At 59.5% G+C, this 53,356-nt stretch carries 47 protein-coding genes, 1 other RNA gene and 1 riboswitch; of the genes, 33 read left to right on the plus strand and 15 right to left on the minus strand.

Annotated elements, in window-relative coordinates; all coding sequences use genetic code 11:
* Window positions 1-76: 76 nt before the first annotated feature.
* On the minus strand, window positions 77-946 hold the full coding sequence (locus tag ACR0MO_RS20250) for a TauD/TfdA family dioxygenase (protein WP_170624537.1): 870 nt from the start codon (window positions 944-946) through the stop codon (window positions 77-79).
* 31 nt (window positions 947-977) lie between these two features.
* On the minus strand, window positions 978-2,735 hold the full coding sequence (locus tag ACR0MO_RS20255) for a DNA polymerase III subunit gamma/tau (RefSeq protein WP_480893080.1): 1,758 nt from the start codon (window positions 2,733-2,735) through the stop codon (window positions 978-980).
* Window positions 2,736-2,908: 173 nt separating this feature from the next.
* On the opposite strand from ACR0MO_RS20255, the gene ACR0MO_RS20260 reads away from it, so the two are divergent.
* Window positions 2,909-3,421 (plus strand): phosphatase domain-containing protein, encoded by a 513-nt coding sequence (locus ACR0MO_RS20260; protein ID WP_170455113.1) that lies wholly within the window; start codon window positions 2,909-2,911, stop codon window positions 3,419-3,421.
* Here the strand turns inward: ACR0MO_RS20260 and ACR0MO_RS20265 are convergent.
* On the minus strand, window positions 3,413-3,820 hold the full coding sequence (locus tag ACR0MO_RS20265; protein ID WP_480780933.1) for a hypothetical protein: 408 nt from the start codon (window positions 3,818-3,820) through the stop codon (window positions 3,413-3,415). The genes ACR0MO_RS20260 and ACR0MO_RS20265 overlap by 9 nt on opposite strands.
* Window positions 3,821-3,908: 88 nt before the next feature.
* Window positions 3,909-4,129: riboswitch (cobalamin riboswitch) on the minus strand.
* Window positions 4,130-4,287: 158 nt separating this feature from the next.
* Between ACR0MO_RS20265 and ACR0MO_RS20270 the strand changes: the two genes are divergently transcribed.
* Entirely contained in the window at window positions 4,288-5,145 is an 858-nt protein-coding gene (locus tag ACR0MO_RS20270) for an alpha/beta hydrolase family protein (RefSeq protein WP_480893082.1), read from the plus strand.
* A gap of 29 nt (window positions 5,146-5,174) precedes the next feature.
* On the opposite strand, the gene ffs is transcribed toward ACR0MO_RS20270, so the two are convergent.
* Window positions 5,175-5,273, minus strand: an RNA gene (ffs, locus tag ACR0MO_RS20275) — signal recognition particle sRNA small type.
* Between the two features lie 39 nt (window positions 5,274-5,312).
* The gene (locus tag ACR0MO_RS20280) at window positions 5,313-7,190 is read right to left on the minus strand and encodes a bifunctional 2',3'-cyclic-nucleotide 2'-phosphodiesterase/3'-nucleotidase (RefSeq protein ID WP_480893084.1); all 1,878 of its coding nucleotides are present in this window, start codon (window positions 7,188-7,190) and stop codon (window positions 5,313-5,315) included.
* 182 nt (window positions 7,191-7,372) lie between these two features.
* Here ACR0MO_RS20280 and nudC point away from each other — a divergent pair, with 182 nt between their 5' ends.
* Together nudC and ACR0MO_RS20290 are read left to right on the plus strand one after the other, a co-directional pair.
* The gene (gene nudC / locus ACR0MO_RS20285; RefSeq protein WP_480627324.1) at window positions 7,373-8,356 is read left to right on the plus strand and encodes an NAD(+) diphosphatase; all 984 of its coding nucleotides are present in this window, start codon (window positions 7,373-7,375) and stop codon (window positions 8,354-8,356) included.
* 33 nt (window positions 8,357-8,389) lie between these two features.
* A complete protein-coding gene (locus ACR0MO_RS20290) occupies window positions 8,390-8,857 on the plus strand; it encodes an SRPBCC family protein (RefSeq protein ID WP_480627317.1) in 468 nt (155 codons plus the stop codon).
* Window positions 8,858-8,917: 60 nt separating this feature from the next.
* Here the strand turns inward: ACR0MO_RS20290 and ACR0MO_RS20295 are convergent, their stop codons facing one another.
* A complete protein-coding gene (locus tag ACR0MO_RS20295) occupies window positions 8,918-9,751 on the minus strand; it encodes a prephenate dehydratase (protein WP_170455103.1) in 834 nt (277 codons plus the stop codon).
* Window positions 9,752-9,871: 120 nt separating this feature from the next.
* On the opposite strand from ACR0MO_RS20295, the gene ACR0MO_RS20300 reads away from it, so the two are divergent.
* The 6 genes from ACR0MO_RS20300 to ACR0MO_RS20325 all read left to right on the plus strand — a co-directional run bounded on the left by ACR0MO_RS20300 (window position 9,872) and on the right by ACR0MO_RS20325 (window position 16,565).
* The gene (locus ACR0MO_RS20300) at window positions 9,872-10,387 is read left to right on the plus strand and encodes a c-type cytochrome (protein ID WP_170624701.1); all 516 of its coding nucleotides are present in this window, start codon (window positions 9,872-9,874) and stop codon (window positions 10,385-10,387) included.
* A 170-nt stretch (window positions 10,388-10,557) separates the two neighbouring features.
* Window positions 10,558-12,468, plus strand: coding sequence for an extracellular solute-binding protein (locus tag ACR0MO_RS20305; protein ID WP_170455101.1), 1,911 nt, complete (start codon window positions 10,558-10,560; stop codon window positions 12,466-12,468).
* A 1-nt stretch (window position 12,469) separates the two neighbouring features.
* The gene (locus ACR0MO_RS20310) at window positions 12,470-13,564 is read left to right on the plus strand and encodes a microcin C ABC transporter permease YejB (protein WP_170455099.1); all 1,095 of its coding nucleotides are present in this window, start codon (window positions 12,470-12,472) and stop codon (window positions 13,562-13,564) included.
* Window positions 13,565-14,671, plus strand: coding sequence for an ABC transporter permease (locus tag ACR0MO_RS20315; RefSeq protein ID WP_170455097.1), 1,107 nt, complete (start codon window positions 13,565-13,567; stop codon window positions 14,669-14,671).
* Window positions 14,668-14,985 (plus strand): hypothetical protein, encoded by a 318-nt coding sequence (locus ACR0MO_RS20320; RefSeq protein WP_170624528.1) that lies wholly within the window; start codon window positions 14,668-14,670, stop codon window positions 14,983-14,985. Before ACR0MO_RS20315 ends, ACR0MO_RS20320 begins: the two co-directional genes overlap by 4 nt.
* Before the next feature lie 2 nt (window positions 14,986-14,987).
* Window positions 14,988-16,565 (plus strand): ABC transporter ATP-binding protein, encoded by a 1,578-nt coding sequence (locus ACR0MO_RS20325; RefSeq protein ID WP_170624699.1) that lies wholly within the window; start codon window positions 14,988-14,990, stop codon window positions 16,563-16,565.
* Between the two features lie 19 nt (window positions 16,566-16,584).
* Here ACR0MO_RS20325 and ACR0MO_RS20330 read toward each other — a convergent pair whose 3' ends face one another.
* Window positions 16,585-18,513, minus strand: a complete 1,929-nt coding sequence (locus tag ACR0MO_RS20330) for an elongation factor G (RefSeq protein ID WP_170524036.1) — start codon at window positions 18,511-18,513, stop codon at window positions 16,585-16,587.
* Between the two features lie 214 nt (window positions 18,514-18,727).
* Entirely contained in the window at window positions 18,728-20,083 is a 1,356-nt protein-coding gene (hemN, locus tag ACR0MO_RS20335) for an oxygen-independent coproporphyrinogen III oxidase (RefSeq protein WP_480893088.1), read from the minus strand.
* A gap of 61 nt (window positions 20,084-20,144) precedes the next feature.
* Here hemN and fnrL point away from each other — a divergent pair, with 61 nt between their 5' ends.
* Window positions 20,145-20,888, plus strand: a complete 744-nt coding sequence (fnrL, locus tag ACR0MO_RS20340) for a transcriptional regulator FnrL (RefSeq protein ID WP_170634361.1) — start codon at window positions 20,145-20,147, stop codon at window positions 20,886-20,888.
* Between the two features lie 48 nt (window positions 20,889-20,936).
* On the opposite strand, the gene ACR0MO_RS20345 is transcribed toward fnrL, so the two are convergent.
* Window positions 20,937-21,344, minus strand: coding sequence for a hypothetical protein (locus tag ACR0MO_RS20345; RefSeq protein WP_480627310.1), 408 nt, complete (start codon window positions 21,342-21,344; stop codon window positions 20,937-20,939).
* Between the two features lie 201 nt (window positions 21,345-21,545).
* On the minus strand, window positions 21,546-22,385 hold the full coding sequence (locus ACR0MO_RS20350; RefSeq protein ID WP_170455085.1) for a universal stress protein: 840 nt from the start codon (window positions 22,383-22,385) through the stop codon (window positions 21,546-21,548).
* A 196-nt stretch (window positions 22,386-22,581) separates the two neighbouring features.
* Here ACR0MO_RS20350 and ccoN point away from each other — a divergent pair, with 196 nt between their 5' ends.
* From ccoN to nusG, 11 genes are all read left to right on the plus strand, one after another.
* Complete coding sequence (ccoN, locus tag ACR0MO_RS20355) at window positions 22,582-24,189, plus strand: cytochrome-c oxidase, cbb3-type subunit I (RefSeq protein WP_170455084.1); 1,608 nt, start codon at window positions 22,582-22,584, stop codon at window positions 24,187-24,189.
* Between the two features lie 14 nt (window positions 24,190-24,203).
* The gene (gene ccoO / locus ACR0MO_RS20360; RefSeq protein WP_170455081.1) at window positions 24,204-24,932 is read left to right on the plus strand and encodes a cytochrome-c oxidase, cbb3-type subunit II; all 729 of its coding nucleotides are present in this window, start codon (window positions 24,204-24,206) and stop codon (window positions 24,930-24,932) included.
* Between the two features lie 12 nt (window positions 24,933-24,944).
* Window positions 24,945-25,148: a cbb3-type cytochrome c oxidase subunit 3 gene (locus ACR0MO_RS20365; protein ID WP_170524051.1), complete on the plus strand. Its 204-nt coding sequence runs from the start codon at window positions 24,945-24,947 to the stop codon at window positions 25,146-25,148.
* Window positions 25,145-26,008, plus strand: coding sequence for a cytochrome-c oxidase, cbb3-type subunit III (ccoP, locus tag ACR0MO_RS20370; protein ID WP_170524053.1), 864 nt, complete (start codon window positions 25,145-25,147; stop codon window positions 26,006-26,008). Before ACR0MO_RS20365 ends, ccoP begins: the two co-directional genes overlap by 4 nt.
* 409 nt (window positions 26,009-26,417) lie before the next feature.
* Window positions 26,418-27,293, plus strand: a complete 876-nt coding sequence (locus tag ACR0MO_RS20375; protein ID WP_480893092.1) for a LysR family transcriptional regulator — start codon at window positions 26,418-26,420, stop codon at window positions 27,291-27,293.
* Window positions 27,294-27,393: 100 nt separating this feature from the next.
* A complete protein-coding gene (gene ccoG, locus ACR0MO_RS20380) occupies window positions 27,394-28,827 on the plus strand; it encodes a cytochrome c oxidase accessory protein CcoG (RefSeq protein WP_170455073.1) in 1,434 nt (477 codons plus the stop codon).
* Complete coding sequence (locus tag ACR0MO_RS20385) at window positions 28,824-29,282, plus strand: FixH family protein (protein WP_170624520.1); 459 nt, start codon at window positions 28,824-28,826, stop codon at window positions 29,280-29,282. Before ccoG ends, ACR0MO_RS20385 begins: the two co-directional genes overlap by 4 nt.
* Before the next feature lie 4 nt (window positions 29,283-29,286).
* Window positions 29,287-31,464, plus strand: coding sequence for a heavy metal translocating P-type ATPase (locus tag ACR0MO_RS20390; protein WP_480893094.1), 2,178 nt, complete (start codon window positions 29,287-29,289; stop codon window positions 31,462-31,464).
* Between the two features lie 6 nt (window positions 31,465-31,470).
* On the plus strand, window positions 31,471-31,629 hold the full coding sequence (gene ccoS / locus ACR0MO_RS20395) for a cbb3-type cytochrome oxidase assembly protein CcoS (protein WP_170455067.1): 159 nt from the start codon (window positions 31,471-31,473) through the stop codon (window positions 31,627-31,629).
* Between the two features lie 101 nt (window positions 31,630-31,730).
* Entirely contained in the window at window positions 31,731-31,928 is a 198-nt protein-coding gene (gene secE / locus ACR0MO_RS20400) for a preprotein translocase subunit SecE (RefSeq protein ID WP_050605011.1), read from the plus strand.
* Window positions 31,929-32,117: 189 nt separating this feature from the next.
* Window positions 32,118-32,651 carry a transcription termination/antitermination protein NusG gene (gene nusG / locus ACR0MO_RS20405; RefSeq protein ID WP_152459924.1) on the plus strand — a complete coding sequence of 178 codons (534 nt, stop codon included), beginning with the start codon at window positions 32,118-32,120 and terminating at the stop codon, window positions 32,649-32,651.
* A gap of 74 nt (window positions 32,652-32,725) precedes the next feature.
* Here nusG and ACR0MO_RS20410 read toward each other — a convergent pair whose 3' ends face one another.
* Together ACR0MO_RS20410 and ACR0MO_RS20415 are read right to left on the minus strand one after the other, a co-directional pair.
* A complete protein-coding gene (locus ACR0MO_RS20410; RefSeq protein WP_480893096.1) occupies window positions 32,726-33,244 on the minus strand; it encodes a trimeric intracellular cation channel family protein in 519 nt (172 codons plus the stop codon).
* Window positions 33,245-33,468: 224 nt separating this feature from the next.
* Window positions 33,469-34,401 (minus strand): hypothetical protein, encoded by a 933-nt coding sequence (locus tag ACR0MO_RS20415; RefSeq protein WP_170455065.1) that lies wholly within the window; start codon window positions 34,399-34,401, stop codon window positions 33,469-33,471.
* 215 nt (window positions 34,402-34,616) lie between these two features.
* On the opposite strand from ACR0MO_RS20415, the gene rplK reads away from it, so the two are divergent.
* Complete coding sequence (rplK, locus tag ACR0MO_RS20420; RefSeq protein WP_010440985.1) at window positions 34,617-35,066, plus strand: 50S ribosomal protein L11; 450 nt, start codon at window positions 34,617-34,619, stop codon at window positions 35,064-35,066.
* Between the two features lies 1 nt (window position 35,067).
* A complete protein-coding gene (gene rplA / locus ACR0MO_RS20425) occupies window positions 35,068-35,766 on the plus strand; it encodes a 50S ribosomal protein L1 (protein WP_170455063.1) in 699 nt (232 codons plus the stop codon).
* Between the two features lie 72 nt (window positions 35,767-35,838).
* Here rplA and ACR0MO_RS20430 read toward each other — a convergent pair whose 3' ends face one another.
* Window positions 35,839-36,798 carry an aminoglycoside phosphotransferase family protein gene (locus ACR0MO_RS20430; protein ID WP_170455061.1) on the minus strand — a complete coding sequence of 320 codons (960 nt, stop codon included), beginning with the start codon at window positions 36,796-36,798 and terminating at the stop codon, window positions 35,839-35,841.
* 401 nt (window positions 36,799-37,199) lie between these two features.
* Here ACR0MO_RS20430 and rplJ point away from each other — a divergent pair, with 401 nt between their 5' ends.
* From rplJ to ACR0MO_RS20455, 5 genes are all read left to right on the plus strand, one after another.
* On the plus strand, window positions 37,200-37,718 hold the full coding sequence (gene rplJ / locus ACR0MO_RS20435; RefSeq protein WP_170455059.1) for a 50S ribosomal protein L10: 519 nt from the start codon (window positions 37,200-37,202) through the stop codon (window positions 37,716-37,718).
* A 79-nt stretch (window positions 37,719-37,797) separates the two neighbouring features.
* Window positions 37,798-38,172 carry a 50S ribosomal protein L7/L12 gene (gene rplL / locus ACR0MO_RS20440; protein ID WP_170455057.1) on the plus strand — a complete coding sequence of 125 codons (375 nt, stop codon included), beginning with the start codon at window positions 37,798-37,800 and terminating at the stop codon, window positions 38,170-38,172.
* Between the two features lie 250 nt (window positions 38,173-38,422).
* Window positions 38,423-42,559: a DNA-directed RNA polymerase subunit beta gene (rpoB, locus tag ACR0MO_RS20445; RefSeq protein WP_170624516.1), complete on the plus strand. Its 4,137-nt coding sequence runs from the start codon at window positions 38,423-38,425 to the stop codon at window positions 42,557-42,559.
* A 50-nt stretch (window positions 42,560-42,609) separates the two neighbouring features.
* Entirely contained in the window at window positions 42,610-46,851 is a 4,242-nt protein-coding gene (gene rpoC / locus ACR0MO_RS20450) for a DNA-directed RNA polymerase subunit beta' (protein WP_170455053.1), read from the plus strand.
* A 461-nt stretch (window positions 46,852-47,312) separates the two neighbouring features.
* Window positions 47,313-48,182, plus strand: a complete 870-nt coding sequence (locus ACR0MO_RS20455; RefSeq protein WP_480627306.1) for a DMT family transporter — start codon at window positions 47,313-47,315, stop codon at window positions 48,180-48,182.
* Here the strand turns inward: ACR0MO_RS20455 and ACR0MO_RS20460 are convergent.
* Both ACR0MO_RS20460 and ACR0MO_RS20465 read right to left on the minus strand, forming a co-directional pair.
* A complete protein-coding gene (locus ACR0MO_RS20460; protein ID WP_480893099.1) occupies window positions 48,167-48,976 on the minus strand; it encodes a putative rhamnosyl transferase in 810 nt (269 codons plus the stop codon). The genes ACR0MO_RS20455 and ACR0MO_RS20460 overlap by 16 nt on opposite strands.
* Window positions 48,973-49,794 carry a putative rhamnosyl transferase gene (locus ACR0MO_RS20465; protein ID WP_170524082.1) on the minus strand — a complete coding sequence of 274 codons (822 nt, stop codon included), beginning with the start codon at window positions 49,792-49,794 and terminating at the stop codon, window positions 48,973-48,975. Before ACR0MO_RS20465 ends, ACR0MO_RS20460 begins: the two co-directional genes overlap by 4 nt.
* 397 nt (window positions 49,795-50,191) lie before the next feature.
* Here ACR0MO_RS20465 and rpsL point away from each other — a divergent pair, with 397 nt between their 5' ends.
* The 4 genes from rpsL to ACR0MO_RS20485 form a co-directional block, all read left to right on the plus strand.
* Window positions 50,192-50,563, plus strand: coding sequence for a 30S ribosomal protein S12 (rpsL, locus tag ACR0MO_RS20470; RefSeq protein WP_005621086.1), 372 nt, complete (start codon window positions 50,192-50,194; stop codon window positions 50,561-50,563).
* A gap of 15 nt (window positions 50,564-50,578) precedes the next feature.
* Window positions 50,579-51,049, plus strand: coding sequence for a 30S ribosomal protein S7 (gene rpsG, locus ACR0MO_RS20475; RefSeq protein ID WP_170446863.1), 471 nt, complete (start codon window positions 50,579-50,581; stop codon window positions 51,047-51,049).
* Window positions 51,050-51,067: 18 nt separating this feature from the next.
* Window positions 51,068-53,185 (plus strand): elongation factor G, encoded by a 2,118-nt coding sequence (gene fusA, locus ACR0MO_RS20480; RefSeq protein WP_480586628.1) that lies wholly within the window; start codon window positions 51,068-51,070, stop codon window positions 53,183-53,185.
* A gap of 60 nt (window positions 53,186-53,245) precedes the next feature.
* Window positions 53,246-53,356 (plus strand): GTP-binding protein (locus ACR0MO_RS20485; RefSeq protein ID WP_170744588.1); only part of this gene is annotated, 111 nt, incomplete at its 3' end.

Here is a 53,356-nt window from a genome sequence, read left to right on the forward strand (position 1 = left end):
CGGGCCCAAGGCCGCTCAGGGGCATCGGCGTCAGCCGATGGCCCGTGGCGGGCGCGGGAGTGTTCCGGGAATCGGATCACACCATGCGAACGCGGTTCAGCCCGTCCGTTTCGGTTACGGAACAGCAGATCGACCGCAACGTGCGCGGATGGTTGTAATCCCAAGGCCGCCCACGGTGCAGCGTCGCCCGCTCGTCCCAGATCAGGACGTCGCCCGCGGTCCATTGATGCGAATAGACATATTCGGGCCGGGTGCAAAAGGCGATGGCCTCGTCCAGAATGGCCTGGCTTTCCTTGTGCCCCAGCCCTTCGATGGCGAAGGCGTGGGATGCTATGAACAGGGCCTCTTCGCCCGTCACGGGGTTCGGCCAGATTGCCCGCCAGGGCCGATCGGGCCAGCGGGTCATCCGGGGCAGGGCTGCCAGATCGGCATCGATTTTCATGCGGGAATGCGACAGCCTGTGCCAGATGATGGCGTCTTGCAGCGGTTCTTTCAGGTGGCCGGGCATCTCGGCCCAGGCAGCGCGTGTCGAGGCAAGTTCCGTCTCGCCGCCGCTGGGTGGGACCACGAGGGCGGTCAGAATATTGATCAGTGCAGGGGTAGGCAGGAATGTGCTGTCTGTGTGCCACAGCATATTGGCCTGCAAATCCAGCAGGCGCAGATCGTCGCGGGCGCGCAAGCCGTCCTCTGTCTGATTGGACAGTTCAGACACCTGAAACTCCACATCGCGCCCCGCCGCCATCTGTTCCCGGTTTTCCAGCGGCCCAAACAGTTCGCCCAGACGCATGTGATCGTCATCCGAGATGCTCTGCCCCGAAAAAAGCAGGGCGGAATGCGTTTCGAAGGCGTGCCGGATCTGGGGGTAGAGGTTATCCTGCGTGACCTCGCGCAGGTCGACGTCATGAACAATCAGGCCGAATTTGGGGTGCAGCGGGGTTGTGCGCATCAGGCTCCTCGGTCATGGGGCGGGGGTCGACTTAATCCTCTTCGAACGGGTCCCATTCATCCTCGACCTCTGGCAGGGCTTCGGTTTCGACCTGTGCCGCGCGTTGTTCGGGGGTTTCTATTCTGGTGATCTTGGCCTTTGGGAAATGCGCCAGAACGGCTTGAACCAGCGGGTGCTCCGAGGCTTCTTCCTTCAGCGCCAGTTCCGCCCTGTCGCGAATTTCGGCAATCGTCGGCGCGTCGCCATCGGACACAATCGCCACGGCCCAGCGATTGCCTGTCCACCGCTGCAGAGCCGAACCCAGCCGTGGGGCCAGATCGTTCGGGGCCTGCAGCGCGGGCGTGAACTCGATCCGTCCCGGCTGATAGGAAACCAGCCGCACGCCGTTTTCGACCTCGACCAACAGTTTCACATCACGGTTGACGCGGATCAGCTCGACCACGTGATCGAAGCTGGGATAGCGCGCCAAAGCGGCCTGCGTGTCCTGGGCCAGCGCCGCGACCGGAGCACCCCCTGCCCCGCGAGGCGCAGGCGCATAGGCCGGTGCTGCGCGCGCTTCAACCGGTGCAGTGCCGTTACCGTGGGTCGGCATACCGCCGCCCGGTCCGCCATTTGGTGGCGCAGGTGTATCCTGCAGACGTTTGATCAGTTCTTCCGGACTGGGCAGATCGGCCACATGGGTCAGACGGATCACAGCCATCTCGGCGGCCATCATCGCGTTGGGGGCGGCCGAGACCTCCTCCAGCGCCTTCAACAGCATTTGCCACATGCGGGTCAGCACACGCATGGGCAGGGCGTCGGCCATCTGCTGGCCACGGGCGCGCTCGTCAGGGGATACTGTCGGATCCTCGGCTGCGTCCGGCGTGATTTTGACGACCGAGACCCAATGGGTGATCTCGGCCAGATCACGCAGCACCGCCAGCGGGTCGGCCCCTTCGGCATATTGCGCGCTAAGCTCGGTCAGGGCCCCGGCGGCATCGCCGCGCAGGATCATATCCATCAGGTCCAGCACCCGGCCACGGTCGGCCAGCCCCAACATGGCGCGCACCTGGTCAGCGGTGGTTTCGCCTGCGCCATGAGAAATCGCCTGATCCAGCAACGAGGTTGCGTCGCGGGCAGACCCCTCGGCCGCGCGGGTGATCAATGCCAGCGCGTCCTCGGCAATCTCGGCCCCTTCGGCGCTGGCGATCTTTTGCAGCAGACCGATCATATCTTCGGGCTCGATCCGGCGCAGGTCGAAGCGCTGGCAGCGGGACAGGACCGTGACCGGGACCTTGCGAATCTCGGTGGTGGCGAAGATGAACTTCACATGTTCGGGCGGCTCCTCCAGCGTCTTGAGCAGCGCGTTGAAGGCGCTGGTCGAGAGCATGTGAACCTCATCGATGATGTAAATCTTGTAGCGGGCCGAGGCGGCGCGGTAGCGGACGCTGTCGATGATTTCGCGAATATCATTGACGCCGGTACGGCTGGCGGCGTCCATCTCCATCACGTCGACATGGCGGCCTTCCATGATGGCCACGCAATGCTCGCACTGACCGCAGGGTTCGGTCGTGGGGCCACCAGCGCCGTCCGGCCCGATGCAGTTCATACCCTTGGCGATGATCCGCGCCGTGGTTGTCTTGCCGGTGCCGCGTATGCCGGTCATGACAAAGGCCTGGGCTATCCTGTCGGCTTCGAACGCATTTTTCAGCGTGCGCACCATCGCGTCCTGACCCACCAGATCAGCAAAGGTTTCCGGACGGTATTTGCGGGCGAGAACCTGATAGGCGGGGCTGTCTGTGTCGGTCATGTCTGCTCTGGCGGATTCGGGACGTCGTCGCAGCGTAGTGGTCGCTGCAGCCCGCGTCCACCGCGCGGTTGGCGAAATTTGGTTTGGAAAGACCCGAGATCGGCGTAAACTGGAATCTCAGTATTTTTGAAGCACATTTTAAAAGCAGGCTTGGGTTTGGGAGGAAATCTTTGATGTCGCAACTGGTCGTCTACGCGCTGCAAGTCGGAGGCGGAACACTTGCGCTGACCTCGATGCCGGGACGCGGCGGAGATTATGCGGGCGATCTGGATACAATCGCGGATTGGAAACCCGGTCTTGTGATCTCGATGACCACGGAAGTTGAGATGCTGCAGGACGGGGCCCGGACCTTTGGCAGTGACATTCAGGGCCGCGCCAGCCGATGGGTTCATTTGCCGGTCGAGGATTTTGGCGCCCCGCCGCGCGCCGTTCAGGATCGGTGGGGGTCGGTCAGCGCATCGGCGCGGCAGGCTTTGTCCGGCGGTGGCCGGGTGCTGGTGCATTGCCGGGGTGGGTGCGGGCGATCCGGTATGGTGGTCTTGCGCCTGATGCTGGAATGCGGGGAACCGGCAGACAAGGCGCTGGCCCGGTTGCGGGCCCTGCGCCCCTGCGCGGTGGAAACCGACGAGCAGATGGCATGGGCCACGAAAGCGACCCACGCACCTTTGGATGCGCGCTCAGGCTGATACCCGCGCCGGTTCCTGCACTGGTCTTGAAGGTCTCAGGGCCAAGACCTCAAGCATGGCGCAAGGCGTTCTTGGCAAGGCCCCGGACGGAAGGGCCGCGCATGTCTCGTTAAAAATCAGGTCGGCATAGGTATCCAGCGTTTGGATCGGCGTGTCCGCCTCGGTCCCGCAGAAGATGCGTATCTGTTCTGGTCCGGCGCGAAAGCGGGCCATGCACCCTTGCGCGCAATGCGTCAGGTCGCTGCTACCTTCGATTTCGAATCCTTCGCTGGTGACGTGGTCGGCCTTGTTCATTGCCTCGGCCAGCGCGCGTGCCATGCGCGCCATTGCGGGGCAGGGCCCGCCTGTGCGTTGGCAAATGGTCGCCACGTATTCGTGGGTTTTTGTCTTCCAGATCATCCTGCGCCCTCCGCGCGGCGGACGGGGGATGATACAGGTGAGACAGAAGAAACGCTGTCAGGACCTGCCCGGACACCCCGCCCGAGTTTCGGTTACGTTGATGATGGCAGGTCTCCTGACTTGCGGGTCGTTGCTTTGCCGACCTTCCCAGCCTTTCGGCCAGTGGCATTCCGGCATCGCTTACCGCTTACAGTTGCGGGGGCAGTCGCGGCCTTGGTTCCTTCCGGTTTGACCGGGCAGAACCGCACCGTGTTCCCTTTTCATCCCGACCTATTGTGTGGATCGGAAACCATCACACAACAGCTAGCGTCTGTTCGCGTTCTGAGTCAAGCGCGGTTTTGGGTGTCGCGTACACATGTCTTGTGCCGGGCGACGTGTGGTCAAGTGGCAGCGGGGTTGACTCGGCTGCGGGTTGTTGTGCCTCTTGGGCAGGTAAACCGATTGGTTCAGAAAGGCCCGCAGGTTCGATGTTGGACACGCAACAGCACGTGAAGATCGAGGATTTTCAGTTTCCCGCTGGCCCGGCGCACCTGTCGGCGCGGCTGTATCGGCCTTTTACTGATCCCGAAACGGTGGTGGTACTGAACGGGGCGACCGGTGTGCCGCGCGACTACTACCAGCACTTTGCCCGGTGGTTGGCTGCCGAGCGTGGCATGGCCTGCCTGACGTACGACTATCGCGATTTCGGTCACTCTGTTTCCGGCCCCATGCGCGACTCGCAGGTCACGATGTCGGACTGGGCCCTGATCGATATGCCCGCAGCACGGGCCGAGATGCGCCGAAGGTTTCCCGACGCCCGGCAGTGGAGCATTGGTCATTCCGTCGGCGGAATGCTGGGGCCGATTCAGCCGGATATCGACCAGATCGACCGGATGATCTGTGTTTGCTCGGGGTTGGTGACGCTGTCCGATCACCCATGGCCCTATCGGGGGTTGGCCTGGGCGTTCTGGCATGGGCATGTACCGCTGCTTGTGAAAGCCCTGGGGTATCTGCCCGGCAAAGCCATTGGGTTCGGTGCCGATCTGCCGGGCTCTGTCTATTGGCAATGGCGCAGGTGGTGCACCGCACCTTTGAATTATGTGCCTGAGATCGGGCAAAAACTGCCACTGGCGCGCTGGGCGGATCTGGGTGTTCCGGTAGATCTGTTCACCAGCGACGACGATCAGACCGTCCCGCCACAAGCCGTATGGCGTCTGGCGGATCTGTATGGGCCGGACGCGCGGCGGCACCTGTTGTCACCCAAGGAGTTCGGAGTGAAAGAGATCGGCCATATCGGCGCATTTGCCCGCCGGAATTCGGCAATCTGGCCCCGGTTGGTTGCCTGATTGTGCTGATGAGCGGATACGTGGGGGAAAGGTGAGAGGTTGGACATCGACCCAAGCGGGGCTCGTTGTGGCTGCTTCCTTCCGGACCTGACCAGGTTGGCGAGGCGCTCGCCCGCGCCAACCTCTCAGCGCTTGATATAGGGAAGCCTGGGGAAAATGACAACCCGTCAGAGTGTCAGCCGGATGCGTTCGAACCCCTGCGGGTCCGGGTCCAGAACGATAGGGTCGTAGTTCTGCAATTCGGGCAGGTACTTCAGCGCGCCGGGCCCCGTACTGAGGATTGCCTGAACCCCGGCCTGCGGCGTGAACGAAAACGGATGAACCGCCTGAGACAGCGGGTCGGCGGGCAGGTTCCCGGTCAGATAATCGCGGAGGATTCGCTTGATATCTATTGCGGGCAGGTTGATCGGCTCAGCCGTTTCCACAAACGGGAAATGCCCGCCACCATTGGCGCGGTAATTGTTGAGCGCGACCACAAAATCCTGATTGGGGTCAAGCGTAGACCCGTCAATTCTGGCCTGCCGGATACGGCGGTGAGAATTGTCGATCAACTGCCCCCGAGCGTCAAACCGGGCCGGGTAGGACAGGTCGATCTGGTAGGTCAGGCCAAATAGAAGGTCGAAATTGTACCCAACCCGACCGGGGTCGATCAGATCGGTCTCGGCGTCGCGACGCAGGGTGTTGAAAAGACCCGCCGACATCTCAAGCCAGTCCAGCACCTGAGCGCCGCTGACCTTCACCGCCCTCAGTTCGTTCGGAAAGACGTAAAGGTCCGCAATGTGGCGCAAACAAACCTCGCCCGCCGGGACATCGGTATAATAGCGCGGCCCGGACCGACCGCCGCATTTATAGGGCGAAACGGCGGACAACATGGGCAAATTGGCCAGTGCAGTGCCGGACAGATAGGGGCGTAGTGCAGCAGCTTGCGCCGAGGCCACCAATGCCAACCCCCGATCAACGGCGCAAAAGCTGAAATAGCTGTGCATCGGTTGTGCGATTCGCGCCACCGGCTCGGCCATCTTGGTGCGGGTTCGGGCGTGCACGGGTGCAAAAAGCCGGACCATGTCGGGATCCTCTGGCGTTTCAGGGGTGGGTTTGTTTTGGCGAAGCGGTCTCAACCCGACCTGCTGGTCGGTGACTTGCCACCCGAGATCGGCAGAGTGGGACAGGTTCAGATCAATCACGCCCAGATGACTTCCTGCAGACCCGGGCATGACAACCGGTTTGCCATGGACCAATCCGGCCTCAGGGTCGACATGGGCCAGCCCCTGATGGTCGTTGCCGGGAAGGGTCAGGTGTGTGTGCCCGGCCACGAGGGCATCAATGCCGTCAATGGCGGCCAACGGGATCACGGCATTCTCCAACCCCGGTACATCCTGAACCTGACCGAGGCCGGAATGGGCCAGCGCGATGACCAGGTCACACCCCGCCGATTTCAGGGTCTGCACGGTGCGTCGCGCCGCTTTCAGACAGTCCGCGATCGTGATGTCATCGCCCAGATGATGCGCTTCCCATTGCGCGGTCTGAGGGGGCAAAACCGACAACACGCCCACGCGGATGGGAATGTCTTGCCCGTTCAGCGAAATCGATCGGTCAAGCACCGCATGGCCCTGCCAGCGTTGCGAAACCCCAGACCGGCGGCGCATATTGCTGCACAGGACGGGACATGGAGCCTGATCAAGAACAGTGTCCAGCACCTCCAGCCCAAAGCCGAAATCGTGATTGCCAAGCCCGACGGCGTCATAGTGCAGGGACGCAAACCCTTGCATCATTGGATGGCCGTCAGGGTCCTGTACCGCCTGATCGCCCAGCGGCGTGCCCTGAAGCGCATCGCCATTGTCGAACAGCAAAACAAGTGCGCCGTCTGCTTCGGTTCGTGCTGCGCGGATCAGACTGGCGGTTCGCGTGAATCCGATCGTGGGGTCCGGCTGATCCGAGTAATAGTCGAAACCGGTCAGATTCATGTGCAGATCAGTTGTCGCGAGAATACGAATATGCACATCCGAACTTTCAGTTTGACCCGGTCTAAAAGGTCCAGTTTTCACTCTTGAATTCTACTATTGGATGCTGGTGCTAAATCAAAATCAACAATTGGTAGACTTAATGCCAATGTTTCCAGGCCTGTGCAAGCATTGCCTCTGGCCGCGCATGGCCCGGCACCGCGAAAGGCCATTGCAACGCCGGGGCAGTCATGGCAGCCCTGTCAGCAAAGCCGAAGGGGCAGGTGATGATAAATGCAGAACAGGTGACTTTCGGTGGCGCGGGTCTGAACCGTGCGGCCCATATTCGGGGCGACGCCGAGAAGTTGTCACAAGCACAAGGCGATCCGGCAGCCAGATGTGTTCTGCTGTGGCGCGGTAAACTGCTGGTGCAGGGTGACAGGCTGGATCGGTTGGCTTTGCAGCCCATGTCTCATCCCCTGATCACACGTGGACCCGGAGGGATTGTTTCTGCCCCGATCTTTCTGGGGCTGGATGCTTCAGATGCTCCTTTGTTTGCGCTGGATATTTCGAACTGGGCCGCCGAAGGGCTGGACCTGACCGGTGTTGGCGCGTTTGTCGACCGGACCGAACAGCAACATCCCGACCTGCCCGAAGGCCATGTCTTTGCCGAGCTGCGCCGGATCATGACCCGCCTGTCGCCCCTTGATGCCGAACTGGCGGCGACGGCCAAGGCGGTAATCGGCTGGCATGAAACGCATAAATTCTGCGCCAAATGCGGCGCGCCCAGTGAAATCTCGCAGGCCGGGTGGCAGCGCAGTTGCCCGACCTGCGGCGCGCAGCATTTTCCGCGTACGGATCCGGTTGTCATTATGCTGATCACCCATGGTGACGCGGTGCTGATGGGCCGCTCGCCCGGCTGGCCCGAGGGGATGTATTCGCTGCTGGCTGGGTTTGTCGAACCGGGCGAAACGCTTGAGGCCGCCGTACGGCGCGAGGTGATGGAGGAGGCAGGCGTGCCGGTCGGTGCGGTCTCGTACCTGTCCAGCCAGCCCTGGCCGTTCCCGGCCTCGCTGATGTTCGGCTGCGCGGGCGAGGCGCTGTCGCGTGACATCGTGATCGATCCGGTCGAGATTGAAGACGCGATGTGGGTCAGCAAAACGGAAATAATGCAGGCTTTCGCAGGCGAGCATCCAACCCTGCTGCCCGCTCGAAAAGGGGCCATCGCGCATTTTCTGTTGCAAAACTGGCTTGCGGACACGCTGGACTAAGGAAAAACTGGACAAAAGGCAGCAAAGGCAGACATGCAGTTTTCAGCGCGCGAAGATATCGAAGCCCCGATCAATTCGGTATTCGAAATGGTTGCCGATTTCGAACGGTTCGAGCGTATGGCCATGCGGCGCGGCATCGATGTTCGGCGCACGACCCAAGACGCCCCGGTCGAGGCCGGGACCACCTGGGAGACCGAGTTCAAACTGCGCGGCAAACCGCGTCAGATGTCGGTGGTGATGACCGATTGCGACCGCCCCGCGCAAATGCGGTTCGAAGCCAACAGCAAAGGTATGAGCGGCATCACCACGGTTGATTTTCTGGCCCTGTCACAACGCAGAACCCGCCTGAGCGTTGAAATGTCGCTCAGCGCCAAATCCCTGCCCGCCCGGCTGTTGCTGCAATCGATGAAGCTGGGTCAGGCCCGGTTCCGCAAACAGTTTCAGATCCGCTTGGGCGAGTTTGCCCGCGAGTTGGAGCAGCGCCACAAGCACGGGGCTTAGGGCGCGGTTCGCGGTTCCGGCGGTCAGAATTCAATTCATCCCGACCGTGACAACCCCGCATCAACCGCGCGGTTGCGCTGCCGGGTAGACGCCCAGGATCTCGACATTGGTTGTAAAGTGCTCAAGCTCGTCCATGGCCAGTTGCACGTTCCGGTCGTCCGGGTGCCCGACGATGTCTGCGTAGAACTGCGTCGCCGTGAACGAGCCATCCAGCATGTAGCTTTCCAGCTTGGTCATGTTGATGCCGTTGGTGGCAAAGCCGCCCATGGCCTTGTACAGCGCGGCCGGGATGTTGCGCACCTGAAACACGAAGCTGGTGATCATCTCATGCGCCCCCCGGCGAGACAGGTCGGCCTGGCGGGACATCAGCAAAAAGCGCGTGGTGTTGTCGCCGTGATCCTCGATATGGCGGGCCAAGACGTTCAGGCCGTAAATCTCTCCGGCCAGTTCGCTGGCCAGCGCGGCGGAATGAATGTCACCGGCCTCGGACACTTCGCGCGCGGCACGTGCGTTATCGGGGCTGACGCGTCCGCGAATGTCGTGTTCACGCAGGAACCCTGCACATTGGGGCAGCAGCACAAGATGCGAGTGCGCCTCGGTGATGTCTTCCAGTTTTGCACCCGGCACAGCGAGCAGGTTGATATGAACCCGAACAAACGCCTCTTCGATGATATGCAGACCGCTGTGCGGCAACAGCCGGTGAATATCGGCCACCCGCCCGTAGGTCGTGTTTTCCACCGGCAGCATCGCCAGATCAGCCTCGCCCGAGCGGACCGATTCGATCACATCCTCGAAGGTGCGGCAGGGCAGAGCCTCCATTTCCGGGCGCGCGTTGCGGCAGGCCTCGTGACTGTAGGCGCCGGGTTCGCCTTGAAAAGCAATGCGATTGGTCATTTGGTCGATTCCGTGCAACAAGTTCCAGAATTGGGCGTTTCGTCGCGGTGTCTATACCTTGCCTCTCGTCAGGGGAAGCCTTAGACACCTGCACAGACAGCTGAAATGGACACGCGATCAATGTTCGACACGATGACAGTTACCAAGGCCGCAGCAGGCCTGTTCGGCACTTTCCTGGTGCTGCTTCTTGCCAAATGGGGTGGCGACATCCTTTACCATTCGCATGGTGGCCACGGTGATGCGCAGGCCGCATATATCATCGAAACCGAAAGTTCGGGCGAAAGCGCCGACGGCGAAGAGGTGGTATTCGAGGATCTGCTGGCCGCCGCCGACGTCGAAAAAGGCGCAAAAGTCTTCCGCAAGTGCACCGCGTGCCACAAGCTGGAAGATGGCGCAAACGGCACCGGCCCGTACCTGTACGGCGTAGTGGACCGTCCGCTGGGCACGGCCGAGGGTTTTGGCGGTTACTCGGCAGGCATGCTTGCGCATGGCGGCAACTGGACACCCGAAGCCCTGGACGCGTTCCTGACACGCCCCAGCGACTATATCTCGGGCACGACCATGAGCTTTGCGGGCCTGAAAAAGCCGCAAGAGCGCGCGGATGTGATTGCTTACCTGCAGACCATCGGCAACTGATTGCCCTCACGAATGTGAAAATCCCAAAGCCGTTGCCTTGTGCAGCGGCTTTTTTTGTGCCGAAAATCTTCACAAAGCGTTCACGCATTCTAAACTTGAATCATCCAAGGCTGGCGATTTAGCTAGCCGGACCGACATAGAAGATGACAACGATCCAGAGGACGAGCCATATGAAACCCCTCCTGCCTGCTTCGCGCGAGATGACCGTTCGGCATTGGGGGGCGGTTCTGGGAATGATGGCAACCACCGCTTTTGGATCGGTAGGAATTGCGCAGGCGAATGACGAGAACATCACGCGCAGCCACGGGTATTCCTACTTTGGAAATCTGGACTATCCGGCCGATTATCCGCATCTGAACTACGTCAATCCGGATGCGCCGAAAGGCGGAGAGTTGTCATTGGCGGCGTCTGGAACATTCGACTCGCTGAACCCTTATTCGCGCAAAGGCCGTAGCGGAGCCTTGACCACCATTCAGTATGATCGCCTGTTCGAAAGTGCAGATGACAGTGTGGGCCAGTATTATGGCGTCCTTGCGGAAAGCCTGGAATATGACGAAGGCCGAAACTACGTCATTTTCCACCTTCGGCCCGAGGCGATGTTCTGGGATGGCACGCCGGTTACGGCCGAGGATGTGGTTTACAGCCACCGTCTGTTCATCGAACAGGGGTTGCCGTCATACGCGCAAGCGGTAGGGCGCATGGTCACGGGGGCCGAGGCGTTGGACGACCACACGGTCAAATTCACGTTTAACCCCGAAGTGACGCGGCGCAGCTTGATCGAAACCGTTGGGGCCACACCGGTGTTTTCGAAAGCCTGGTTCGAGGCGGACGACTCGCGCCGTTTGGACGAACCCCGCCTGGAAGTGGCCGTTGGGTCGGGTCCGTATAAACTGGACAGCTACGACATTAACCGTCGGATCGTGTACAAACGGCGTGACGATTACTGGGGCAAGGATCTGCCGTTCAATATTGGGCGAAACAACTTCGACACCATTCGCGTCGAATACTTCGCAGACCAGACCGCAGCCTTCGAAGGCTTCAAGGCCGGTGAATACACGATCCGGATCGAGAGCGATCCCAAGCTCTGGGCGACAAGCTATGATTTCCCCAAACTGACCGAAGGTTCGGTTGTGCAGGATGAGATCGCGGATGGCAGCCCGCCGACCCCGTCTGGTTTTGTGTTCAATCTGGGCAAACCGCAGTTTGCAGACAAAAACGTACGTAAGGCGCTGGCGCTGGCGTTCAATTTCGAATGGGCAAACGAATCCCTGCTGTTCGGTCTGAACTCACCTCGCAGTTCCTTTGTCCAAGGCACGCCGTTGGAGGCGCAGGATGTTCCCACAGGGGATGAACTGGCGTTTCTGGAAACGCTGGGGGATGTCGTACCTGCGGACTTTTTGTCCGAACCGGCGATCATGGCGCATGAATCCAATTCGGCGCGGCTGAACGACCGTCGCAATCTGCGCAAGGCGTCCAAGATGCTGGACGAAGCGGGATGGCCGGTTGGCGATGGCAACCTGCGCCGAAACGCCGAGGGGCAGACCCTGAAGGTAAATATCCCTTACCCATCGAATTTGCCCACATCGACAGCTACGATGATCGAAACCTATGTGCAGAACCTTCAGGCGCTGGGCGTTGATGCGTCGGCAGAAAAGGTCGATCCGGCCCAATACACCCTGCGCAGCCGGGAACGCGACTATGACATGGTGTATTCGACCCGGTATGGCACGTTCCTCTCGACCGGCGGCGGCTTGCTGCAGATGTACGGGTCCGAGGAAGCGGCCTTTAGCTTGTTCAACCCTGCGGGACTGGCAAGCCCGCTGGTTGATGCAATCATCAACGCGTCATTCGAGACGGACAATCAGGCAGATCAGGACACAGCCCTTATGGCGCTGGATCGGGCACTGCGGTATGAGTTCTTCGTAATCCCCGTGGGATATATCGCGGACTACTGGACGGCCTATTACGACATGTATGAATACCCGGAAAACCTGCCACCTTACTCGCTTGGTCATCTGGATTTGTGGTGGATCAACCCCGAGAAAGAAGCCGCGCTGAAAGCGAAAGGCGCGCTGCGTTAAGATGGGCGCCTATATTCTAAGACGCCTGCTTTTGGTCATCCCGACCTTGCTGGGCATCATGGTGGTCAACTTCACGCTGGTGCAATTCGTGCCTGGCGGGCCGGTCGAACAGATCATTGCTCAGATCGAAGGGCAGGGGGACGTGTTCGCCGGGTTCGCAGGCGGCGGCGATGCGGGCGCCGGGGCCGAGCCCGCAGGCGGCGTATTCGACGACAAGTATGTCGGCGCTCGTGGTCTGCCGCCCGAATTCATCGCCGAACTGGAAAAAGAATTCGGCTTCGACAAGCCGCCGCTCGAACGGTTTCTGAACATGATGGGCAACTACCTGACGCTGGATTTCGGCGAGAGTTACTTTCGTTCGATCAGTGTGATTGACCTGGTGCTTGAGAAAATGCCGGTATCGATCTCGCTGGGTCTGTGGTCGACGCTGATCGCTTATCTGGTGTCCATTCCGCTGGGCATCCGAAAAGCCGTAAAGGATGGGTCAACATTCGACACCTGGACCAGCGGAACCATTATCGTGGCCTATGCCATTCCGGGGTTCCTCTTTGCGATCCTGCTGCTGGTTCTTTTTGCTGGCGGCTCTTACTGGCAGATTTTCCCGCTGCGGGGGCTGACTTCGGACAATTGGGACAGCCTCAGCCTGTTTGGCAAGATCGCGGATTACTTCTGGCACATCGCTTTGCCGATCATTGCGTTGACGATTTCGGCCTTTGCGACGTTGACGCTGCTGACCAAGAACTCGTTTCTGGATGAGATCAAGAAGCAATACGTGATGACCGCCCGCGCCAAGGGGCTGAGCGAAGGAAAAGTGCTGTATGGCCATGTCTTCCGCAACGCGATGCTGATTGTGATCGCCGGTTTCCCGGCGGTGTTCATTGGTGTGTTCTTCGGCGGATCGATCATTATCGAGACGATCTTTTCGCTGGACGGGCTGGGACGGCTGGGTTTCGAGGCCGCCGTGGCCCGGGACTATCCGGTGATCTTTGGCACCCTGTTCATCTTTGGCCTGATGGGGCTGGTCGTCGGCATTATCAGTGACCTGATGTATGTCCTTGTCGACCCGCGTATCGACTTTGAAAAGCGGGAGGGGTAGATGGCGCTTTCTCCCCTCAATCAGCGCCGCTGGCGCAATTTCCGGCGCAATGGCCGGGCGTTCTGGTCGCTGCTCATCTTCTCGGTCCTGTTCGGGCTGTCCTTGTTTGCCGAGTTCATCGCCAATGACAAACCGATCTTGGTGAAATACCAGGGCGAGTTCTATACGCCGATCTTCAACTTCTACGCCGAAACCGAGTTTGGCGGAGATTTCCAGACCGAAGCGATCTATCGCGACCCCGAGGTGATGTGTCTGATCGACAGCGGTGGTCTGGATGCGTGCTTTGACGATCCCGAGGGTATTATCGAACAGATTGATGCGGGCACGTTTGAGGCCGACGGGTTCGAACGCGGCTGGGCCATCTGGCCGCTGATCCCGTATTCCTACAACACGAGCGTTGATCGCCCGGGCGCGGCCCCGTTGCCGCCCAACGGGCAGAATCTGCTGGGAACGGATGACACCAAGCGAGACGTTCTGGCCCGCGTGATCTACGGCTTCCGCCTGTCGATCCTGTTCACTTTGATTGTCACCGGTGCGGCCAGTCTGATCGGGATATTCGCGGGCGCGATTCAAGGGTTCTTTGGCGGCTGGCTGGATCTGATCTTCCAACGCATAATCGAGATCTGGTCGGCGACCCCGTCGCTTTATGTGATCATCATCATGTTCGCCATTCTGGGGCGAAGTTTCTGGCTGCTTGTGGCGTTGATGATCCTGTTCAGTTGGACCGGACTTGTGGGCGTTGTGCGGGCCGAATTCCTGCGGGCGCGCAATTTGGAATATGTTCGTGCCGCACGCGCGCTGGGTGTGGGCAACATGACCATCATGTTCCGCCATATGCTGCCCAACGCAATGGTCGCCACGTTGACCTTTATGCCATTCATCGTCACCGGCACCATCGGTGGTCTGGCGTCGCTGGATTTTCTGGGCTTCGGCCTGCCATCCTCGGCCCCGTCACTGGGCGAGCTGACCTTGCAGGCGAAACAGAACCTGCAGGCCCCGTGGCTGGCCTTCACCGCGTTCTTCACCTTTGCCATCATGCTGTCGCTGCTGGTCTTCATTTTCGAAGGCGTCCGCGATGCGTTTGATCCCAGAAAGACGTTCTCATGACCGAAAAGGTGATCAACAGGCCGATGGAACGCCTCATCCTTGTCGCGGGGCTAGTGGCATTGGGATACATCATTCTGGTGATGGGTGGGCTCGGCTGGGAGTTCTTTACCACGCACCCCCACGGCCCGTTTCAATACGACGTCTTTGGCCTGTTTTTCCTGGTGCTGTTCGGGCCGGGTACAGCCGTTCTGATCGCCAGCGCGGTCATCTTTGCAACGAAACGGTCTTTCCCGACCTGGCTGCAGGTCGGCGCGATGCTCGGTGCCGTATGGGTGGGTTTCACGCACGCAGCGCTTGGGGGGATCAGCGTATGAAAATGTCGCTGTTGAATGTGCAGGACCTGAAAGTCTCGTTCCGGCAGGACGGTCAGGTATCAGCGGCCGTCAAAGGCGTGTCCTTCACCGTGGATCGGGGCGAAACGGTCGCCTTGGTGGGTGAATCCGGGTCGGGCAAATCCGTGACGGCCCTGTCCACGGTGTCCTTGCTGGGCGACAGCGCGATTGTCGAAGGCTCGGTGCAATATGACGGGCAGGAGATGATCGGCGCGTCCGAGGACACGCTGATGGGCGTGCGCGGCAACGATATCAGCTTTATCTTTCAGGAGCCGATGACCTCGCTTAACCCGCTGCACACGATCCAGAAGCAAATGGCCGAGTCGCTGGCTTTGCATCAGGGGCTATCAGGCGATGCGGCGCGGGACCGGATTGTGGAGCTTTTGACCAAGGTGGGTATCCGTGATCCTGAAGAACGTCTGGACAGCTATCCGCATCAACTGTCCGGCGGACAGCGGCAGCGAGTGATGATCGCGATGGCGCTGGCCAACAAGCCGGACATCCTGATCGCGGACGAGCCGACAACAGCGTTGGACGTCACCATTCAGGCGCAGATCCTCGAACTGCTGGCCGAATTGCAGAAATCCGAGAATATGGGGATGCTGTTCATCACCCATGATCTGGGGATCGTCCGTCGGATCGCGGATCGTGTTTGCGTGATGAAGGATGGCGAGATTGTTGAAACCGGTGTTACGGCTGAGATTTTCGACAACCCGCAACACCCCTATACCCGCAAGCTGCTGGCGGCTGAGCCTTCGGGCCACCCGGACCCTGTTGCACATGACGCAGAAGAGGTCGCGCGCACGGACCATCTGAAGGTCTGGTTCCCGATCCAGCGGGGTTTCCTGAAGCGCACCGTGGGTCATGTGAAGGCGGTTAATGACGCCACGCTCAGCGTAAGGGCGGGTGAGACATTGGGGATCGTCGGCGAAAGTGGCTCGGGCAAGACCACATTGGCGCTGGCCATCATGCGGCTGATTGCGTCAGAAGGCGGCATTACCTTCCGCGATCAGAACGTCCGCCGCTGGTCCACGCGGCAGTTGCGGCGACTTCGCAAGGATATGCAGATCGTGTTTCAGGACCCGTTCGGCAGCCTCAGCCCGCGCATGACCTGCCAGCAGATCATCGCCGAGGGGCTGGCCATCCATAAGGTCGATCCCCATCGTGCCCCGCGTGAGTTGGTGGCCGAAGTGATGACCGAAGTGGGCCTGGACCCGGCGTCGATGGATCGCTACCCGCATGAGTTCTCGGGCGGGCAACGTCAGCGCATCGCGATCGCGCGGGCCATGGTTTTGCGTCCGAAACTGCTGGTTCTGGACGAACCGACCAGCGCGCTGGACATGACGGTGCAGGTTCAGATCGTCGATTTGCTGCGCGATCTGCAGCGGAAATATGGGCTGGCCTATCTGTTCATCAGCCACGACCTGAAGGTAGTGCGCGCGATGTCCCACAACGTTGTTGTCATGCGCAACGGGGATGTGATCGAGATGGGCGCGGCGGAAGACCTGTTTGAAAACGCGCAAACAGACTATACGCGCGAGTTGATTGCGGCGGCGGGCTGACGCCCGCCCGACGCGTTTCTCAGGCGCTGGCCTTTTCCCGGTCGGCGGGTTTGGGAACCGGCCCGCGCAGCTCCTCATAGTGATCAAAGCTGAGCTTGACCCAACCGGTCCCGCGCGTGGCGCTGGCGAGGGTGCGGTGTAGCTCATCCTGTGCGACGGCCGGAAGCTGCGCATTGAAGATCTCCCAGCCCGAGGCGTTCGGGTTGCCCTCGAACCCCAGAACCTGCCCTTGCAGCGTGCTGATCGTTGGCACCAGATCGCCGACGAAATCCGACGGCAGGTGAATCTCGGCGGTCAGGATCGGTTGCAAGACCACGGGTTTGGCTTCGGGCAAGGCCTCGCGGACGGCGTTTTTGCCTGCGGTGCGGAAAGCATAGTCCGAACTGTCGACATTGTGGTGCTTTCCGTCGCTGAGTGTGACTTTGACATCCACCACCGGAAAGCCTTCGGGGCCCTGTACCAGCGCGTCCTTGGCCCCGTGTTCGACCGACGGGATATAGTTCTTCGGCACGGCCCCGCCCTTGACGATTTCCTCGAACTGAAAGCCCGACCCGCGCGGCAGCGGCGCGACCGAGATGACCACATCGGCAAACTGCCCGGCCCCGCCAGATTGCTTGCGATGCCGATGCCGGTGTTCGACCTGCGTGCGGATGGTTTCGCGATAGGCGGTTTCGACCGCGCTGGTTTCGATTTCGATGCCGAAATCCTCTAACAGCTTCGCCGTCACCCGCCGCATATGCTGTGGCCCTTGCGAGCCCAGAACGGAATGACCGCTGAGTTCATCCTGCTCCATTTGAAGACCCGGATCGATTTCGACCAGTCGGGTCAGGGCGTTGGACAGGCGCACGTCGTCGCGTTCATGCGCGGGCGAGACGACTTGCCGGTGCGCAACAGGGTGCGACGCGGCCCAATCCGGCAACGGTGTTGCCGCACGGCTGTCATAAATAAAACCGGGATTCAGGTGATCGGATTTGACCGCCAGACCGATCTGCCCGGCCTCCAACGCATTGATCTGGGTTTTTGCGTCCAGCGTGGTCAGGTTGCCCACGGTTTCGCCGCCCAACGCCTCGTGCGCTTTGACGCCGTCGCCCAGGCCACGCAGAACGGTGATCTTGCCGATATGTTTCTTCACATCGGCAAAGCCTGCGATGGCGCGGGCATTGTCTGCTGCTTCGTCACGCCCGGCGGCAATATCAAACTCTGGCGCTTCGTGCCGCAGGGCTTTCATCAACCGGGTCAGGCCATTGCCATGGCTCGCGGCCCCCAGACAGGCCGGGATCAACTGGTGGTTCTGCAGGACTTGCGCGGCGAGGTCATAGACCTCGGCGCTGGGGGGTTGCTTGTCCTCGATCAGTTGCTCCAGCAGGTTGTCATCGAAATCGGACAGGGTTTCCAGCAATTCGGTGCGGGCCTCCTGCTCGCGATCCTCGACCGATTGCGGCAATTCGATCAGGGCCGAGGGTTGGCCTTCCTGATATTTCCACGCGCGTTCAGAAATCAGATCGACCGCGCCGATGATCGTTTCCCCTTCGCGGATCGGGACCTGGCGCAATGCGATGTGATTGGTGCAATAGGTTTGCAGCGCCGCGATGATGTCGCGGATGCGGCCGTTGGGGTTGTCCATCCGGTTGATGAACAGAAAACAGGGGATGCCGGCCTCTTCGACCAGTCTCAGATACGGCGCGCACAGCACCGCCGCGTCCGGGTCGGGCGGCACGACGACAACTGCCGCGTCCGAGATCGCCATGGCCGGGCCGACATAAGCCAGCGCATCGCCGCCGCCATCAACGTCAACCGCGCACCATGGTTCGTCCAAGTAAGAAAAACCGTGCAAATGCACGGTTCCGGAAACGTCGAATGTTGTGGGGCGCCCGTCGAGGCGGCTGATGGCCTCGACCAGAGTGGATTTGCCCGATTGACTGGGGCCCAGGACGGTGAAAACGCGCATATGTGCTGTCCCTCTTTCAGGTTGCAGAGTGGCTGCACGAAAAGGGATGTCGAACGCAAAAGCGTCGGCACGGGATGTCTGCGAATTTACCTGCCTCGAATTGCGGACCAGTTTAACGGGCCACACCCCAAGTTTGGGGAAAACAGAAGCCTTGCGTCAAGCCCCTGTTCGAAATCTCGCGAGGCGGGCGGAAAAGCCGCCCGCGGTCTTTGGGTCAGATGGCGGAACTATGCCCGGCCTTGCTGAGGTCGTAGGCATCGAAGGTCCGCGCGATCATCCGGGTCAGGGCGCGGGCTTCGGGCGGGATGAACAGCCCGTCCTCGGTGATGCGCAGCAACCCGTCAAAAGCCGTATTCGCCGCGCTGTACATGTCGCGCAACTCTTGGGCGGTGACGTCGTAGTCGCGCAGAATCTCGGCCGAGTTGATCTTGAAATCGCACATCAGCGCTTCGATCAGCCGGGCGCGCAGCACATCCTGAGCTTTGAACAGATGCCCGCGCGAGGTTGAAAACCGCCCGTCGCGAACCGCCTTGGTATGCGCCGAGGTCGCCGGATTGTTCTGTGCGTAGCCCTGCGGGAAGCGCGAGATCGAACTGGCACCGACCCCAATCAAAACCTCGGCCTGATCGTCGGTATAGCCCTGGAAGTTGCGCTTTAGCTGCCCCGCGTTCAAAGCCCGGGTCAGGCCGTCTTCCTGTGTTGCGAAGTGGTCGATCCCGATCTCGGCGTAATTGTCCCACATGAACAGGCGGCGGGCAGTGTCGAACAGGTCCAGCCGTTGTTCGGGCGTCGGCAGCGCGTCTGATGGAATCAGCTGCTGCCGCTTGGCCATCCACGGCACGTGGGCATAGCCATAAAGCGCCACGCGGTCCGGGCTGAGCGACAGAAGCTTTTGCACGCTTTCGGTCATGCGGGCTTTGGTCTGATGGGGCAGGCCGTACAGAATATCGGCATTCAGACTGGTAATGCCGCGCGCGCGGATCATGTCGACCGCTTCGCGGGTGGTGTCATAGCTTTGAATGCGCCCGATGGTCTTTTGAATCTCATCATCGAAATCCTGCACACCGATCGAGGCGCGGTTCATGCCTGCCTCGGCCAGGGCATCCAGACGCGCATCGTCAATTTCGTTCGGGTCGATTTCGACCGAGAACTCGGCATCCGGGCCCATCGGCACAATGCCCAGGATATGCTGCGCCAGTTCGCGCATCAGGTCCGGGTTCAGCAAGGTCGGCGTCCCACCGCCCCAATGCAGGCGCGACAGCACGACGCCGTCTGGCAGGCGCGCGGCCAGCAAGTCCAGCTCGGCCTTCAGAACATCCACATAGGCAATGACCGGGTTATCCGTCTGCGTTCCTTGCGTGCGGCAGGCGCAGAACCAGCACAGCCGGCGGCAGAAGGGGACGTGGATATACAGCGAGACGGCGCTTCCGGGTTTTATTGCGGAAATCCAGTCGCCATAACGGTCAGCCCCCACGTCATTGCTGAAGTGGGGGGCGGTTGGGTAGCTCGTGTAACGCGGCACTTTCGCGTCAAATAGTCCAAGCCTTGCCAATTGTGATTTATCTATCATGACGATAACCTTATGAGGCCAACGACTTGGCTGCTTTGACAGAGATCAAGTGGGAACGCGCATGACAATTAAAGCACAGTTCGATCACGCCAATTGCGAAGACTGCCCGATTCGTCACCGGGCCGTCTGTGCACGCTGTGATGCGGATGAGTTGGAAGCCCTTGAAGAGATTAAGTATTACCGCAGTTTCGAGGCGGGTCAGACGATCATCTGGTCGGGCGATCAGATGAACTTTGTCGGCTCGGTCGTGTCGGGAATCGCCTCTTTGACCCAAACGATGGAGGATGGCCGGACCCAGATGGTGGGTCTGTTGCTGCCCAGTGACTTTGTGGGCCGACCGGGGCGCGACGCCGCGGCCTATGACGTTCAGGCCACCACGGACGTGGTGATGTGCTGCTTTCGCAAGAAACCGTTCGAGGATCTGATGAACGCGACGCCGCATATCGCGCATCGCCTGTTGCAGATGACGTTGGACGAGCTGGACGCCGCGCGCGAATGGATGCTGGTTCTGGGGCGCAAAACCGCGCGGGAAAAGATCGCCAGCCTGTTGTCGATCATTGCGCGTCGCGATGCATCGATCACGCAAAAGGGGCTGTCGGGGGCGATTGTCTTTGACCTGCCTCTGACCCGCGAGGCGATGGCCGACTACCTAGGTCTGACGCTTGAGACGGTCAGCCGTCAGATCTCGGCCCTGAAAAAGGACGGGGTGATTGCGTTGGAAGGCAAACGCCACGTGACTATTCCTGACATGGCCCGATTGATGGATGAGGCCGGGGACGATTCGGATGGTGGGTTCCTGGTCTGACCAGATCAGGCACCCGCGTTGGCTAGACCCGATTGGGTTCGCTTTGGCCTAGCTGATCTTGCTGCCCGAGCCTGATGGCGTTCGACCAGCGGATCCAGGCAGGGTCATCTGCATCAGGAAGGTCAACAGGGATGCCGCAGTGGCTCCGACCGCGATCCATCCGAAGTACCACAGCTTACCCGCCAGGGCATCTTCGGCATATGAGGCGGCGAATTGGGTCTGACCGTATTTTGCAACACCAAAAGCGAGCGCTGTGAGCACCACGGCAACAGCTAGCCTTGTTACCGGAACCGACACGCGTGCAAGCAGGGTTGCAAGGATCAGCCCGATCGGCGCGCCAAACAGCAGCGTCTTCTGTGACCACCATGGGTGAGCGCCCAGAGGTTTGGCGACATCTGCGCCGATGAGAACAGCTAAGATGACCGCAGCGGCAAGGGTTGGGATAAAGGTGCGCATTGTGCCTCCGTCGATTTGAAACCGAGGTAGGGAGTGTCCGCGCACCACGCCAGTATCGTTTCACCGCACTAGCGGGCATGTGAAGAGGCGGCAGCCCGTGTGACAGAAGGTGCCGCGAAACGGTTGTACGTTCATGTGCGCCCGAACCTGCAGCCGGTCGTACTTGATGCAGCTTTCAAAGCTCCAGGCCCGCAGCGTGGTTCAGTGGGCCAGAAAAACCGGGACGGCGGATTGTTCCAGCATGTTGCGTGTTGCGCCGCCAAGGATCGCTTCGCGAAAGCGGGAATGGCCATACGCCCCCATGACGATCATGTCGGATTCCGTATCCATCGCGTGCCGGTTCAGAATGTCCGAGACGCGGGTCATTGTCTTGCTCAGCACCTCAATCTCACATTTTACGCCGTGCCGCGCCAGCATCTGGGACAGCATCCCGCCGGGATCGGACCGGTCAGGCCCGTGGCGCGGCGGGTCGATGACCACGATACGGGCCACATCAGCCGCCTTGAGGAAGGGCAGGGCGCGGCGCACGGCGCGCATCGCCTCGATGCTTTCGTTCCACGCGATCATGATGCGCTTGGGCACCGACATCGGACGGGCGGTATTCGGGACGACCAGCACAGGCGCGTGGCCTTCGAACATGGCGGCTTCGATAATCGGTTCGGCCTCGGCGCCGCGATCCTCACCGTACGGATGCGGCAGCACGACCAGATCCGAAAACCGCGCCCGATGTGCCACATGGCGGCCAATATCTGCGATCTGGGCCACACCGCTTTCGGCTGACCAGCGGGCCCCGGTTTTGCGCAGATACTCCTTAGCGAAGGCCAGCAACTCATCCGCTTCGGCATTGGCCCGGCTGAGCGTTTCCTGAAGGATCAACGCATTTGCCCCGGCATAGTAATAGCCTGTCTGACTGCGATCGACGCCCAGACACAGGGCCTCGGCATGACCATCCTGCGCTTCGGCCAGTGCCGCCAACTGGGCAAGCGTGGCCTGTGCGCCCTGTGTTTCGGTCATGATTGTGAGAAGAGATTTATACGCCATATCGACCTCTTGACTTGGGGTCAACGGTCCCCTGCGACCAGATAACCCATTCATAGAGGTATGCGTGTCATAGAAAACGGGTGTCTGTCTTGACTCAGATCAAAGCAGCCCAGGCTGCATTTCTTCAATACAGCAAACAGTCAAAAAGGTTCCGCGCGGCACGCAAATTGCGCGGGGCACGGTAAAGGGACGCAATATGTCGAATTACATCAAGCTGATCGTGCTTGGTCTGGTCGTGGTATTTGCCGCGATCGGGTCCAATTATGCACGCGATTTGGCGTATCAGGTGCATGCGATTCTGGTGATGGTCATCGCCGGCGGTCTGTTCATCTGGACGCTTCGAAACACGGATGAGCCAGATATTCTCACTGATCGCTCGGGCGAGTACATGGATGACGTGATCCGCTACGGCGTGATCGCAACCGCCTTTTGGGGCGTGGTCGGGTTCCTTGCAGGGACCTTTATTGCGTTCCAGCTGGCCTTTCCGACGCTCAATTTCGAATGGGCGCAGGGATACCTGAACTTTGGACGGCTGCGTCCGCTGCACACCTCGGCGGTGATTTTTGCCTTTGGCGGCAACGCGTTGATCGCAACCTCGTTCTATGTGGTTCAGCGTACCAGCGCCGCACGGCTGTGGGGTGGAAACCTCGCGTGGTTCGTGTTCTGGGGCTATCAGCTGTTCATCGTGCTGGCTGCTACCGGATACGTTCTGGGCGGAACCCAGTCCAAGGAATATGCCGAGCCGGAATGGTATGTTGACCTGTGGCTGACCGTCGTCTGGGTCGCTTATCTGGCGGTCTATCTGGGCACGATCATCAAGCGGAAAGAGCCCCATATCTATGTGGCAAACTGGTTCTACCTGGCCTTCATCGTCACCGTCGCCATGCTGCACCTGGTCAACAACATGACCATCCCGGTCAGCATCTGGGGTTCGAAATCGGTCATCGTCTGGTCGGGCGTGCAAGATGCCATGATCCAGTGGTGGTACGGCCACAACGCCGTGGGCTTTTTCCTGACCGCCGGTTTCTTGGGCATGATGTATTACTTCATCCCGAAACAGGCCGAACGTCCGGTGTTTTCGTACAAGCTGTCGATCATCCACTTCTGGGCGCTGATCTTCCTGTATATCTGGGCCGGTCCGCACCACCTGCACTATACCGCGCTGCCGGATTGGGCCTCGACGCTGGGCATGGTGTTCTCGGTGATCCTGTGGATGCCGTCCTGGGGTGGCATGATCAACGGCCTGATGACCCTGTCGGGCGCGTGGGACAAGCTGCGCACCGACCCGGTGATCCGGATGATGGTGATCTCGGTCGGCTTCTACGGCATGTCCACCTTTGAAGGTCCGATGATGTCGATCCGCGCTGTGAACTCGCTGTCTCACTACACCGACTGGACCATTGGTCACGTGCATTCCGGCGCGCTGGGCTGGAACGGCATGATCACATTCGGTGCGCTGTACTTCCTGGTGCCTGTCCTGTGGAAGCGCGAGCGTCTCTACTCGCTGCAAATGGTCAGCTGGCACTTCTGGCTCGCCACCATCGGCATCGTGCTCTACGCCGCGTCGATGTGGGTGACCGGTATCATGGAAGGCCTGATGTGGCGCGAAGTGGATGCCAACGGCTTCCTGGTGAACTCGTTCGCCGACACTGTGGCGGCCAAGTTCCCGATGTATGTGGTGCGCGGTCTGGGCGGGGTCATGTTCCTCGCTGGGTCGGTGATCATGTGCTACAACCTGTGGATGACTGTGCGGAAAGCGCCGGCCCGTGAGGCCAGCCTGACCGTCGCGGTCCCGGCTGAATAAGGAGGGCCGGAGCAATGGCAATTCTCGACAAACATAAGATCCTCGAGACCAACGCGACCCTCCTGCTGATCTTCAGCTTTCTGGTCGTGACCATCGGTGGCATCGTGCAGATCGCACCGCTGTTCTATCTTGAGAATACCATCGAGAAGGTGGAGGGCATGCGCCCTTACACCCCACTCGAAATGGCGGGTCGTGAGATCTATCTGCGCGAAGGCTGCTATGTCTGCCACAGCCAGATGATCCGGCCGATGCGGGACGAGGTCGAACGCTATGGCCACTACTCGCTGGCGGCTGAATCGATGTATGACCACCCGTTCCAGTGGGGGTCCAAGCGTACCGGGCCTGATCTGGCTCGCGTCGGTGGCCGTTACTCGGACGACTGGCATGTGCGCCACCTGCGCGATGCGCAATCGGTGGTGCCAGAATCGGTGATGCCGAAATACGGCTTCCTGGAACGTCGCAAGATCGACGGTGAATATATCGGCGACATCATGGCGGCAAACGCCGTGGTCGGCACGCCCTACACCGAAGAAATGCTGGAAAACGCCGTGGCCGACTTCCGCGCGCAGGCTGATCCGGACAGCGACTATGACGGGCTGCTGGAGCGTTATGGCGACAAGGTCAATGTGCGCAACTTCGACGGTCAGTCTGATCTGACCGAGGCCGATGCGCTGATTGCCTATCTGCAGATGCTGGGCACGCTGGTCGATTTCTCGACCTTCACCCCGGCAGCCAGCCGATAACAGGAGGGTATGATGGAAGAATATACACTCTTACGGCAATTCGCGGATAGCTGGATGCTGCTGCTGCTGTTCACCTTCTTTCTTGGCATCGTGGTTTGGGTTTTCCGCCCCGGTGCCAGCAAGGAATACAAGGACACCGCCAACATCCCGTTCCGGCACACCGATGCCCCCGCCCAGCAAGACAAACCCGCCACACCCAAGGAGGCGCGGCCATGAGCAAGACACCTGAAAAACAGCCGGGCGATCCGAATACAACCGGCCATAGCTGGGACGGGATCGAGGAATTCGACAACCCGATGCCCCGCTGGTGGTTGTGGACCTTCTACGCCACGATCTTCTGGGGTGTGATCTACACCATCATGTATCCGGCCTGGCCACTTGTGCAATCGGCAACGGCGGGTGTGACGGGCTGGTCCTCGCGCGCCGAGGTGCAAAAGGAACTGGTCGCGTTTGAAGAGGCCAACGCGCCTTTGAACGCCCAATTGGTGGATACGCCGCTCGACGATATCTCGAAGGATGCTGAGCTTCAGCAATATGCCGTCAACGCGGGCAGCGCCGTGTTCCGGACCTGGTGCGCGCAGTGCCATGGCTCGGGTGCCCAGGGCGCGCCGGGCTTCCCGAACCTGCTGGATGACGCATGGCTGTGGGGCGGCACGATGGAGGATATCCATTTCACCGTCAGCTATGGCATCCGGAACGAAGAAAGCGACGATGCGCGCTATTCCGAGATGCCGGCCTTTGGTGAGATCCTCGAGAAGGAAGAGATCACCCAGGTGGTTCAGTACGTCATGTCGCTGACCAACGCGCAGACCGACGATGCGGCTGCACAGGCGGGCAAGGTTGTGTTCGAAGACAACTGTTCGGCCTGTCACGGCGAAAACGGTCAAGGTGACATGTTCCAGGGTGCTCCGAACCTGACGGATGCGATCTGGCTGTACGGCGGCAGCGAAGAGGCGCTGACCGAGACCGTGACCTATAGCCGCTTTGGCGTGATGCCGAACTGGGATACCCGCCTGACCGAGGCGCAGATCCGCGCCGTATCCGCATATGTCCACCAGTTGGGCGGCGGTCAGTAAGCGCAAAAGAATACCTGAGGGCGGTTCGCTGCCCACAGGTCCCGGCACCGGCTGTTCCATCTGTTCGCGCGTTTCCTGAACAGCCGGTGCCTATTTCAGGTCTGAGGGCAGGACTGCCCCGAGGGCAGATGTGTCAGAACCCTGCTTGTGTCTTTCTGAACCGATCTGGGTGCGTGTTTCGACAAGGGATGACCCACCGGCGGCAAGGCGATCAGCTTTGGCTTCGCCTCTGAGTGCGCGGCCGGGGTAGTTGCCGGTTGGTGCAGTCTGGTCGCGTTCAATATCGCTTTGGCATAAATCGAGAGCATGAGCTCCCTCCTCTCGCTGTGTTGCGGATAACAACAAGATTGTGTTCTCCGGCAAAAAATGCGAACCAATTAGCGTTCCAAAATGTAAGCAGGGATTACACGTGAATTGGCTGAAGCTACCCCCGCTGGCCTCATTAAGGGCCTTTTCTGCCTTTGCAGAGAGGGGCGGCGTCGTTCAGGCTGGCGAGGCATTGAATGTTAGCCATGCTGCTATAAGCCAGCAATTGCGCGCGCTTGAGAAACACATGGGCGTCGCGTTGGTTCAGCGTGACGGCAAATCCCTGACCTTGACCGCCGAAGGCGAACAGCTGGCTCGCGCCCTGCATCTGGGTTTTGAATCCATCGGCACCGTTGTGGAAGAGCTTATGAAATCGGGCGAGGCGCGTCCGGTGCACGTATCGCTGACCTCAAGTTTTGCGGCGTCGTGGCTGATGCCGCGTCTACCGGCGTTTCAGGCCGAATACCCACAGATCAACCTGGCGATTGACCCATCGCCGCATCTGGTTGCCTTGACGCCCGGAGGCGTCGATGTCGCGATCCGCTACGGGGCGGGCGGATGGTCGGGTGTCGAGTCCGAGATGTTGCTGGAAACACCCTTTGTCGTTGTCGCTGCCCCCGGCCTGTTGGTGGGCAAAACCAGCTGGACGCCGGAAGAACTGGCCCATTTGCCCTGGCTGGAGGAGTTGGGCACAACCGAGGCATCCACATGGCTTGCCAAGCGTGGTGTGACTCATCCGCCTTTGGCCGGGCGTATGTCTTTGCCCGGAAACCTGCTGCTGGATGGGCTGCGTGCCGGTCAGGGTGTCACCGCAACGGTGCGACATTTCGTCGAAAACGACATCCGCGCCGGGCGTCTGATCGAGCTGTATGCCGAGCCGGACCCCAGCGGATACCATGTTTTAACTGCAAAAACGCCGCTTAGGCCGGCTGTGAAGACATTTGTGACCTGGTTGAAGCGGCAATCTGGTAGCATGTGATAAAAGATGTTTGTTCGATGCGCGTTTTGACCCATGTCAAAGTTTGCGCGGACATGATCTGGAAGAAGACGCTAGCAGAAGACCCATTTGGAGCCAGCCAGTGAGCGATTCCGATCCCGCCCCCAGCTTGTATGCCGCGCGCGAGCCGATTTTCCCAAGACGCGTATCCGGCCCGTTTCGGAACCTGAAATGGATTATCCTGATTGTCACGCTGGGTATCTACTATGTGACCCCGTGGATCAGATGGGATCGCGGGCCCAGCCTGCCGGATCAGGCGGTGCTGCTGGATCTGGCCAACCGGCGGTTTTATTTCTTCTGGATCGAGATCTGGCCGCATGAGTTTTACTTTGTGGCCGGGCTTTTGATCATGGCCGGTCTTGGGTTGTTCCTGTTCACCTCGGCCCTTGGTCGCGTCTGGTGCGGTTATGCCTGCCCGCAAACGGTCTGGACCGACTTGTTCATTTTGGTCGAGCGCTGGATCGAAGGCGATCGAAACGCGCGATTGCGCCTGCACCGGCAAGAGAAGATGGACTTTCGCAAGGCGCGGTTGCGGCTGACGAAGTGGACGGCCTGGTTCCTGATCGGCCTCGCAACCGGCGGGGCCTGGGTGTTCTACTTCGCCGACGCGCCCACATTGCTGCGCGATCTGGTCACCGGCAATGCGCACCCCGTGGCCTACACGACCGTTTTGATCCTGACTGGTACGACCTTCCTGTTTGGCGGTTTTGCCCGTGAACAAATCTGTATCTATGCCTGCCCCTGGCCGCGCATTCAGGCCGCGATGATGGACGAAGACACTCTGGTCGTCGGCTACCGCGAATGGCGGGGTGAGCCGCGCGGTAAAGGCAAACGCACTGCCGATTCCGAGTTGGGCGATTGCATCGACTGCATGGCCTGCGTGAATGTCTGCCCCGTGGGGATCGACATTCGGGATGGCCAGCAGTTGGAATGCATCACCTGTGCGCTGTGCATCGACGCCTGTGATGACATGATGGCCAAGATCGGCAAACCGCGTGGGTTGATCGACTATATGGCGCTGAGCGATGAGGCCAACGAACGCTCGGGTAAGCCGCCCAAGAATGTGTGGAAGCACATCCTGCGGTTCCGGACGATCATGTATACGGCGCTGTGGTCACTGGTTGGGTTCGCGCTGCTGTTCGCGCTGTTCATCCGGTCCGATATTGATCTGACGGTGGCACCTGTTCGCAACCCGACCTTCGTGACCTTGTCCGACGGCACCATCCGAAACACCTATGATGTGCGTCTGCGCAACAAACACGGCGAAGACCGCCTGTTCAGCCTGTCGCTTGCCGGTGATCCGTCGATGCGATTGGAGATTGAAGGCACAAACCTGCATACTGTGAATGTCACGGCCGACACAGCACAGTTGGTGCGCGTGTACATCACCGCCTCTCGCGATGCTGGCCCAGCGGGAGCGGAAACGACGCCGGTTCGGATTTGGGTCGAAGACATCACCAGCGGCGAGCGCGCCTACAAAGACACCACGTTCAATGGCCGAGGGAACGGATCATGACAGAACGCAAATTCACCGGGAAACACGCTTTGGCGGTATTCGTCGGCGCCTTTGGGGTGATTATCGCCGTGAACCTGCTGCTGGCCTATAACGCGGTGAAAACATTTCCGGGGCTCGAGGTTAAGAACTCCTACGTCGCCAGCCAGGAATTCAATGAGCGGTTGAAGGAACAACAGGCGCTGGGCTGGGAGGTCCGGGCCGAAACCAAGGGCGGCCTGCTGATCCTGCACATTACCGATGCCACGGGGGCCCCGGTTCAAGTGGCCGAATTGCAGGCGGTCGTGGGTCGCGCGACCCATGTAAAGGATGACTTCTCGCCGGATTTTACCTTTGACGGTATCGCCTATGCGACGCCTGCGACGCTGGGCAAGGGGAATTGGAATATCCGCCTTGTGGCACGCGATCATGCAGGGGCCGAGTTCACGCAGCGCGTACCGCTATATGTGAAAGGCTAACGGAGTGACGGCGCAAATCACATCCGGGACGGCGGCTTGCCCGGGGTGCATTGCGACTCCGTCGGAACCGGCGCGTCCGATCCCCGAGGATGTGCAGATTGCGCTGTCCTTGCCGGGCATCCACTGCTCGGCCTGTATTGCGAATGTCGAACGCGCATTGAACGCACATCCCGGTGTCGAGGATGCGCGGGTCAACCTGACTCTGAAACGCGCCATGATCAAAGCCGCGCCCGAGACGCGGGCGGCGGAGCTGATCCCGGTGCTGGAACGCGCCGGGTATGAGGCGCATGAGCTGGATCCGGGCGCCCTGTCCGCGACCAGTGCGGATAAGGCGGGTCGGGATCTGCTGATGCGGCTGGCGGTCGCCGGTTTCGCCTCGATGAACGTGATGTTGTTGTCGGTTTCGGTCTGGTCAGGGGCGACGGACGCGACGCGCGACATGTTCCATTGGATTTCAGCCGCCATTGCCTTGCCCGCCATTGCGTTTTCGGCGCAGCCGTTCTTTGCCAATGCCTGGTCGGCCTTGCGGGTTCGTCGCCTGAATATGGACGTGCCGATTGTTCTGGCCATCCTGTTGGCTTTGATGACGTCCCTTTGGGAAACGGCCCTGAGCGGTGAACATGCCTATTTCGACGCCGCCCTGACCCTGACCTTCTTCCTGTTGGCCGGGCGGTATCTGGATTACCGGACCCGCGCAGCCGCACGGTCCGCGGCCGAGGAACTCACGGCGCTTGAGGTGCCGCGCGCCATCCGCGTGATCGACGGGGTCGAGGAAGAGGTTGCCGTGTCAGCCCTGACCGTGGGCGATCTGATCCTCGTGCGGCCCGGTGGGCGCATGCCAGTGGACGGCCAGATCGTCTCGGGGCGGTCCGAGCTGGACCGGTCTTTGCTGACCGGTGAAACTCTGCCGGTCTTTGCCGAAGCGGGCCAGAGTGTCAGCGCGGGTGAGGTCAACCTGACCGGCCCGCTGACCATCCGGGCCACGGCGGTGGGCGAAGATACCTCACTCCACCGGATGGCCGATCTGGTTGCCATCGCGGAATCCGGGCGGTCCCGGTACACGTCGCTGGCGGATAAGGCAGCCAAGCTATACGCGCCGGGCGTTCACATTCTGTCGGCGCTCAGCTTCGTTGGTTGGTTCATCTATTCCGGCGATCTGCGCACCGCGTTGAACATCGCGGCGGCGGTGTTGATCATCACCTGCCCCTGCGCCTTGGGGCTGGCTGTGCCTGCGGTGACGACAGCCGCCTCGGGCCGGTTGTTCCGCAAGGGGATGCTGATCAAACACGCCACCGCTCTGGAACGTCTGGCCGAGGTCGATACGGTTGTGTTCGACAAGACTGGCACGCTGACCTCCGGCGCGCCGGAACTGACCAATCTGGGCGACCACTCCCGCGCTGACCTGGAAATTGCGTTGGCCTTGGCCGAGGCATCGGCCCACCCGCTTTCGGTCGCATTGGCGCAGGCAGCGCGTGCCGCCGGGGTCAAACCTGCCGCAGTGAAGGAAATCGTCGAAGTACCCGGATATGGCACCGAAGGCCTGTATCGCGATCAGCGTGTCCGATTGGGCCGCGCGGCCTGGGTCGGAGGGGCGCAAGGGGCTCAGACCTCGGCCTGGCTTTCCGTCGGATCAAACCCGCCCGTGCCCTTCACATTCTCGGACGCCCTGCGCCCCGGCGCAGCAGAAGCGGTCGAGGCGTTTGCGCGGTCGGGCAAGCAGATCATCCTGATCTCGGGCGATTCCAAAGGTGCGGTTCAGGCCTTGGCCGATAAGCTGGGTATCGAAAACTGGATTGCCGAGGCGCTGCCTCAGGACAAAGCGCGGCGCATTCAGGAGCTCAGCGATCAGGGGCGGCACGTCCTGATGGTGGGCGATGGTCTGAACGACACGGCGGCGCTGGCTGCGGCGCATGTCTCGATCTCTCCGGCCTCTGCTTTGGACGCCGCGCGGGTGGCGTCCGATATCGTTCTGTTGGGCACCGATCTGTCGCCCATCGCGGATGCCTGCGACACCGCCGTCAAAGCCACCAAACGGATTCGCGAAAACTTTCGCATTGCCACCGTGTATAACGTGATCGCGGTGCCGCTGGCGGTGATCGGCTTGGCAACGCCCCTGATCGCGGCCTTGGCGATGTCGACCTCGTCCATTACCGTATCCCTGAACGCCCTGCGGCTGAGGTAACCCCGAATGGAAGTACTGGCCTATCTGATCCCGATTTCCCTGTTTCTGGGGGGTGTTGGCCTGGTCGCGTTTGTCTACACCGTCCGTTCGAACCAGTATGAAGATCCCGAAGGCGACGCCCGCCGGATTCTGAGCGATGAATGGGACGACAAGCCCAAGCCGTAACCGGGTCGCATCGCGCAGGCAGAGTTGATCCGAACCGCCCTTGAAATTGCCGCAATGCCCGGCTATGTCCGGCCTATCCGCTAGCAGAGAGATCAAGCCACATGGCCACCACCAACCCGATCCAGTTCATTCAGCAAGTCCGTGCCGAAGTCTCCAAGGTCGTCTGGCCGACCCGGCGTGAGGTGCTGTTGACCACGGTCATGGTGTTCATCATGGCGGCGCTGACGGCTGTGTTCTTTGCGCTGGTCGATCTGGGTATTCGCGGCGGCTTGCAACTGATCCTGGGCGCGTTCAGCTAAGCCGGTCCGGGCAGGCGGAAACGCCACTGCCCCCTTGCACAGCACGGCGTGTCAGAGTAGGTGACATGACTATTCGGAATGGGCGTGCGGCGAATCAGGTTGCGCGCCGCTTTTTATTCCGGGTCACGCGATAGAATTTCAATGAAGGGCGCTTGCACCGCCCTGACGGCAAACAAGGACGACAGGTTCATGGCGAAACGGTGGTACTCGGTCAGCGTTCTTTCGAATTTCGAAAAGAAGATCGCAGAGCAGATCCGCACGTCGGTGGCTGAACAGGGCCTTGAGGACGATATCGACGAGGTTCTGGTGCCCACCGAAGAGGTGATCGAGGTGCGCCGGGGCAAGAAAGTCACGACCGAACGCCGCTTCATGCCCGGCTACGTTTTGGTGCATATGGAAATGTCCGATCAGGGCTATCACCTGATCAACTCGATCAACCGCGTCACCGGTTTCCTGGGCCCGCAAGGCCGCCCGATGCCGATGCGCGACGCCGAGGTGAACCAGATCCTCAACCGCGTTCAGGAAGGCGAAGAAGCGCCGAAACTGATGATCTCGTTCGAAGTAGGCGAGAAGGTCAAGGTCAACGACGGCCCGTTCGAGGATTTCGACGGCATGGTCGAAGGCGTGGACGACGAGAACCAGAAGCTGAAGGTCTCGGTCTCGATCTTTGGTCGGGAAACGCCGGTGGAACTGGATTTCACGCAGGTTACAAAGCAGAGCTAAGCTGGCTCTCAACGAATTGTATAACGCCGCGACGCTTGGGCTCGCGGCGTTTTTGTTTGTGAACCAAGCGGCCTTTAGCTGCGTTTGGTCTGAACCATCACCCAGTCGGGCAATCGCAGGTCCCAGTGAATGACGGCGGCCCGCATGGCGAAAATCAAGGTTGCGCAGATGACGCCTGACGCGGTCGAGTGCTCCGGAACCAGATACAGCAGCAGGACATAAAGGGCGCATCCGACGGATACCGGAAACGCATAGATATCCCGGCTCATGAGCAATGTGGGTTGCCCGGCCAGCACGTCGCGTATGATGCCGCCGCCAACCGCCGTAACCACCCCGAGGATCACCGGCCCGACCGGCAATCCGAACCCCAACCCCCAGGCCTTGTTTGCGCCCTGAATTGCAAACAGCGCCACGCCGAGGCCATCGGTATATAGCATGAGGCGGTAAACAGACTCCTGCCGGGCAAATCTGTAGGCATAGACGGTCACAAGACTGGCGATGAGCGCCACCCAGATATAGTTCGGATCCATCGACCAGAACACCGGCGCATCCAGCACCATGTCGCGAATGGTGCCGCCGCCAATCGCGGTCACGATCCCCAAAAGCAGGCGCTGTAGATGTCGATGCCCCGCGGGGCGACCGCCAGCACGGCGGTGATTGCAAAGGCCGCCATGCCGACCAGGCCGATCAGGTATTGAAAGTCCATGACCTCGTGTCCGTTGTTTATTTTTCTCAGGTGCCCGGAATGGCGCGTCAGGTGGGTACCGCAGCATTTGCTTTGGTGCCGAGTGAGTAGCAAAAGTGCTTTGGGTGCAAGTCAGTTCTCTACTGAGGGTTTCTTCTTCGCAGCCTCGAACATTTCGTCAATCACGGCCAATAAGCGCGGGACTTCTTCGAATGCTTCCAGAGAGAGGGGGCATCCGTATGAAGAGCCGCCCGGATTACAAGACTTCACTCTGGGTATTGTCATCCATTTGAGAGTTATATGTGGCTGTGTCCCACCAGTCGCTTCCTTCAATGAAACTGTTGCAAATGTGCACAATGAGTCACACATGCCTAGAATATGCCTATCATTGATCAATGGGCGTTTTGACAACAGTCGTAAATCTCTTCCTCCTTTCTCATTTGGCTCACCAGAATAGAGAAGCCAAAAATCGTCGTTGAAAGACGGTTGATCAGCGCGGATGACCGCTTGGATTGAAGGTGTTTCGTCGACCTCAAAATCAAGCCAGCGGCCGATCTTGTTGTGGCCGTAAGGGTGATCATGAGAATTGAAATTTGTTATGGTTGAAACCATTCGATGGCCCCTACTATCGCGAAGAATTTTTGGAATGCCTGTGGCAAGCCCATAGAACGCCAGAAGATAGTGACAGCAGCTGGAGACTTTGAAACTGCCGCTGTCTGAGAAAGAGCGTCTGGTGTTGTTCTCTTCGTCCAGTTCGACATACCTGCCTGGCAAAAGTCCACCGGTGAAAGTGGGTGGTTTTTCGGTCATCAAGCCAATTGTCGGGAAATAGTACAGATCCGGCCCGAATTTGTAGGTAATGTAACCAACAGGAAATTGAGCGCAGTCTTCGACGGCGCATAGCTCTTGCCATTCACGGCGGAGTTTCTGAATTCTCTGTTCTTTCGCAGCTTCCTCCTGTTCTGACCTTGCTTTAAGGCCAAAATGTATGCTTGCGCCAAACAGGACAAGCCACAGCAAGAAAAGCCCGCCTATGAGTTTTAGAATGCGCTGCGCAATGTTCATTTGGATGATTTTTTAAATTCGACTTTTACTCACTGTAATTCCAGTACGCTGCGAAGCAATGCTCTTGCCAACCCCACCATTCCCCTATAAATGCCGCCTCTATCGTCTTCGGGCGAGATTCTCTCGTGGGAGGTTGCTGGGATCGCGATCCTGGTCCGAACCACGCAACATAATCTGGGTGGAACGCGTTTCACCTTAGTTGAAAGGAAAACCAAATGGCCAAGAAGCTTGCTGGTACAATGAAGCTGCAGGTTCCTGCAGGTCAGGCGAACCCGTCGCCGCCAGTTGGCCCCGCTCTGGGTCAGCGCGGCATCAACATCATGGAATTCTGCAAGGCGTTCAACGCCAAGACCGCAGACATGGAGCCCGGCGCTCCGTGCCCGACCGTGATCACCTATTATCAGGACAAGTCCTTCACCATGGACATCAAGACGCCGCCCGCGTCTTACTACCTGAAAAAAGCAGCTGGTCTGAAGCCGGTCGGCAAGCGTAACCGTCCTCGTGGCGCGGAAAACCCAGGTCGTGAGACCGTGGCAACCGTGACCTCAAAGCAGGTTCGCGAAATCGCCGAAGCCAAAATGAAAGATCTGAACGCCAACGACGTCGAAGGCGCAATGCAGATCATCCTGGGCTCGGCCCGCTCTATGGGCATCGAGGTGAAATAAGATGGCAAAACTCGGTAAACGTACCCGCGCTGCGCGCGAAGCTGTCGCCGGCAAGGAAAACCTGTCGGTTGAAGATGCGGTTGCTCTGGTCAAGGGCAATGCAACCTCGAAATTCGACGAGACCATCGAAATCGCGATGAACCTGGGCGTTGACACCCGTCACGCGGACCAGATGGTTCGTGGCGTTGTCGGCCTGCCGAACGGCACAGGTAAAGCGATGCGCGTTGCTGTGTTCGCACGTGGCCCCAAAGCTGACGAGGCGAAAGAAGCTGGCGCAGATATCGTTGGCGCAGAGGACCTGATGGAAACCATTCAGGGCGGCACCATCGAATTCGACCGCTGCATTGCCACCCCGGACATGATGCCGATCGTCGGTCGTCTGGGTAAGGTTCTGGGCCCCCGCAACCTGATGCCGAACCCCAAGGTCGGCACTGTGACCATGGACGTGAAAGCGGCCGTGGAAGCAGCCAAGGGCGGTGAAGTTCAGTTCAAGGCGGAAAAAGGCGGCGTTGTGCATGCCGGTGTTGGCAAAGCGTCCTTTGACGAAGCCAAGCTGGTCGAAAACGTCCGTGCCTTCATCTCGGCTGTGGCCAAGGCCAAACCGTCGGGCGCCAAAGGCACCTATATGAAGAAAATCGCGCTGAGCTCGACCATGGGCCCGGGCGTGACTCTGGACGTGGCGGCGGCTGCGGGCGAATAAGCCCCGGCTTTCAGTCATTGGAAAATGGACCCGGGTCGTGCGAACGGCCCGGGTTTTTCTTTGCCTCAGGCGTTACAGAAAGATTTGCCGCAAGCGGGTTTCCAGGCGGTCGCGTTTACGTTCTTCAAACTGGCTGCAAATAAAATCCGGCCGCCACAGGCGCAGCCAGTCTTTCAGCAGGCGACCCCGCAGGCAGCAATCCAGGATCTCCATGTCGATGGGGTGGCGGTAGAGTTTGAAGAACATCTGCTTGTTGGTTTTCAGGATGCCGCTTCGGTCAACCTCGGGCTTGGGGCCGTCCCGGAATATGTCCGCTTTCAGGAAATCCACGATATCATAGACGGCCAGCTTGTCCCGTGCTTCGGTGAAATCCAGCCCGATAGTGGTGCCTTGACCCATGATCAGGTTCAGGCCGTGGAAATCTCCGTGCGAGAATACGCGCAGGTCGGGCCGGTTTCGAAGGCGCGCGGCTTCGGCCAAGAAAGCATCGACCATGGGCTGGCTGATCCGGGCGATATCGGGGGGAACGAGTGTTGACAGTTCGCGGATGTTGTCGGTCATCCAGCGCGGTCGGAACGCGTAGTCGGTCGGCTTCTGGATGCTGTGCAGGTGATGCAGCCACGACCCGGCGCGGCGGTAGATCTGGGCAACCTGTTTATCGTCGGTGCTGTTGTAGATCACATCAACGGCGGTGGGGCGGTCGACATATTCGGTGACCATGAACGCGCCGCCGGGCGACAGGAATACCGGGCGGACCACGCGGGCGGTCTCGTGCCGTCGGAAATGATCGTGCACGCGGGCCAGCACCTGGAATTCGTTGGGCAGCCGTCCGGATTCGGGTGAGATGGTATCGATCTTCAACGCGTAGTCCTGCGACGGGGTTTCGACCTTCATCACAAAGCGCGAACCGGGGAAGCCATGTGATCGGTAGACGCAATGAAGCCCGGTGATGTGGTCGCGCAGGTGATCGCGCGCAAATTCGTTGGCAAACTCGCGGGCCATGTCGTATTCGGAAATCGTAAGTGTCGGCATGGTCTCGCAAATCTGCGTCTGAATTTCTGCGCCCCGGCGGCGGGTCTGACAAGACAAGAGCGGTGCAATCGTGTCAATGGTCCGCCTGAACCGGACATACGGGCGATAGATCGCTGGTACGTGCAATTTACCCCTTGGAAACCGGACCTGTCTGCCCTAAGTAGACCTGCGGAATAAAGCGTGCGATTCGTCGTGCGCTTTCTTTCGTTTCGTCCAAGACGGTGGGTGGTGCCATCCGGCCCCTTAATTCCCTGCCTGAGACGGGTAAGACCAAAGAATTCTGAGGGTCCCACCCTCGGGCGCATTTTGGCCAATCCCGTAATAACGGACCTGAACGCCGGAGCGAAAGCTGCGGCAAATATGAGCCGGGGTGAGGTATCGCCCCTAACTTGGAGAGAACTGTGGATAGAGCCCAGAAAGAGAAAGTGGTCGAGGAACTCGGCCAAATCTTCGAAAGCTCTGGCGTCGTAGTGGTTGCTCACTACGCCGGTCTGACAGTTGCCGAGATGCAGGACCTTCGCGCACGTGCTCGTGACGCGGGTGGCTCCGTGCGTGTTGCCAAGAACAGGCTCGCCAAAATCGCCCTTGAGGGTAAGCCGTGTGCAAGCATGGCCGACCTGCTGACAGGGATGACCGTTCTGACCTATTCCGAGGACCCCGTGGCAGCAGCCAAGGTGGCCGAGGACTTCGCCAAGGATAACAAGAATTTTGAGATTCTTGGTGGTGCAATGGGTGAGAACGCTCTGGACCGCAAAGGCGTCGAAACAGTTTCGAAAATGCCGTCTCGCGAGGAGCTTATTGCTTCGATCGTGGGCTGCATTGGCGCACCTGCTTCGAACATCGCCGGCGCGATTGGCGCACCTGCAAGCAACATCGCAAGCATCCTTTCCACCATCGAAGAGAAGGCGGAAGCTGCGTAAGCGGTTGGCACTGAATGATCTGCGTAGGGGAAACCCCCTGACGTTGGAACACACACTGTAAACGGAAAGAGCTGATAAAATGGCTGATCTGAAAGCACTCGCAGAAAGCATCGTGGGTCTGACCCTGCTGGAAGCACAAGAACTGAAAACCATCCTCAAAGACGAATATGGCATTGAGCCCGCAGCCGGCGGCGCAGTTGTCATGGCAGCCGGTGGCGACGCCGGTGGCGCAGCTGAGGAAGAGAAAACCGAATTCGACGTCGTTCTGAAGAACGCCGGCGCTTCGAAAATCAACGTGATCAAAGAAGTTCGCGGCATCACCGGTCTGGGCCTGAAAGAAGCCAAGGAACTGGTCGAAGCTGGCGGCAAGATCAAAGAAGGCGTCTCGAAAGAGGAAGCCGAAGAAGTCAAAGGCAAGCTGGAAGCAGCTGGCGCCGAAGTCGAGCTGGCCTAAGCCATCCGACAGGTGCATCGCTGATGCGCCACAAAATTTGGCTGGGTCCGGAGAAATCCGGGTCCAGCCGAACCTGTCTTAGAAAGGGCCTCAATCAAAGGGGCGTTTTCTAAGACACGGTTTTCGGATCGGGAGGCTGCCTTCGGGACGGTGGCCATGAATTGATCCGGACGTGTTGTCTCGATTGTGCAAGATGCCGGGGCCCGACGGTGTCTTTGCCCGCTGAGAACATCGAAAGGTGACATCTGACATGGCTCAAACGTTCCTTGGCCAGAAACGTCTTCGTAAATATTACGGCAAAATCCGCGAAGTGCTGGAAATGCCGAACCTCATTGAGGTCCAGAAATCTTCTTATGATCTTTTCCTGCGCTCCGGCGATGCAGAGCAGCCCACCGACGGCGAAGGCATCAAAGGCGTGTTCCAATCGGTTTTCCCGATCAAGGATTTCAACGAAACCTCCGTTCTGGAGTTCGTGAAATACGATCTGGAAAAGCCCAAATACGACGTCGAAGAGTGCATGCAGCGCGACATGACCTACAGCGCGCCGCTGAAGGTTACTCTGCGTCTGATCGTGTTTGATGTCGATGAGGACACCGGCGCGAAATCGGTCAAAGACATCAAGGAACAGGACGTGTTCATGGGCGACATGCCCCTGATGACGCCGAACGGGACGTTCATCGTGAACGGTACCGAGCGTGTGATCGTGTCCCAGATGCACCGCTCGCCCGGTGTGTTCTTTGACCACGACAAGGGCAAGACCCATTCCTCGGGCAAGCTGCTGTTTGCCTGCCGCATCATCCCGTATCGCGGCAGCTGGCTGGACTTTGAGTTCGACGCCAAGGACATCGTGTTCGCCCGGATCGACCGTCGTCGTAAACTGCCTGTGACAACCCTGCTCTATGCGCTGGGTCTGGATCAGGAAGCGATCATGGACGCGTATTACAACACCGTGTCCTACAAGCTGGACAAGAAGAAGGGTTGGGTCACGCCGTTCTTCCCCGAGCGTGTGCGTGGCACCCGTCCGACCTATGATCTGGTTGACGCCAAATCCGGTGAAGTGATTGCCGAAGCAGGCAAGAAGGTCACCCCGCGCGCGGTCAAGAAGCTGATCGACGAAGGCACCGTTACCGACCTGCTGGTTCCGTTCGATCACATCGTTGGCAAATATGTCGCCAAGGACATCATCAACGAAGAAACCGGTGCGATCTATGTTGAAGCTGGTGACGAGCTGACGCTGGAATACGACAAGGACGGCGACCTGATCGGTGGCACCGCGAAAGAGCTGATCGACGCGGGTATCACCGACATTCCGGTTCTGGACATCGACAACGTCAATGTTGGTCCGTACATGCGCAACACTATGGCGCAGGACAAGAACATGAACCGCGAAAGCGCGCTCATGGACATTTACCGCGTCATGCGTCCGGGTGAGCCGCCGACCGTCGAGGCTGCGTCCGCTCTGTTCGACACCCTGTTCTTCGACAGCGAACGCTATGACCTGTCCGCCGTTGGCCGCGTGAAGATGAACATGCGTCTGGCTCTGGACGCGCCGGACACCCTGCGCACCCTGCGCCGCGAAGACATCGTGGCCTGCGTCAAGGCGCTAGTTGAACTGCGTGACGGCAAAGGCGACGTGGACGATATCGACCACCTCGGCAACCGTCGTGTCCGTTCGGTCGGCGAACTGATGGAAAACCAGTACCGCGTCGGTCTGCTGCGCATGGAACGCGCGATCAAAGAGCGTATGTCGTCGGTCGAGATCGACACCGTCATGCCGCAGGACCTGATCAACGCGAAACCGGCTGCGGCTGCTGTTCGTGAATTCTTTGGCTCTTCGCAGCTATCGCAGTTCATGGACCAGACCAACCCGCTGTCGGAAGTTACTCACAAACGCCGCCTCTCGGCGCTTGGCCCCGGTGGTCTGACGCGCGAGCGTGCGGGCTTTGAGGTGCGCGACGTACACCCGACCCATTATGGCCGGATGTGCCCGATTGAAACGCCGGAAGGCCCGAACATCGGTCTGATCAACTCGCTGGCCACCTTTGCCCGTGTGAACAAGTATGGCTTCATCGAAACACCTTATCGCGTCGTCAAAGACGCCGAGGTGACCGATGAGGTGCACTACATGTCCGCGACCGAGGAAATGCGTCACACCGTGGCGCAGGCGAACGCGACGCTGGATGCCGATGGCAAGTTCATCAACGATCTGGTGTCGACCCGTCAGGCCGGTGACTACACCCTCGCCCCGCGCGAGAATGTGGACCTGATCGACGTGTCGCCGAAACAGCTGGTATCAGTAGCTGCATCGCTGATCCCGTTCCTTGAAAACGACGACGCCAACCGCGCTCTGATGGGCTCGAACATGCAACGTCAGGCGGTTCCGCTGCTGCGGGCCGAGGCACCGCTGGTCGGTACCGGTATCGAGGAAAAGGTTGCGATCGACTCGGGCGCTGCGATTCAGGCGAAACGCGCCGGTATCATCGACCAGGTCGATGCCCAGCGTATCGTTATCCGCGCCACCGAAGATCTGGAACTGGGCGACGCTGGTGTTGACATCTACCGTCTGCGCAAGTTCCAGCGTTCGAACCAGAACACCTGCATCAACCAGCGTCCGCTGATCAAGGTGGGTGACACCGTCCAGAAGGGCGAGGTCATTGCCGACGGTCCCTCGACCGATATGGGTGAACTGGCCCTTGGTAAGAACGTGGTCGTCGCGTTCATGCCGTGGAACGGTTACAACTACGAAGACTCGATCCTGATCTCGGAACGTATCGCGCGTGATGACGTCTTTACCTCGGTCCATATCGAGGAATTCGAAGTCGCCGCCCGTGACACCAAGCTGGGCCCGGAAGAGATCACCCGCGACATCCCGAATGTCGGTGAAGAAGCGCTGCGCAACCTCGACGAGGCAGGCATCGTTTACATCGGTGCGGATGTTGAGCCGGGCGATATTCTGGTGGGCAAGATCACCCCGAAGGGCGAAAGCCCGATGACCCCGGAAGAAAAGCTGCTGCGCGCCATCTTTGGTGAGAAAGCATCTGACGTGCGCGACACCTCGCTGCGCGTGAAGCCGGGCGATTACGGTACCGTCGTTGAGGTTCGTGTCTTCAACCGTCACGGCGTCGAAAAAGACGAGCGTGCGCTGCAGATCGAGCGTGAGGAAGTTGAACGTCTGGCCCGTGACCGGGACGACGAACTGGCGATCCTTGACCGCAACATCTATGCGCGTCTGCAGGGCCTGATCCTGGGTAAAACCGCTGTCAAAGGCCCGAAGGGCGTCAAGGCAGGGTCGGTGATCACCGAAGATCTGCTGGAAACCCTGACCCGTGGTCAGTGGTGGCAGCTGGCGCTGGAAGGCGAGCAGGACGCACAGATCGTTGAGGCTCTGAACGAGCAGTACGAAGTGCAGAAGCGTGCTCTGGACGCCCGTTTCGAAGACAAGGTCGAGAAGGTCCGCCGTGGCGACGACCTGCCGCCGGGTGTGATGAAGATGGTCAAAGTCTTCATCGCCGTTAAGCGTAAGCTGCAGCCGGGCGACAAGATGGCTGGTCGTCACGGGAACAAAGGTGTGATTTCCAAGGTTGTTCCGATGGAAGACATGCCGTTCCTGGCCGATGGTACGCCGGTTGACTTCTGTCTGAACCCGCTGGGTGTGCCTTCGCGTATGAACGTTGGTCAGATCCTTGAAACCCACATGGGTTGGGCCGCGCGCGGTCTGGGTCTGAACATCGACGACGCCTTGGGTGAATACCGCCGTTCCGGCGATCTGACCCCGGTGCGCGAAGCGATGAAGCTGGCCTATGGCGAGGATGTCTACGAAGAAGGCATCACCGGTCTGGACGAGGATGGCCTGATCGAGGCGGCGGGCAACGTGACCCGCGGTGTTCCGATCGCAACCCCGGTCTTCGACGGCGCCAAAGAGGCTGACGTCAACGACGCGCTGGTGCGCGCGGGCTTCTCGGAAAGCGGTCAGTCGGTTCTGTTCGACGGGCGTACCGGTGAGCAATTCGCGCGTCCGGTGACCGTGGGCATCAAGTACCTGCTGAAACTGCACCACCTTGTGGACGACAAGATCCACGCGCGTTCGACCGGGCCGTACAGCCTAGTTACTCAGCAGCCGCTGGGTGGTAAGGCGCAGTTCGGTGGTCAGCGCTTTGGTGAGATGGAAGTCTGGGCTCTGGAAGCTTACGGCGCCGCCTACACCCTGCAGGAGATGCTGACCGTGAAATCGGATGACGTCGCCGGCCGGACCAAGGTCTATGAGTCGATCGTCAAGGGCGAGGATAACTTTGAAGCGGGCGTACCGGAATCGTTCAACGTTCTGGTTAAAGAAGTCCGTGGCCTCGGCCTGAATATGGAACTCCTGGATGCGGAGGTTGAGGAGTAAGGGCGCGGCCCTTTCTCCCGTCCCCCCTTCCGCAAGATTTGAGGTAACAAATGAACCAGGAAATCACCAACAACCCGTTCAACCCGCTGACGCCGCCCAAGGTTTTCGACGAGATCAAGGTCTCGCTGGCGTCGCCCGAGCGGATCCTGTCTTGGTCCTATGGCGAGATCAAGAAACCCGAAACCATCAACTACCGGACGTTCAAGCCTGAACGTGACGGCCTGTTCTGCGCGCGTATCTTTGGCCCGATCAAAGATTACGAATGTCTGTGCGGCAAATATAAGCGGATGAAATATCGCGGCGTTGTCTGCGAGAAATGCGGTGTGGAAGTCACCCTGCAAAAAGTCCGCCGCGAGCGTATGGGCCACATCGAACTGGCCGCGCCCGTTGCGCATATCTGGTTCCTGAAATCGCTGCCGTCTCGCATCGGTCTGATGCTGGACATGACGCTGCGCGATCTGGAACGCGTTCTGTACTTTGAAAACTATGTCGTCATCGAGCCCGGTCTGACCGACCTAACCTATGGCCAGATGCTGACTGAAGAAGAGTACATGGACGCACAGGATGCCTATGGCATGGACGCGTTCACCGCGAACATCGGTGCAGAAGCCATCCGCGAGATGCTGGCCCAGATCGATCTGGAAGCCGAAGCCGAGCAGCTGCGCGCTGATCTGGCCGAAGCAACCGGCGAGCTGAAGCCCAAGAAGATCATCAAGCGTCTGAAGGTTGTTGAATCCTTCCTCGAGTCGGGCAACCGTCCCGAATGGATGGTGATGACCGTGATCCCGGTTATTCCGCCGGAACTGCGTCCGCTGGTGCCGCTGGATGGTGGCCGTTTTGCGACTTCGGATCTGAACGATCTGTATCGCCGCGTCATCAACCGGAACAACCGTCTGAAGCGTCTGATCGAACTGCGCGCGCCTGACATCATCGTCCGCAACGAAAAGCGGATGCTGCAGGAATCCGTGGATGCTCTGTTCGACAACGGCCGTCGTGGCCGCGTGATCACCGGCGCCAACAAGCGTCCGCTGAAATCGCTGTCGGACATGCTGAAAGGTAAGCAGGGTCGCTTCCGTCAGAACCTTCTGGGGAAACGCGTCGACTTCTCGGGCCGTTCGGTCATTGTGACCGGTCCGGAGCTTAAGCTGCATCAGTGTGGTCTGCCCAAGAAGATGGCGCTGGAATTGTTCAAGCCGTTCATCTACTCGCGCCTTGAAGCCAAGGGTCTGTCTTCGACGGTGAAACAGGCGAAGAAACTGGTCGAGAAAGAGCGTCCCGAAGTGTGGGATATCCTCGACGAGGTGATCCGCGAACATCCTGTCATGCTGAACCGTGCGCCGACGCTGCACCGTCTTGGCATTCAGGCGTTCGAGCCGGTCCTGATCGAAGGTAAAGCCATCCAGCTGCACCCGCTGGTCTGTTCGGCCTTTAACGCCGATTTCGACGGGGACCAGATGGCCGTTCACGTTCCGCTGAGCCTTGAGGCGCAGCTGGAAGCGCGTGTTCTGATGATGTCGACGAACAACGTTCTGTCGCCTGCAAACGGCGCGCCCATTATTGTTCCGTCGCAGGATATGATCCTGGGTCTCTACTATGTGACTCTGGAACGCGAAGGCATGCCGGGCGAAGGCAAGGTGTTCGGTTCGATCGACGAAGTTCAGCACGCGCTGGACGCCGGTGAGGTGCATCTGCACACCAAAATCACCGCGCGGATCACGCAGATCGACGACGAAGGCAACGAAGTTCAGAAGCGTTACGAAACCACTCCGGGCCGTCTGCGTCTGGGTGCCTTGCTGCCGATGAACAACAAAGCGCCGTTCGAGCTGGTCAACCGCCTGCTGCGGAAGAAGGAAGTGCAGCAGGTGATCGACACCGTCTACCGTTACTGCGGTCAGAAAGAGTCGGTTATCTTCTGTGACCAGATCATGTCGATGGGCTTCAAAGAAGCGTTCAAGGCGGGCATCTCGTTCGGTAAGGACGACATGGTCATCCCGAACGACAAGTGGGGCATCGTTGATGACACTCGCGGTCAGGTGAAGGACTTTGAACAGCAGTACATGGACGGCCTGATCACTCAGGGCGAAAAGTACAACAAAGTCGTCGATGCATGGTCGAAGTGTAACGACCGCGTCACTGAGGCGATGATGAGCACCATCTCGGACGTCGCCAAGGCCGAAGACGGGTCGGATCAGGAACCGAACTCGGTCTACATGATGGCCCACTCGGGCGCGCGTGGCTCGGTCACTCAGATGAAACAGCTGGGCGGTATGCGCGGCCTGATGGCCAAGCCGAACGGTGACATCATCGAGACGCCGATCATTTCGAACTTTAAAGAAGGTCTGACCGTTCTCGAGTACTTCAACTCGACCCACGGTGCACGTAAGGGTCTGTCGGATACCGCTCTGAAGACGGCGAACTCGGGTTACCTGACCCGTCGTCTGGTGGACGTGGCGCAAGACTGTATCGTTCGTGAGATCGACTGTGGTACAGAACGCGCGATCACTGCCGAAGCCGCTGTGAACGACGGTGAGGTTGTCGCCTCGCTGGCCGAACGTGTGCTGGGCCGTGTCGCTGCTGACGATGTTCTGCGTCCGGGCACCGATGAGGTGATCGTGGCCGCAGGTCAGTTGATCGACGAACGCATGGCGGACACCATCGATGAAGCCGGTGTTGCCTCGATGCGCATCCGCTCGCCTCTGACCTGTGAGTCCGAGGAAGGCGTTTGTGCAACTTGCTACGGTCGTGACCTTGCGCGCGGTACCATGGTGAACACGGGTGAGGCTGTCGGCATCATCGCCGCCCAGTCCATCGGTGAACCTGGTACGCAGCTGACGATGCGGACCTTCCACATCGGCGGTGTTGCGCAAGGTGGTCAGCAGTCGTTCCAGGAAGCCAACCAGGAAGGCGTTGTCGCATTCGAGAACCCGCAGATTCTGGTCAATGCCGCAGGTGAAAGCCTGGTCATGGGCCGGAACATGAAGCTGGTGATCAACGACGAACACGGCGAAGAGCGTGCCAGCTTCAAGCTGGGCTACGGCTCCAAGCTGTTCGTCAAGGACGGCACCAAAGTGGCCCGTGGCGACAAGCTGTTCGAATGGGACCCGTACACCCTGCCGATCATCGCCGAGAAAGCCGGTACCGCGAAATATGTCGATCTGGTTTCGGGCCTTGCCGTCCGCGACGAGACTGACGAAGCAACCGGCATGACCCAGAAGATCGTGATCGACTGGCGCGCCGCCCCCAAAGGCAGCGACCTCAAGCCCGAGATCATTCTGGTCGGTGAAGATGGCGAGCCGGTCCGCAACGATGCGGGCAACCCGGTTCACTATCCGATGTCGGTGGATGCGATCCTGTCGGTCGAAGACGGTCAGCAGGTCGAAGCCGGTGACGTTGTCGCGCGTATCCCGCGTGAAGGTGCCAAGACCAAGGACATCACCGGTGGTCTGCCGCGTGTGGCCGAACTGTTCGAAGCCCGTCGCCCGAAAGATCACGCGATCATCGCAGAAGCCGATGGTTACGTGCGCTTTGGCCGCGACTACAAGAACAAGCGTCGCATCAGCATCGAACCGGCTGACGAGTCCATGGAGACCATCGAGTACATGGTGCCCAAGGGCAAGCACATCCCGGTCGCCGAAGGGGACTTCATCCAGAAGGGTGAATACCTGATGGACGGTAACCCGGCTCCGCATGACATCCTGTCCATCATGGGTGTTGAAGCGCTGGCGGATTACATGATCGACGAGGTGCAGGACGTCTATCGTCTGCAGGGCGTGAAGATCAACGACAAGCACATCGAGGTCATCGTGCGCCAGATGCTGCAAAAGTGGGAGATCCTGGATTCAGGCGACACCACCCTGCTGAAAGGCGAGCATGTCGACAAGCAAGAGTTCGACGCGGCCAACGAGAAGACCCTCTCGCGTGGTGGTCGTCCAGCACAGGGCGAGCCGATCCTGTTGGGGATCACCAAAGCCTCGCTGCAGACGCGTTCGTTCATCTCGGCGGCCTCGTTCCAGGAAACCACCCGCGTTCTGACCGAGGCTTCGGTTCAGGGCAAGAAGGACAAGCTGGTTGGCCTGAAAGAGAACGTCATCGTCGGACGTCTGATCCCCGCCGGTACCGGTGGTGCAACTCAGGCCGTCCGCCACATCGCGCAGTCGCGTGACAACGTGGTCATCGAAGCCCGTCGGGAAGAAGCCGAAGCCGCCGCTGCTCTGGCCGCCCCGGCATTCGACGACGACATGGTGGGGGATGAGCTGGATGTTCTGGTGGAAACCCCGGAAAGCCGCGAGTAAGTTTCGCTTAAGACAATTGAAAAAGGCCCCGCGATTGCGCGGGGCCTTTTTTTGTTCAGTGCGCCGACACCTATAGCAACGGCATTCTTGGAAGGTCGGTTGGATCAGGTACGGCTCCGGCTGCCGCAATAAGCGAACAGTTCTGCCAGCTGTTGTAACGGGCGAATAGACGGCAATATTCGGCTGTAATCAAAATGACCTCACATTTTTGGGATTTTTTTTGAGAAAAGCGGGCGATTTGCGTCGAGTGTGGGCAAATACGCCGTGCCCGGTGCAGCCTGCGGCTGTATCGGGTGCCAATCAGTTTACAGGTGCTGCGGGTTTTGGATAGGCCCTTTTGGCCTGGACAGGTGTCTCCCCACACCACCGTCATGCTGGGCGAGATCATTGATTGATGAGTTGACATTTCAGCGACCTGAAAGACCAATGCCCAAAAGCATTTGTATTTGGATCAGACCAGAATGACCCCCAATGTCAGAGGCGCGCTGTTGATGATGGGCAGCATGATGGCCTTTACCGTCAACGACACACTGGTGAAGGTTGCGCTGCAGGACCTGCCTTTGTTCCAGTTGATCGCGATGCGAGGTGTGCTGGCGACGGTGCTGATCTATCTGCTGGCCCGGCATCTTGGGGCGCTGCATCTGAACTTTCCGCGGCATGACAAAATCCTGGTTGCCCTGCGGTGTCTGACGGAATTGTCGGCCACGTTCTTCTTTCTGGCGGCCTTGAAAAACATGCCGCTGGCGAATGTGACGGCGGTTTTGCAGGCGTTGCCGCTGACCGTGACGCTGGGGGCAGTGCTGTTTTTCAATGAAAGCATCGGTTGGCGGCGGATGATCGCCATTGCGATTGGGTTCGCCGGAATGCTGCTGATTGTCCGCCCGGGGCCCGAAGGGTTCAACCTGTATGCGGTCTATGCGCTGATTGCGATGCTGTCGGTTACTGTGCGCGATCTGATCACGCGGCGCATGTCGGCACAGGTGCCTTCGATGGTGGTCACTCTGGCGACGTCCTTGTCAATCACGGTGACGGCGGCGATCATCTCGGTGTTCGAAGGCTGGGTGCCGGTTGCGCATGTAACCGGTGGGTTGGTAGCGGCTGCGGCCGTGTTTGTTCTGATGGGATATACGTTCAGCGTGATGGTGATGCGGGTGGGTGAGGTCGGATTTGTCGCCCCGTTCCGCTATTCCAGCCTGCTATGGGCGCTGGGTCTGGGCTGGCTCGTTTTTGGGGATTGGCCGGACAGCGTCACGCTGATGGGTGCGGCCTTGGTTGTCGTGGCGGGGCTGTTCACCCTGCTACGCGAGCGGTCGCTTCAATCGGACGACTGAACCTTCCGCAGAGCATCCGGATCAATCGCAAAGCGCTGGCGCAGGATCTGTTCATCGGCGGGCCGGACAGGCGTCAGGTCATTCAGGTTTTTCCGGGCCTGAGGAGAGTCGTTATGCGCATGCAATGCGCGCACCCACATCGGGCTGTCCGGCAGGGTGACAACGGGCATGACCCGGCCGATCCTGTTGTGGGTGAAGTTCATGATGGATTTTGGGTTGCCTGCCGCGACATACATCCCCAGCCCGGCAGTCACCAAGGGTCGGTGAAGCTGCGAGGTAAGAATGTCTGTGTCCCTGGAATGCAGCAGGTAGCCGCTGTTGAAGTCGATGCCCACCGTTTCGTGGTGTTTCAGGGTTCCGTCGCAGTCCCGCGCCGCCAATCGCAAGCGTTGGACAAAGTCGATGGCGACGGCGTCGTCATCGTCGTGGCGGAATTGCAGGCAGGGCTGGTCCGGGTCCTTGCGCGCTGCATTCAGCACCTCTTGCATGACTTTGCGGTGCCGCTTTGGCGGTTTGGGGATGATCTGCACCTGCGGCAGGTCCTGCGTGATGTCGCGTAGCCGGTGCAGGGCCGGTTCGGGCAGACACTCGCCGACAACGATCAGAAACTGGAAGCGCTCATCCGTCTGGTGCCGCAGACCGGGCAGGGCAAGCGTTTCGAAAAGGTGAAAGCGCTGCTCCAACCTGACCGGGTCATAGAGAAAACGCCGCCGATCCTCGATCGTGTCATGCATGACTTGAAAGCCGCCAATGGCAGGGTATGAAAACCGACACAGACCGATAACCTGCATCATGGCCGGTCGTCCGGTTTTTTGCTGTGGGCTTCCCGCACGGCATCGGAGTCGATGGCAAAGCGGGCGATGAATTCCCCGGCTTGCTGCGGCGTCAGTGGGCGAAGTTCGGTCTTGTCCGTCCGCGCATGGGGCGAGTCGTTGAACCCGTTCAACCCGCGCACCCACATCGGCGCATCAGGTTGGCTGATCACCGGCATGAACCGGGCCAATCGGTTGTGCAACCGGTCGAATATGGTTCTGCTGCTGCCGCCCTGAACAAACATCCCAAGGCCGACGGCCAACAGCGAGCGCATGACGGCGGTGGCCTGAATCCCATCCGACCCGAACCGCGCAAGATAGCCTGAGTTGAAATCGATCCCGACACTCTCATACCGTTGCATCAGGCCTGCGTTGTCGTTTGCCGTCCGGCGCAGCCGTTCGACAAAATCCACCGAGACTGCGTCGTCGTCATCATTTCGGAACTGGATGCAGGGCTGATCCGGCGTCTGGCGTGCGGTGTTCAGAACGTCGCGAACCACAGCTTTGTGCGGCGCGGGGTCCATCTGGACAATTTGGATCTGGCGCACGTCGGACGTCACGTCTTGCAGTCGCTCAAGAAAGGGTTTGGGTAAACAGGTTCCGGTCAGCAGGATCAGATCGAAATCCGGGTCGGTCTGTTCGCGAAAACAGGGCAGGGTGGTTGTTTCGAACAGGCGGAACCGTTCTTCCAGCCGGGCGGGGCTGTATAGATAGGCCCGCCGGTCCTCGACCGTGTCATGCAGGATTTGAAAGCCGTCAGTGGCGGGAAAGGAAAAACGGCACAGGCCGAGGATTTGCATGATTCACCCGCTGGGACATCCGATGCGGCGACTATGCCCGCGCATCCGATGGGCTGCAACGAATGGAACGATTGCCAAACCGGAGCACGCCCTGATAAATCGCCGCGATACGGCCAGTTGACTTGCAGACCGGGTGCGCTGTTGACACTTGGGCCGACTCTCCTTAATACGCGCGACATCTCGGTACCGGGGGCCGCCCCATAACCGATTTCAGTAATGAACTGGTCAAGGCCCGGACAATTTTGCCGTTCGCGCCCTCTGATAACCAACCGCGACGTTCACCTCGGAATGGGAACGCTCGCGGATTTTGCGCTTGTGGACGCATGAGTGCAGCAAATTTAACCGCACGCAACCCGCGTGCATGTCATGTGTGTTGCAAAACGGGGAAGAAACCGGAATGCCAACTATTCAACAGCTGATCCGCAAGCCGCGGCAGCCGAAAGTAAAACGCTCGAAGTCCATGCACCTGGAGCAGTGCCCGCAGAAACGCGGCGTCTGCACCCGCGTGTACACCACCACACCGAAGAAGCCGAACTCGGCTATGCGTAAGGTTGCCAAGGTGCGCCTGACCAACGGGTTCGAGGTCATCTCGTACATCCCCGGTGAAAGCCACAACCTGCAGGAACACTCGGTTGTTCTGATCCGTGGCGGCCGTGTAAAAGACCTTCCCGGTGTGCGTTACCACATCCTGCGCGGTGTTCTGGATACTCAGGGCGTCAAAGACCGTAAGCAGCGTCGTTCGAAATACGGCGCGAAGCGTCCCAAGTAAGAAGGAGAGGCTGATATGTCACGTCGTCACGCCGCCGAAAAACGCGAAGTCCTGCCTGACGCCAAATTTGGCGATAAGGTTCTGACCAAATTCATGAACAACCTGATGATCGACGGCAAGAAGTCGGTCGCAGAGCGTATCGTCTACAACGCGTTTGACCGCGTTGAGACCAAGATCAAGCGCGCACCGGTCGAAGTGTTCCACGAAGCGCTCGACAACATCAAACCGTCGGTCGAGGTTCGCTCGCGCCGGGTTGGTGGTGCAACCTATCAGGTTCCGGTTGAAGTCCGCCCCGAGCGCCGCGAAGCGCTGGCCATCCGCTGGCTGATCACCGCTGCGCGCGGCCGCAATGAAAACACCATGGAAGAGCGCCTTGCAGGCGAGCTGCTGGACGCCGTTCAGTCCCGCGGCACTGCCGTCAAGAAACGCGAAGACACCCACAAGATGGCCGAGGCGAACAAAGCCTTCAGCCATTATCGTTGGTAATCCGAGAGGCTTAGACCAATGGCACGCGAATATCCGCTCGAACTGTACCGTAACTTCGGTATCATGGCGCACATCGACGCAGGTAAGACCACCTGCTCGGAGCGTATCCTGTATTACACTGGTAAATCCCACAACATCGGTGAGGTGCACGATGGTGCAGCCACCATGGACTGGATGGAGCAGGAGCAGGAACGCGGCATCACCATCACTTCGGCTGCGACCACCACTTTCTGGGAACGCACCGAGGACGGTCAGACCGCCGATACCCCCAAGCACCGCCTGAACATCATCGACACCCCCGGCCACGTTGACTTCACCATCGAAGTCGAACGCTCGCTGGCGGTTCTCGACGGTGCCGTCTGCGTTCTGGACGCGAACGCCGGTGTTGAGCCCCAGACCGAAACCGTGTGGCGTCAGGCTGACCGCTACAAGGTTCCGCGTATGGTTTTCGTCAACAAGATGGACAAGATCGGCGCAGACTTCTTTAACTGCGTTCGCATGATCGAAGACCGCACCGGCGCACGTGCTGTTCCGGTTGGTATTCCGATCGGCGCCGAGTCCGAGCTGGAAGGTCTGATCGACCTGGTCACCATGGAAGAGTGGCTGTGGCAGGGCGAAGATCTGGGCGCAAGCTGGATCAAAGCACCGATCCGCGACAGCCTGAAAGACATGGCTGACGAATGGCGCGGCAAGATGATCGAAGCGGCCGTCGAAATGGACGACGACGCGATGATGGAATACCTGGAAGGCAATGAGCCCGACGTTGAGACCCTGCGCGCCCTGCTGCGCAAAGGTACGCTGGACATCGCGTTCGTTCCGGTTCTGGGTGGGTCTGCGTTCAAGAACAAAGGCGTTCAGCCGCTGCTCAACGCTGTGATCGACTATCTGCCCAGCCCGCTGGATGTTGTCGATTACATGGGCTTCAAGCCCGGCGACGAGGAAGAAGTTCGTGACATCGCCCGTCGTGCAGACGACGAGATGGCCTTCTCGGGTCTGGCGTTCAAAATCATGAACGACCCGTTTGTAGGCTCGCTGACCTTTACCCGGATCTACTCGGGCACCATGAACAAGGGTGACTCGATCCTGAACTCGACCAAAGGTAAGAAAGAGCGCATCGGTCGTATGATGATGATGCACTCGAACAACCGGGAAGAGATCGAAGAAGCGTTTGCAGGCGACATCATCGCGCTGGCGGGTCTGAAAGACACCACCACCGGTGACACCCTGTGTGATGCGAAGGATCCGGTGGTTCTGGAAACCATGACCTTCCCAGATCCGGTGATCGAGATCGCAGTTGAGCCCAAAACCAAGGGCGACCAAGAGAAAATGTCCCAGGGTCTGGCCCGTCTGGCCGCCGAAGACCCGTCCTTCCGTGTGGAAACTGACCTGGAATCGGGTCAGACCATCATGAAGGGTATGGGCGAACTTCACCTGGACATCCTGGTTGACCGTCTGAAGCGCGAGTTCAAGGTTGAAGCGAACATCGGTGCACCGCAGGTGGCCTATCGTGAAACCATCTCGATGCCGGTCGAGCACACCTACACCCACAAGAAACAGTCGGGTGGTTCGGGTCAGTTCGGTGAAGTTAAGCTGGAAATCCAGCCGACCGAGCCGGGCGAAGGTTATTCGTTCGAAAGCCGCATCGTTGGTGGTGCCGTTCCGAAGGAATACATCCCGGGTGTTGAAAAAGGCATCAACTCGGTCATGGACAGCGGCCCGCTGGCTGGCTTCCCTGTGATCGACTTCAAGGTTGCCCTGCTGGACGGTAAGTTCCACGACGTTGACTCGAGCGTTCTGGCGTTCGAAATCGCGGCCCGTATGTGTATGCGTGAAGGTATGCGCAAAGCTGGCGCGAAGCTGCTGGAACCGATCATGAAGGTCGAAGTGATCACCCCGGAAGAATATACCGGCGGTATCATCGGCGACCTGACCTCGCGTCGTGGCCAGGTGTCTGGTCAGGAACCGCGCGGCAACGCGATCGCGATCGACGCGTTCGTTCCGCTGGCGAACATGTTCGGCTACATCAACACCCTGCGTTCGATGTCGTCGGGCCGTGCCCAGTTCACCATGCAGTTCGACCACTACGATCCGGTTCCGCAGAACATCTCGGACGAGATCCAGGCGAAATACGCATAAGCGAAGATTTGAGGGAGCTCCGGTCAGGGGCTCCCTTCATTACCGAAAAAGGAGGCCATCATGGCAAAGGAAAAGTTTGAGCGTACAAAACCGCACGTCAACATCGGCACGATTGGCCACGTTGACCATGGTAAAACGACGCTGACCGCAGCAATCACCAAGTATTTCGGT

The sequence above is a fragment of the Ruegeria sp. K5 genome, from assembly GCF_056531805.1.

Coding starts and splice junctions, on each gene's coding strand:
- ACR0MO_RS20250 (WP_170624537.1), bottom strand. CDS start 946: ATGCGCACAACCCCGCTGCACCCCAAATTCGGCCTGATTGTTCATGAC.
- ACR0MO_RS20255 (WP_480893080.1), bottom strand. CDS start 2,735: ATGACCGACACAGACAGCCCCGCCTATCAGGTTCTCGCCCGCAAATAC.
- ACR0MO_RS20260 (WP_170455113.1), top strand. CDS start 2,909: ATGTCGCAACTGGTCGTCTACGCGCTGCAAGTCGGAGGCGGAACACTT.
- ACR0MO_RS20265 (WP_480780933.1), bottom strand. CDS start 3,820: ATGATCTGGAAGACAAAAACCCACGAATACGTGGCGACCATTTGCCAA.
- ACR0MO_RS20270 (WP_480893082.1), top strand. CDS start 4,288: ATGTTGGACACGCAACAGCACGTGAAGATCGAGGATTTTCAGTTTCCC.
- nudC (WP_480627324.1), top strand. CDS start 7,373: ATGATAAATGCAGAACAGGTGACTTTCGGTGGCGCGGGTCTGAACCGT.
- ACR0MO_RS20290 (WP_480627317.1), top strand. CDS start 8,390: ATGCAGTTTTCAGCGCGCGAAGATATCGAAGCCCCGATCAATTCGGTA.
- ACR0MO_RS20295 (WP_170455103.1), bottom strand. CDS start 9,751: ATGACCAATCGCATTGCTTTTCAAGGCGAACCCGGCGCCTACAGTCAC.
- ACR0MO_RS20300 (WP_170624701.1), top strand. CDS start 9,872: ATGTTCGACACGATGACAGTTACCAAGGCCGCAGCAGGCCTGTTCGGC.
- ACR0MO_RS20305 (WP_170455101.1), top strand. CDS start 10,558: ATGAAACCCCTCCTGCCTGCTTCGCGCGAGATGACCGTTCGGCATTGG.
- ACR0MO_RS20310 (WP_170455099.1), top strand. CDS start 12,470: ATGGGCGCCTATATTCTAAGACGCCTGCTTTTGGTCATCCCGACCTTG.
- ACR0MO_RS20315 (WP_170455097.1), top strand. CDS start 13,565: ATGGCGCTTTCTCCCCTCAATCAGCGCCGCTGGCGCAATTTCCGGCGC.
- ACR0MO_RS20320 (WP_170624528.1), top strand. CDS start 14,668: ATGACCGAAAAGGTGATCAACAGGCCGATGGAACGCCTCATCCTTGTC.
- ACR0MO_RS20325 (WP_170624699.1), top strand. CDS start 14,988: ATGTCGCTGTTGAATGTGCAGGACCTGAAAGTCTCGTTCCGGCAGGAC.
- ACR0MO_RS20330 (WP_170524036.1), bottom strand. CDS start 18,513: ATGCGCGTTTTCACCGTCCTGGGCCCCAGTCAATCGGGCAAATCCACT.
- hemN (WP_480893088.1), bottom strand. CDS start 20,083: ATGATAGATAAATCACAATTGGCAAGGCTTGGACTATTTGACGCGAAA.
- fnrL (WP_170634361.1), top strand. CDS start 20,145: ATGACAATTAAAGCACAGTTCGATCACGCCAATTGCGAAGACTGCCCG.
- ACR0MO_RS20345 (WP_480627310.1), bottom strand. CDS start 21,344: ATGCGCACCTTTATCCCAACCCTTGCCGCTGCGGTCATCTTAGCTGTT.
- ACR0MO_RS20350 (WP_170455085.1), bottom strand. CDS start 22,385: ATGGCGTATAAATCTCTTCTCACAATCATGACCGAAACACAGGGCGCA.
- ccoN (WP_170455084.1), top strand. CDS start 22,582: ATGTCGAATTACATCAAGCTGATCGTGCTTGGTCTGGTCGTGGTATTT.
- ccoO (WP_170455081.1), top strand. CDS start 24,204: ATGGCAATTCTCGACAAACATAAGATCCTCGAGACCAACGCGACCCTC.
- ACR0MO_RS20365 (WP_170524051.1), top strand. CDS start 24,945: ATGGAAGAATATACACTCTTACGGCAATTCGCGGATAGCTGGATGCTG.
- ccoP (WP_170524053.1), top strand. CDS start 25,145: ATGAGCAAGACACCTGAAAAACAGCCGGGCGATCCGAATACAACCGGC.
- ACR0MO_RS20385 (WP_170624520.1), top strand. CDS start 28,824: ATGACAGAACGCAAATTCACCGGGAAACACGCTTTGGCGGTATTCGTC.
- ccoS (WP_170455067.1), top strand. CDS start 31,471: ATGGAAGTACTGGCCTATCTGATCCCGATTTCCCTGTTTCTGGGGGGT.
- secE (WP_050605011.1), top strand. CDS start 31,731: ATGGCCACCACCAACCCGATCCAGTTCATTCAGCAAGTCCGTGCCGAA.
- nusG (WP_152459924.1), top strand. CDS start 32,118: ATGGCGAAACGGTGGTACTCGGTCAGCGTTCTTTCGAATTTCGAAAAG.
- ACR0MO_RS20415 (WP_170455065.1), bottom strand. CDS start 34,401: ATGAACATTGCGCAGCGCATTCTAAAACTCATAGGCGGGCTTTTCTTG.
- rplK (WP_010440985.1), top strand. CDS start 34,617: ATGGCCAAGAAGCTTGCTGGTACAATGAAGCTGCAGGTTCCTGCAGGT.
- rplA (WP_170455063.1), top strand. CDS start 35,068: ATGGCAAAACTCGGTAAACGTACCCGCGCTGCGCGCGAAGCTGTCGCC.
- ACR0MO_RS20430 (WP_170455061.1), bottom strand. CDS start 36,798: ATGCCGACACTTACGATTTCCGAATACGACATGGCCCGCGAGTTTGCC.
- rplL (WP_170455057.1), top strand. CDS start 37,798: ATGGCTGATCTGAAAGCACTCGCAGAAAGCATCGTGGGTCTGACCCTG.
- rpoB (WP_170624516.1), top strand. CDS start 38,423: ATGGCTCAAACGTTCCTTGGCCAGAAACGTCTTCGTAAATATTACGGC.
- rpoC (WP_170455053.1), top strand. CDS start 42,610: ATGAACCAGGAAATCACCAACAACCCGTTCAACCCGCTGACGCCGCCC.
- ACR0MO_RS20455 (WP_480627306.1), top strand. CDS start 47,313: ATGACCCCCAATGTCAGAGGCGCGCTGTTGATGATGGGCAGCATGATG.
- ACR0MO_RS20460 (WP_480893099.1), bottom strand. CDS start 48,976: ATGATGCAGGTTATCGGTCTGTGTCGGTTTTCATACCCTGCCATTGGC.
- ACR0MO_RS20465 (WP_170524082.1), bottom strand. CDS start 49,794: ATGCAAATCCTCGGCCTGTGCCGTTTTTCCTTTCCCGCCACTGACGGC.
- rpsL (WP_005621086.1), top strand. CDS start 50,192: ATGCCAACTATTCAACAGCTGATCCGCAAGCCGCGGCAGCCGAAAGTA.
- rpsG (WP_170446863.1), top strand. CDS start 50,579: ATGTCACGTCGTCACGCCGCCGAAAAACGCGAAGTCCTGCCTGACGCC.
- fusA (WP_480586628.1), top strand. CDS start 51,068: ATGGCACGCGAATATCCGCTCGAACTGTACCGTAACTTCGGTATCATG.